Source organism: Streptomyces sp. UG1 (assembly GCF_049974585.1).
Lineage (GTDB): Bacteria > Actinomycetota > Actinomycetes > Streptomycetales > Streptomycetaceae > Streptomyces.
Window position 1 is genome coordinate 56,398 of record NZ_JBNGGG010000003.1, and the last position, 56,666, is coordinate 113,063.

At 71.1% G+C, this 56,666-nt stretch carries 49 protein-coding genes and 3 tRNA genes (2 of these 52 only partly in view); 29 read left to right on the forward strand and 23 right to left on the reverse strand.

Going from position 1 to position 56,666, the window contains the following annotated elements; genetic code table 11:
- A protein-coding gene (locus ACP4J3_RS04160; protein ID WP_426530477.1) for a LacI family DNA-binding transcriptional regulator crosses the window boundary here: on the reverse strand, positions 1-47 show its 5' end (the start). The gene continues 1,009 nt to the left of window position 1, outside the view; the window shows 47 of its 1,056 coding nt (coding positions 1-47); the start codon lies at positions 45-47; the stop codon falls past the left edge of the window.
- Between the two features lie 318 nt (positions 48-365).
- On the opposite strand from ACP4J3_RS04160, the gene ACP4J3_RS04165 reads away from it, so the two are divergent.
- The 4 genes from ACP4J3_RS04165 (at position 366) to ACP4J3_RS04180 (ending at position 5,183) form a co-directional block, all read left to right on the forward strand.
- Positions 366-1,688 (forward strand): extracellular solute-binding protein, encoded by a 1,323-nt coding sequence (locus tag ACP4J3_RS04165; protein WP_426530479.1) that lies wholly within the window; start codon positions 366-368, stop codon positions 1,686-1,688.
- Positions 1,685-2,716, forward strand: a complete 1,032-nt coding sequence (locus ACP4J3_RS04170; protein WP_426530481.1) for a carbohydrate ABC transporter permease — start codon at positions 1,685-1,687, stop codon at positions 2,714-2,716. Before ACP4J3_RS04165 ends, ACP4J3_RS04170 begins: the two co-directional genes overlap by 4 nt.
- Entirely contained in the window at positions 2,713-3,612 is a 900-nt protein-coding gene (locus ACP4J3_RS04175) for a carbohydrate ABC transporter permease (RefSeq protein WP_426530483.1), read from the forward strand. The genes ACP4J3_RS04170 and ACP4J3_RS04175 overlap by 4 nt, the downstream gene beginning before the upstream one ends.
- Before the next feature lie 137 nt (positions 3,613-3,749).
- A complete protein-coding gene (locus ACP4J3_RS04180; protein WP_426530485.1) occupies positions 3,750-5,183 on the forward strand; it encodes a GH1 family beta-glucosidase in 1,434 nt (477 codons plus the stop codon).
- Between the two features lie 72 nt (positions 5,184-5,255).
- On the opposite strand, the gene ACP4J3_RS04185 is transcribed toward ACP4J3_RS04180, so the two are convergent.
- From ACP4J3_RS04185 to ACP4J3_RS04205, 5 genes are all read right to left on the reverse strand, one after another.
- Positions 5,256-6,122 (reverse strand): hypothetical protein, encoded by an 867-nt coding sequence (locus ACP4J3_RS04185; RefSeq protein ID WP_426530487.1) that lies wholly within the window; start codon positions 6,120-6,122, stop codon positions 5,256-5,258.
- Positions 6,119-11,374 carry a caspase family protein gene (locus ACP4J3_RS04190; protein ID WP_426530913.1) on the reverse strand — a complete coding sequence of 1,752 codons (5,256 nt, stop codon included), beginning with the start codon at positions 11,372-11,374 and terminating at the stop codon, positions 6,119-6,121. The genes ACP4J3_RS04185 and ACP4J3_RS04190 overlap by 4 nt, the downstream gene beginning before the upstream one ends.
- A 141-nt stretch (positions 11,375-11,515) precedes the next feature.
- Positions 11,516-12,940 (reverse strand): cellulose binding domain-containing protein, encoded by a 1,425-nt coding sequence (locus tag ACP4J3_RS04195; RefSeq protein WP_426530489.1) that lies wholly within the window; start codon positions 12,938-12,940, stop codon positions 11,516-11,518.
- A 120-nt stretch (positions 12,941-13,060) separates the two neighbouring features.
- The gene (locus tag ACP4J3_RS04200) at positions 13,061-14,524 is read right to left on the reverse strand and encodes a sensor histidine kinase (RefSeq protein ID WP_426530491.1); all 1,464 of its coding nucleotides are present in this window, start codon (positions 14,522-14,524) and stop codon (positions 13,061-13,063) included.
- Entirely contained in the window at positions 14,521-15,225 is a 705-nt protein-coding gene (locus ACP4J3_RS04205) for a response regulator transcription factor (RefSeq protein ID WP_426530493.1), read from the reverse strand. Before ACP4J3_RS04205 ends, ACP4J3_RS04200 begins: the two co-directional genes overlap by 4 nt.
- A gap of 156 nt (positions 15,226-15,381) precedes the next feature.
- Between ACP4J3_RS04205 and ACP4J3_RS04210 the strand changes: the two genes are divergently transcribed.
- Entirely contained in the window at positions 15,382-15,903 is a 522-nt protein-coding gene (locus ACP4J3_RS04210; protein WP_426530495.1) for a hypothetical protein, read from the forward strand.
- 25 nt (positions 15,904-15,928) lie between these two features.
- On the opposite strand, the gene ACP4J3_RS04215 is transcribed toward ACP4J3_RS04210, so the two are convergent.
- Complete coding sequence (locus tag ACP4J3_RS04215; protein ID WP_426530497.1) at positions 15,929-16,798, reverse strand: spermidine synthase; 870 nt, start codon at positions 16,796-16,798, stop codon at positions 15,929-15,931.
- A gap of 46 nt (positions 16,799-16,844) precedes the next feature.
- Positions 16,845-17,309: a hypothetical protein gene (locus ACP4J3_RS04220; protein WP_426530499.1), complete on the reverse strand. Its 465-nt coding sequence runs from the start codon at positions 17,307-17,309 to the stop codon at positions 16,845-16,847.
- A gap of 276 nt (positions 17,310-17,585) precedes the next feature.
- Here ACP4J3_RS04220 and ACP4J3_RS04225 point away from each other — a divergent pair, with 276 nt between their 5' ends.
- Complete coding sequence (locus ACP4J3_RS04225; RefSeq protein ID WP_426530501.1) at positions 17,586-19,067, forward strand: hypothetical protein; 1,482 nt, start codon at positions 17,586-17,588, stop codon at positions 19,065-19,067.
- A gap of 148 nt (positions 19,068-19,215) precedes the next feature.
- Here the strand turns inward: ACP4J3_RS04225 and ACP4J3_RS04230 are convergent, their stop codons facing one another.
- On the reverse strand, positions 19,216-19,809 hold the full coding sequence (locus ACP4J3_RS04230) for a histidine phosphatase family protein (protein WP_426530503.1): 594 nt from the start codon (positions 19,807-19,809) through the stop codon (positions 19,216-19,218).
- 186 nt (positions 19,810-19,995) lie between these two features.
- Here ACP4J3_RS04230 and ACP4J3_RS04235 point away from each other — a divergent pair, with 186 nt between their 5' ends.
- From ACP4J3_RS04235 to ACP4J3_RS04265, 7 genes are all read left to right on the forward strand, one after another.
- Complete coding sequence (locus ACP4J3_RS04235) at positions 19,996-20,997, forward strand: phosphatase PAP2 family protein (protein WP_426530505.1); 1,002 nt, start codon at positions 19,996-19,998, stop codon at positions 20,995-20,997.
- Complete coding sequence (locus ACP4J3_RS04240) at positions 20,948-22,207, forward strand: hypothetical protein (protein WP_426530507.1); 1,260 nt, start codon at positions 20,948-20,950, stop codon at positions 22,205-22,207. Before ACP4J3_RS04235 ends, ACP4J3_RS04240 begins: the two co-directional genes overlap by 50 nt.
- The gene (locus tag ACP4J3_RS04245) at positions 22,198-23,820 is read left to right on the forward strand and encodes a hypothetical protein (RefSeq protein ID WP_426530508.1); all 1,623 of its coding nucleotides are present in this window, start codon (positions 22,198-22,200) and stop codon (positions 23,818-23,820) included. The genes ACP4J3_RS04240 and ACP4J3_RS04245 overlap by 10 nt, the downstream gene beginning before the upstream one ends.
- The gene (locus ACP4J3_RS04250; protein WP_426530510.1) at positions 23,817-25,151 is read left to right on the forward strand and encodes an AAA domain-containing protein; all 1,335 of its coding nucleotides are present in this window, start codon (positions 23,817-23,819) and stop codon (positions 25,149-25,151) included. Before ACP4J3_RS04245 ends, ACP4J3_RS04250 begins: the two co-directional genes overlap by 4 nt.
- A 364-nt stretch (positions 25,152-25,515) precedes the next feature.
- On the forward strand, positions 25,516-25,881 hold the full coding sequence (locus ACP4J3_RS04255; RefSeq protein WP_426530512.1) for a hypothetical protein: 366 nt from the start codon (positions 25,516-25,518) through the stop codon (positions 25,879-25,881).
- A 148-nt stretch (positions 25,882-26,029) separates the two neighbouring features.
- The gene (locus ACP4J3_RS04260; RefSeq protein ID WP_426530514.1) at positions 26,030-26,605 is read left to right on the forward strand and encodes a hypothetical protein; all 576 of its coding nucleotides are present in this window, start codon (positions 26,030-26,032) and stop codon (positions 26,603-26,605) included.
- A tRNA-Lys gene (locus ACP4J3_RS04265) sits at positions 26,596-26,669 on the forward strand. Before ACP4J3_RS04260 ends, ACP4J3_RS04265 begins: the two co-directional genes overlap by 10 nt.
- A 141-nt stretch (positions 26,670-26,810) precedes the next feature.
- On the opposite strand, the gene ACP4J3_RS04270 is transcribed toward ACP4J3_RS04265, so the two are convergent.
- Positions 26,811-28,232, reverse strand: coding sequence for a M6 family metalloprotease domain-containing protein (locus ACP4J3_RS04270; RefSeq protein WP_426530516.1), 1,422 nt, complete (start codon positions 28,230-28,232; stop codon positions 26,811-26,813).
- Between the two features lie 345 nt (positions 28,233-28,577).
- Between ACP4J3_RS04270 and ACP4J3_RS04275 the strand changes: the two genes are divergently transcribed.
- Positions 28,578-30,398: a putative bifunctional diguanylate cyclase/phosphodiesterase gene (locus tag ACP4J3_RS04275; protein ID WP_426530518.1), complete on the forward strand. Its 1,821-nt coding sequence runs from the start codon at positions 28,578-28,580 to the stop codon at positions 30,396-30,398.
- 20 nt (positions 30,399-30,418) lie between these two features.
- On the opposite strand, the gene ACP4J3_RS04280 is transcribed toward ACP4J3_RS04275, so the two are convergent.
- From ACP4J3_RS04280 to ACP4J3_RS04290, 3 genes are all read right to left on the reverse strand, one after another.
- Positions 30,419-31,525, reverse strand: coding sequence for an LLM class flavin-dependent oxidoreductase (locus ACP4J3_RS04280; protein ID WP_426530520.1), 1,107 nt, complete (start codon positions 31,523-31,525; stop codon positions 30,419-30,421).
- Positions 31,526-31,614: 89 nt separating this feature from the next.
- Positions 31,615-32,346: a maleate cis-trans isomerase family protein gene (locus tag ACP4J3_RS04285; RefSeq protein ID WP_426530522.1), complete on the reverse strand. Its 732-nt coding sequence runs from the start codon at positions 32,344-32,346 to the stop codon at positions 31,615-31,617.
- Positions 32,347-32,356: 10 nt separating this feature from the next.
- Positions 32,357-33,175 (reverse strand): maleate cis-trans isomerase family protein, encoded by an 819-nt coding sequence (locus ACP4J3_RS04290; protein ID WP_426530915.1) that lies wholly within the window; start codon positions 33,173-33,175, stop codon positions 32,357-32,359.
- A gap of 215 nt (positions 33,176-33,390) precedes the next feature.
- Between ACP4J3_RS04290 and ACP4J3_RS04295 the strand changes: the two genes are divergently transcribed.
- Entirely contained in the window at positions 33,391-34,374 is a 984-nt protein-coding gene (locus tag ACP4J3_RS04295; protein WP_426530524.1) for a D-2-hydroxyacid dehydrogenase, read from the forward strand.
- A 23-nt stretch (positions 34,375-34,397) separates the two neighbouring features.
- Positions 34,398-35,798: an amidase gene (locus tag ACP4J3_RS04300; protein ID WP_426530526.1), complete on the forward strand. Its 1,401-nt coding sequence runs from the start codon at positions 34,398-34,400 to the stop codon at positions 35,796-35,798.
- On the opposite strand, the gene ACP4J3_RS04305 is transcribed toward ACP4J3_RS04300, so the two are convergent.
- Entirely contained in the window at positions 35,779-36,273 is a 495-nt protein-coding gene (locus ACP4J3_RS04305; RefSeq protein ID WP_426530528.1) for a DUF3830 family protein, read from the reverse strand. The two genes, ACP4J3_RS04300 and ACP4J3_RS04305, sit on opposite strands and share 20 nt — an antisense overlap.
- 47 nt (positions 36,274-36,320) lie before the next feature.
- Between ACP4J3_RS04305 and ehuB the strand changes: the two genes are divergently transcribed.
- The 6 genes from ehuB to ACP4J3_RS04335 all read left to right on the forward strand — a co-directional run bounded on the left by ehuB (position 36,321) and on the right by ACP4J3_RS04335 (position 40,468).
- Positions 36,321-37,226 (forward strand): ectoine/hydroxyectoine ABC transporter substrate-binding protein EhuB, encoded by a 906-nt coding sequence (gene ehuB, locus ACP4J3_RS04310; RefSeq protein WP_426530530.1) that lies wholly within the window; start codon positions 36,321-36,323, stop codon positions 37,224-37,226.
- Positions 37,223-37,933: an ectoine/hydroxyectoine ABC transporter permease subunit EhuC gene (ehuC, locus tag ACP4J3_RS04315; RefSeq protein ID WP_426530532.1), complete on the forward strand. Its 711-nt coding sequence runs from the start codon at positions 37,223-37,225 to the stop codon at positions 37,931-37,933. The genes ehuB and ehuC overlap by 4 nt, the downstream gene beginning before the upstream one ends.
- On the forward strand, positions 37,930-38,580 hold the full coding sequence (gene ehuD, locus ACP4J3_RS04320) for an ectoine/hydroxyectoine ABC transporter permease subunit EhuD (RefSeq protein ID WP_426530534.1): 651 nt from the start codon (positions 37,930-37,932) through the stop codon (positions 38,578-38,580). Before ehuC ends, ehuD begins: the two co-directional genes overlap by 4 nt.
- A gap of 10 nt (positions 38,581-38,590) precedes the next feature.
- Complete coding sequence (locus ACP4J3_RS04325; protein ID WP_426530536.1) at positions 38,591-39,367, forward strand: amino acid ABC transporter ATP-binding protein; 777 nt, start codon at positions 38,591-38,593, stop codon at positions 39,365-39,367.
- A gap of 167 nt (positions 39,368-39,534) precedes the next feature.
- Complete coding sequence (locus ACP4J3_RS04330) at positions 39,535-40,293, forward strand: IclR family transcriptional regulator (protein WP_426530538.1); 759 nt, start codon at positions 39,535-39,537, stop codon at positions 40,291-40,293.
- Between the two features lie 101 nt (positions 40,294-40,394).
- Positions 40,395-40,468: transfer RNA gene (locus ACP4J3_RS04335), tRNA-Lys, on the forward strand.
- On the opposite strand, the gene ACP4J3_RS04340 is transcribed toward ACP4J3_RS04335, so the two are convergent.
- The 5 genes from ACP4J3_RS04340 to ACP4J3_RS04360 form a co-directional block, all read right to left on the reverse strand.
- Positions 40,434-42,104, reverse strand: a complete 1,671-nt coding sequence (locus tag ACP4J3_RS04340; RefSeq protein WP_426530540.1) for an AMP-binding protein — start codon at positions 42,102-42,104, stop codon at positions 40,434-40,436. The two genes, ACP4J3_RS04335 and ACP4J3_RS04340, sit on opposite strands and share 35 nt — an antisense overlap.
- 40 nt (positions 42,105-42,144) lie before the next feature.
- On the reverse strand, positions 42,145-42,702 hold the full coding sequence (locus tag ACP4J3_RS04345; RefSeq protein ID WP_426530542.1) for a DUF3592 domain-containing protein: 558 nt from the start codon (positions 42,700-42,702) through the stop codon (positions 42,145-42,147).
- Between the two features lie 98 nt (positions 42,703-42,800).
- Positions 42,801-43,406 (reverse strand): lytic polysaccharide monooxygenase auxiliary activity family 9 protein, encoded by a 606-nt coding sequence (locus ACP4J3_RS04350; RefSeq protein ID WP_426530544.1) that lies wholly within the window; start codon positions 43,404-43,406, stop codon positions 42,801-42,803.
- 115 nt (positions 43,407-43,521) lie between these two features.
- The gene (locus ACP4J3_RS04355) at positions 43,522-44,652 is read right to left on the reverse strand and encodes an SPFH domain-containing protein (RefSeq protein WP_426530546.1); all 1,131 of its coding nucleotides are present in this window, start codon (positions 44,650-44,652) and stop codon (positions 43,522-43,524) included.
- 90 nt (positions 44,653-44,742) lie between these two features.
- Positions 44,743-46,203 carry a peptidoglycan-binding protein gene (locus ACP4J3_RS04360; RefSeq protein WP_426530548.1) on the reverse strand — a complete coding sequence of 487 codons (1,461 nt, stop codon included), beginning with the start codon at positions 46,201-46,203 and terminating at the stop codon, positions 44,743-44,745.
- A 187-nt stretch (positions 46,204-46,390) separates the two neighbouring features.
- Here ACP4J3_RS04360 and ACP4J3_RS04365 point away from each other — a divergent pair.
- From ACP4J3_RS04365 to ACP4J3_RS04380, 4 genes are all read left to right on the forward strand, one after another.
- A tRNA-Lys gene (locus ACP4J3_RS04365) sits at positions 46,391-46,464 on the forward strand.
- A gap of 64 nt (positions 46,465-46,528) precedes the next feature.
- Positions 46,529-47,245: a FadR/GntR family transcriptional regulator gene (locus tag ACP4J3_RS04370; RefSeq protein WP_426530550.1), complete on the forward strand. Its 717-nt coding sequence runs from the start codon at positions 46,529-46,531 to the stop codon at positions 47,243-47,245.
- Positions 47,246-47,569: 324 nt separating this feature from the next.
- Positions 47,570-49,591: a glycosyltransferase family 2 protein gene (locus ACP4J3_RS04375; protein WP_426530552.1), complete on the forward strand. Its 2,022-nt coding sequence runs from the start codon at positions 47,570-47,572 to the stop codon at positions 49,589-49,591.
- Positions 49,588-51,525, forward strand: coding sequence for a galactose oxidase-like domain-containing protein (locus ACP4J3_RS04380; protein WP_426530554.1), 1,938 nt, complete (start codon positions 49,588-49,590; stop codon positions 51,523-51,525). Before ACP4J3_RS04375 ends, ACP4J3_RS04380 begins: the two co-directional genes overlap by 4 nt.
- 82 nt (positions 51,526-51,607) lie before the next feature.
- On the opposite strand, the gene ACP4J3_RS04385 is transcribed toward ACP4J3_RS04380, so the two are convergent.
- The 3 genes from ACP4J3_RS04385 to ACP4J3_RS04395 form a co-directional block, all read right to left on the reverse strand.
- Positions 51,608-52,636: a glycoside hydrolase family 6 protein gene (locus ACP4J3_RS04385; protein WP_426530556.1), complete on the reverse strand. Its 1,029-nt coding sequence runs from the start codon at positions 52,634-52,636 to the stop codon at positions 51,608-51,610.
- 454 nt (positions 52,637-53,090) lie between these two features.
- Complete coding sequence (locus ACP4J3_RS04390; RefSeq protein WP_426530558.1) at positions 53,091-53,759, reverse strand: class F sortase; 669 nt, start codon at positions 53,757-53,759, stop codon at positions 53,091-53,093.
- Positions 53,760-53,761: 2 nt separating this feature from the next.
- Entirely contained in the window at positions 53,762-54,316 is a 555-nt protein-coding gene (locus ACP4J3_RS04395; RefSeq protein ID WP_426530560.1) for a hypothetical protein, read from the reverse strand.
- 323 nt (positions 54,317-54,639) lie between these two features.
- Here ACP4J3_RS04395 and ACP4J3_RS04400 point away from each other — a divergent pair, with 323 nt between their 5' ends.
- Positions 54,640-55,878 (forward strand): RNA-guided endonuclease InsQ/TnpB family protein, encoded by a 1,239-nt coding sequence (locus ACP4J3_RS04400; protein WP_426530562.1) that lies wholly within the window; start codon positions 54,640-54,642, stop codon positions 55,876-55,878.
- Here the strand turns inward: ACP4J3_RS04400 and ACP4J3_RS04405 are convergent.
- The gene (locus ACP4J3_RS04405) at positions 55,875-56,207 is read right to left on the reverse strand and encodes an HAD hydrolase-like protein (RefSeq protein ID WP_426530917.1); all 333 of its coding nucleotides are present in this window, start codon (positions 56,205-56,207) and stop codon (positions 55,875-55,877) included. The two genes, ACP4J3_RS04400 and ACP4J3_RS04405, sit on opposite strands and share 4 nt — an antisense overlap.
- Between ACP4J3_RS04405 and ACP4J3_RS04410 the strand changes: the two genes are divergently transcribed.
- Positions 56,136-56,324, forward strand: a complete 189-nt coding sequence (locus ACP4J3_RS04410) for a hypothetical protein (protein WP_426530933.1) — start codon at positions 56,136-56,138, stop codon at positions 56,322-56,324. The genes ACP4J3_RS04405 and ACP4J3_RS04410 overlap by 72 nt on opposite strands.
- A gap of 64 nt (positions 56,325-56,388) precedes the next feature.
- Positions 56,389-56,666 carry the 5' portion of a hypothetical protein gene (locus ACP4J3_RS04415; protein WP_426530564.1) on the forward strand. Its footprint extends 250 nt past the window's final position, so 278 of the gene's 528 nt are visible here — the first part of the coding sequence; the start codon lies at positions 56,389-56,391; its stop codon lies off the right edge, out of view.

Here is a 56,666-nt window from a genome sequence, read left to right on the forward strand (position 1 = left end):
AGGGTGGGCCGGCCACCGCTCCGCCCCCTCGCTCCGTGGCTTGCCATGGGCCCCGCCTTCCCGCCGATCCGTACGCCGGCCTGGAATCTAACAGTCCCGCCTGCTGCAATGACCGCCCCAGGGGGCCGCCGCTCCCGAGTCCAGTTAACGGCCCGATAACTGAACGCATCCTTCCGCGCCCCCGCCCTTGACACCCCCGCTCCGACCGACGAACCTTCAACACATCACATGTGGGAGCGCTCCCACAGTACCTGACACATACACATCCCGCACACGTTCCCCGCCCGAGCCGCAGCGTGAAGAATGAACGGGCCCAACAGTGCAGTTGGCCGGGGGGTCGGCACGTCAGGCAACAGGAGGACGCAATGCGCACGAGTACCCGCGGGTCCCGCAGGCTGATGGCCCTCGCGGCCACGGCCGCGCTGACGACAGGGCTGCTCGCCGGCTGCGCCGAGGACTCGGACGACGGCTCATCGAACGAGGGCGGAGGCAGCGGCGGCGGCAAGATCACCCTCACCGTCGGCACCTTCGGCACCTTCGGCTACAAGCAGGCCGGCCTCTACGACGAGTACATGAAGGCCAACCCGGACATCACCATCAAGGAGAACGTCACCACCAAGACCGACGTCTACTGGCCCAAGGTCCTCACCCGCCTGCAGGCCGGCGCCGGCACCGACGACATCCAGGCGATCGAGGTCGGCAACATCACCGAGGCCGTGCAGACGCAGGGCGACAAGTTCGTCGACCTCGGCAAGGAGGTCGACAAGTCCCAGTGGCTGGACTGGAAGAACACCCAGGCCACCACCAAGGACGGCAAGCTGATCGGCCTCGGCACCGACATCGGCCCGATGGCCGTCTGCTACCGCAAGGACCTGTTCCAGAAGGCCGGCCTGGAGACCGACCGCACCAAGCTCGCCGAGCGGTGGAAGGGCGACTGGGGCAAGTACGTCGACCTCGGCAAGGAGTACATGAAGAACGCGCCGAGCGGCACCAAGTTCGTGGACTCCGCCTCCTCCGTCTACAGCGCGGTCCTCAACGGTGCGAGCGAGCGGTACTACGACAAGGACGGCAACGTCGTCTGGGACAAGTCCGCGGGCGTGAAGAAGGCGTGGGACGCCGCCATGGAGGTGGCGACGAGCGACATGTCGGCGAAGCTGAAGCAGTTCGAGAAGCCGTGGGACCAGGGCTACGCCAACGCGACCTTCGCCACGGTGGCCTGCCCGGCCTGGATGATCGGCTACATCCTGGAGCAGTCCGGTGACGCGGGCAAGGGCAAGTGGGACGTGGCGGCGGCGCCGACCGCGGGCAACTGGGGTGGTTCGTTCATCGGCGTGCCGACGGCGAGCAAGCACCAGAAGGAGGCCATCGCGCTGGCGAAGTGGCTGACCGCGCCCGAGCAGCAGGCGAAGGTCTTCGCCAAGCAGGCGAGCTTCCCGTCGGCCCCGTCGGCGTACTCGAGCCTGAAGCCGGCGGCCGCCACGACCGAGTACTTCTCGAACGCGCCGATCACCGAGATCTTCTCCGCCTCGGCCGAGACCATCCCGACCCAGTACTTCGGCGTCAAGGACCAGCCGATCGACACCGCGCTGAAGGACATCGGCATCGTCCAGGTCGAGCAGAAGGGCAAGAGCCCTGAGGAGGGCTGGGACGCGGCCACCGAGGAGATCAAGGACGTGCTCGGCCAGTGACCAGCTCCAAGCAGGCCCTCGCGCATTCCGCGTCGAGCGCCGACGCCGCGCCCGGTGACCAGCCGGGCGCGGCCGGCCGCGCGCACGGTCGCGGTACGCCGCCTGAGCCGGGCCGGGGTTCCTGGCGCAGCCGGCTGTACCGCTGGGACATGAAGGCGTCCCCGTACGCGTTCATCTCCCCCTTCTTCATCGTGTTCGGCGCGTTCTCGCTGGTCCCGCTGCTGTACACGGCCTGGTACTCGCTGCACAGCGTGCAGTTGTCCGACCTGGACGGCCAGTCCTGGGCCGGGCTGAAGAACTACGAGAACCTGCTGTCCTCGGACTTCTTCTGGAACTCGCTGTGGGTCACCTTCACCATCGGCGTGATCTCCACGGTGCCGCAGTTGCTGATGGCGATCGGCCTGGCCCATCTGCTCAACTACAAGCTGCGCGGCTCGACCGTGTGGCGGGTCGTGATGCTCACCCCGTACGCCACCTCGGTGGCGGCGGCGACCCTGGTGTTCGTGCTGCTGTACTCCTGGGACGGCGGCATGATCAACTGGATCCTCGACTTCTTCGGCATCGACCCGGTCAACTGGCGTGAGTCCGACTGGGGCTCGAAGTTCGCCGTGTCGACGATCGTGATCTGGCGCTGGACCGGCTACAACGCGCTGATCTACCTCGCCGCCATGCAGGCCATCCCGGCCGATCTGTACGAGTCGGCGGCCATCGACGGCGCCAACCGCTGGCAGCAGTTCCTCCATGTGACGGTCCCGCAGCTGCGGCCGACGATCCTGTTCACGGTGGTCGTCTCCACGATCGGCGCGACCCAGCTCTTCGGCGAGCCCCTGCTGTTCGGCGGGATCAGCGGCTCCAAGGGCGGCTCGGACCACCAGTTCCAGACGCTCGGCCTGTACATGTACGACCAGGGCTGGATCATCGGCAACCTCGGCAAGGCGTCCGCGATCGCCTGGTCGATGTTCCTGATCCTGCTGATCGTCGCCGCGATCAATCTGCTGATCACCCGACGGCTGAGGAAGTCCCAATGACAGCGACCGAACTGACTCCGCCCCAGGCAGGGAAGAAGCCGCCCCGGCGGGAGCGGACGCGTGTGATGGGCGCGGGCAAGCAGCTGCACGCCGGCCCGGTCACCTACGTCGTGCTGACCCTGTTCGCGCTGGTCTCGCTGGCCCCGCTGGTGTGGACGGCGATCGCGGCCTCGCGCACCAACACCCGGCTGGCGCAGACCCCGCCGCCGCTGTGGTTCGGCGGCAACCTGTTCAAGAACCTTCAGACCGCGTGGGAGGAGGCCGGGCTCGGCACCGCGATGGTCAACACGACGATCGTCGCGGGCACGATCACGGTCGCCACGGTGCTGTTCTCCACGCTCGCCGGGTTCGCCTTCGCCAAGCTGCGGTTCAAGTTCTCGAACGTTCTGCTGCTGCTGACGATCGGCACGATGATGGTGCCGCCGCAGCTGGCCGTCGTGCCGCTGTACCTGTGGATGGCGGACCTCGGCTGGTCCAACCAGTTGCAGACGGTCGTCCTGCCGACGCTGGTGACCGCCTTCGGTGTGTTCTTCATGCGGCAGTACCTGGTGCAGGCGCTGCCGACCGAGCTGATCGAGGCGGCGCGGGTGGACGGCGCGAGCAGTCTGCGGGTCGTCTGGCACGTGGTGTTCCCCGCGGCCCGGCCCGCGATGGCCGTCCTCGGCCTGCTGACCTTCGTGTTCGCCTGGAACGACTTCCTGTGGCCGATCATCGCCCTGAACCAGGAGAACCCGACCGTGCAGGTCGCGCTCAACTCGCTCGGCACCGGCTATGTCCCCGACCAGTCGGTGATCATGGCGGGGGCCCTGCTCGGCACCCTGCCGCTGCTGATCGCCTTCCTGCTGTTCGGCAAGCAGATCGTGGGCGGCATCATGCAGGGCGCGATCAAGGGCTGACGCCCCACCGCCTCTCCTCTGCCTTTCTCCGCCGTACGTCCTCGGGGGCCGGGTCACCGCCGCCTCGGCCCCCGCTTTCCTCTCTCCCCAACCCACCCGTACCCGTCGGTCTCCACGACCCCAATGGGAGCGCTTCCATGCCACCTGAGTCCCTGTCCCCCGTGTCCTTTCCCCCCGCCTTCCTCTGGGGCGCCGCGACCTCCGCGTACCAGATCGAGGGAGCGGTGCGGGAGGGCGGCCGCACCCCCTCCATCTGGGACACCTTCAGCCATACGCCGGGCAGGACGGCCGGCGGCGAGCACGGTGACATCGCTGTCGACCACTACCACCGCTACCGCGAGGACGTCGCGATGATGGCCGACCTCGGCCTGAACGCGTACCGCTTCTCCATCTCCTGGTCGCGTGTCCAGCCGACCGGCCGGGGCCCGGCGGTGCAGGTGGGCCTGGACTTCTACCGCCGCCTGGTCGACGAGCTGCTCGCCGCGGGGATCAAGCCCGCCGTCACCCTCTACCACTGGGACCTGCCGCAGGAGCTGGAGGACGCGGGCGGCTGGCCGGAGCGGGACACGGCGTACCGGTTCGCCGAGTACGCGCAGATCGTCGGCGAGGCGCTCGGCGACCGGGTGGAGCAGTGGATCACGCTCAACGAGCCGTGGTGCAGCGCGTTCCTCGGCTACGGCTCGGGCGTGCACGCGCCGGGCCGCACCGAGCCGGCGGCCACCCTGCGGGCCGCCCACCACCTGAACCTGGCCCACGGCCTGGGCACCTCGGCCCTGCGCTCGGTGATGCCGGCCCGCAACTCGGTGGCGCTGAGCCTCAACTCCTGCCCGGTGCGGCCGCTCTCGCAGGACGCCGCGGACCTGGCGGCGGCCCGGAAGATCGACGACCTGGCCAACGGGGTCTTCCACGGCCCGATCCTGCACGGCGCGTATCCGGAGACGCTGTACGCGGCGACGGAGCTGGTGACGGACTGGTCGTACGTCCTGGACGGCGACCTGGCCGCGATCAACCAGCCGCTCGACGCCCTGGGGCTGAACTACTACACCCCGACGCTGGTCTCGTCGACCAATACCGAGCTGTCCGGCCCGCGCGCCGACGGTCACGGGGCGAGCGAGCACTCGCCGTGGCCCGGCGCGGACGACGTGATGTTCCACCAGACGCCGGGCGAGCGCACGGAGATGGGCTGGAGCATCGACCCGACCGGCCTGCACGAGCTGATCATGCGCTACAGCCGCGAGGCCCCGGGCCTGCCGCTGTACATCACCGAGAACGGCGCGGCCTACGACGACAAGCCCGACCCCGACGGCCGCGTCCACGACCCCGAGCGCATCGCCTACCTGCACGGCCACCTCTCCGAGGTCCGCCGCGCCATCTCCGACGGCGCCGACGTGCGGGGCTACTACCTGTGGTCCCTGATGGACAACTTCGAGTGGGCGTACGGCTACGAGAAGCGGTTCGGCGCGGTGTACGTCGACTACGCGACCCTCGAGCGGACGCCGAAGTCGAGTGCGTATTGGTATGGGAAGGCTGCTCGGACGGGGGCGTTGCCGGGGGTGGATGAGGGGGTCTAAGGAGCCGGCGGATCGGGCCGGGGCGGGGCGCGGCATGCGGAGGGGAGGTGCCGCGCCCCGGTGCGGGAGGTGTCAGGGGCGGCCCGCGGCTCCGCGCAGCCCGTCTGTGATCGCCCGTCCGGTCACCGCGGCGGTGAGGTACGGCCGGACGTCATGCGCCTTGGCACCGTTGTGGACCAGGACGTCGGACACCCGGTCTCCGAAGTGCGGGGCCAGTTCCTTGGCGAGAGCCACGACATCGCCCCGGTCCGCGATGTTGCTCCACCGGCTCACCGGGGCCGGCCACCGACCGCGTCCCTGTGCGGGTTTCGGCAGCAGACGGTCGAAGACGAGGCGCGGTACCGCGAGCGGAGAGCCGAGGGTGACGAGTTTGAGGTCGGGCCAGTCCGGGCGGCCGCACAGCGTCTCGTAGGCCACCACGGTGCCGAGCGAATGGGCCACGATCACTTCCGTGCGCTCGGTCACCGCGGAGGCGAACCGCTCCCTGATCTGCTCGCGCAGCTCCGGCTCGGTGAAGTAGCGGCGGACCTGTCGCACGCTGTAGATCATCAACCGTTCGCTCAGCCCGGCGAAGAAGGCGGAGTGGCTCAGCGCGTTGAGTGCCCGCTGCACGACGTCCGGGGTGCGCATGCGCGCGGCTGCCTCGGGTCCCGGAACCCGGCTCTCCGCACTCGCGGCCGTCTCCCACCACTGGAGAAGCAGTTCGCGTTCCAGGCCCTCCTCGACGTCACCGGCGTCGAGTTCGGGAATGCCGAGCCCTCGATGGCCGGCGGGGCGGAACACGTCGCCGTAGAACGCCATGGCCACCTCGCCCGGGTCCAGCCCGGGCCCGCCGGCCAGGGCGACGCCGTCGCTCAGCGCGGGGTACCAGTCGGCGAGCAGCGTCCGGGCGCCCCTGAACTGCTGGGCGATGCCGTGGACGAGAACGACACGAGTCACGACGCGTTCCCCCGTTCGCTGTCGGACTTCGTCAGATGGATGCCGAGCACGACAGCGCCCATGTACGTCGCCACGCAGACCCGGTCCCCGCCGACCGCGACATCCGCGACGCTGCTGCCGATGTCGAGCTCGGCCGACCAGGTGGGGGACTCCATGTCCCACACCCGCACGACGCCGTAGCCGTCGGCCGCGATCAGTGCCTGCGCGCCGTGGATGTCCGCCACCCTGAGGGCACGGACGGCCGACGGGAAGGGCTCCAGTTCGACGCCGACGTCGGTTCCGTCCGCGGGGTCCCAGAAGTGCAGTCGCCCGTCACCCGCGCCGGAGACCACGATGTCGCGGTCCAGGTGGGCGAAGTCCACGCTGTACGCGCCGCCGCCGTGGCCACCCAGAGGTTCCGAGTACGGCTCGCCCGTGCGCAGGTTCCACAGCCGGACGGTGCCGTCACCCGAAGCGCTGGCGACGAGATCGACACCTCCGAGCCTGCCCGCCCGTAGGCCGAGCACCAGGGCCGTGTGACCGGTCATCGGCGGACATATGGGCGACTGGGTGCGCAGATCCCAGGCGTGCAGCACGTGGTCGGCGTCGGCGCTCACCACGACGGGCCTGCCGTCCAGGGCGTACACGCACACCCGCATGGACGAGCCCGACCGTCGGCCCAGCCGTAGCCGGGGTTCCAGAGCCCACGCCTCGGCGTGCGTCCAGCCGCTGCGGACGACGACCGGTTCGCCGTCCACGTGGCCACTGGTCGCGTCGTACACCGTGCCGAAGGCCGATGCGATGTGGGCAGCGGTCTGCAGCCCGTCGCCGAGTCCGTGGAATCGCACCGTTCCGTCGACGCTCGCTGTGACCACGGTGTGGCCACCGGCGGCGGTGCTGACCACATCCACCGAGACCAAGGAGTGATCCGTACCGCACAGCGCTTCTCCGACAGGCTGCATGACGGTCAGGTCCCAGACCCGCACCTCGCGCGAGGTGGCGGTGATGGCCACGGGCACGCCGTCCACCCTCCCCAGCACCGGAGCCGGAGGGTCCTCCGTGCCGCCCAGCCTGTTCATGCCGTCCAGCGGAGGACCCAGGGTGGTGCCGGTGTCCAGGTCCCAGACACGCGCCGTGTCGTCGAGTGCGGCCGACGCCACCAGGGTGGTCGTGCCGACACGCGCCAGTGTCCCCGTCACGATGTAGTTCGTGTGGCCGGGGAGAGGGGCGCCGACGGCGGCATGCGTGGCGATGTCGTGGACGTACAGGCCGTTGCCCTCACGGGTGGAGAGGACGACCGGACGGCTGTCGTGGAAGGCCACGCCCACGGCCCTCGCGGTCGGTGTCAGGTCCTCGATGTCGAAGTGCGCGGTGGGTCCGCTCGTCCGGCCCGAGCCGCTGCCGTCCACCCGCCATACATAGGCGTGGTCGAGCGAGGTGGCGATGGCGATCTCCAGGTGCTGGGGGGTGGAGCGGATCGCCAAGTGGCGTACGGCGCCGATGTGGCCCGCCAGCGGGGGCACGACCTCAGCGCCACCGCGGGCGGACCAGATCCGGACCGTGCCGTCCTCTCCCCCGCTGACCACGACCGGCGCGTCCGCAAGCGTGCCGAGTGCCACGCAGCGAACGAGGTTGGTGTGCCCCCGCAGCGGCGGGCCCAGCGCTTCGCCCCGCTGTGCGTCCCAGAGCCGTACGGTGCTGTCGGCGCCGCCGGTGGCGGCCAGCAGACGCCCGCCGATCTCGCCCATGGCCACGGCACGCACCTGGCCGCGATGGCCCTCCATGGGTGGCCCGGCCTGCTGACGGGTGCGCAGGTCCCACAGCCGGGCCGACCCGTCGTTCCCGCCCGTGACTGCCAGGGGACGTCCCCGTACGTCCCGGAAGGCCACCGAGAGCACCTGGCCCGTGTGGCCGTCCACCGGCTGGTCGCTCGACAGGTCCCAGATGCGCGCGGTGCGGTCGTCGCCGACTGTGACGGCCAGCGACGCGTCCCCTCGATCGGTGAGCGCGGCCGCGGTGATGTCGTGCACGTGCCCGCGCAACGGAGGGCAGAGCTGACGAAGCGTCTGCAGGTCCCACAGCCGGGCGTCGTGCACCCCGGTGGTCAGGGCCACGGGACGGCCGTGGAAGTGACCGGTCACGGCCGAGGCGACTCCGCTGCGCGCGAAGTAGCGGTGAGCCGCCACCTGTTCGCCGATCTGGCGGCGCTCGGCCACGTCCCAGAGGCTGAGCATGCCGGCCTTGTCGCCGACCAGCGCGACCGTGCGGCCGTCCAACCGGCCCAGGCAAACGGCCGTGACCGCCTCTGCCGGGCCGAGCAGCGGGCTGCCGTCGATACGGGGGTCGCCTCCGGTGGGCAGGTCGCTCAGGTCCCAGACGTAGACCGCCTTGTCCTCGCCACCGGTGACCGCGATCGGGCGGCCGTCGAGCTCGCCCAGAGCGGCGTCGAGAACAGTGCGCTTGTGTATGGCCAGGTCGCAGCCGAGCTGTCTCCTGTCGACCAGGTCCCAGATGCGCGCGGTGCCGTCCTGGCTGGCCGTCAGGACGACGGGACGGCCGTCGAGGGCACCGATCCGCATGGCTTCGATCCGGTTGGTGTGCCCCCGCAGCGGCTGCCCGTACTCCTGACCGGCCGAGAGGTCCCAGACTCGCACCGTGCCGTCGACGCCACCGGTCAGCGCGACGGTGTAGTCCTCCATGTCCCCGATGGCGATCGCGCTCACGGCGATGCCGACCGGTAGCGGTTCGCCGATCTGCCGCTGCGTGGTGAGGTCCCAGATCCGCGCGGTTCGGTCCAGACCGCCGGTCACCGCGATGGGCCGCCCGTCGAGATCGCCGACGGCCACACAGGTGACGCCCTTCGTGTGCCCGCTGAGCAGCCGGTGCGCACCGCTCGCCGACCACCAGGCCCAGCGTGCGGTCCAGGGCAGCTCCACACCGAGCCGGCCGATGCGGTCCGCGAGTTCGTCGGCCTCACAACGGCGCGCCGAGAGCTGCAGATCGGCCGCCCTGCCACCGAGCGAGCGGTCGGCCGTCAGCCGATGCGCCACCTGCTCGTACGTGGTCCGCACCCGCCTGGCGCGTTCCCCCTCGATGGAGGCGAGCGCGCGTAACAGGCTGAGCGGTTCACTGGCCAACAGGAACCCCGGGTCGTCCACGAGATCGACGAGAACGCCCGCCGCATCGGCGTGCGTTGCCAGGTGCCGACGGACATAGGGCGGCGCGGCGAACCAGTCGGGCCGGTCGCCGCCGGACACCCGGGGAACGACGCCCACCAGGGCATCGACGACGGTTCCCTGGATCTCTGCGGCCGGTCGGCCGAACGTGGCCCGCAGATGCTCCGCCAGCGCCTTGTGGTAGAGCCGGTACACCGAACGCCGGTCGTCGTCGATGACCTCGGCGACATAAGCCCCGGCGACGTCCAGAAGCCAGGAGACGTCCTGTTCCGTGCACTGCGTGCCGGAGAACACGGAGCTGAGCGTGGTCCACACATGCCCCCGGGGAAGACCCTTGCCCTCGGAGAAGGCGAGGGGGAGCAGCATGCGGCGCACCCGCGGCTCGTCCGGACCGAACCTGGCCAGATAGTCGTCGAACGCCTCGCCCACCTCGCTGGGCAGCGCCCGTTCCCACCCGGCGCGGGACACGTCCACGACAGAGCAGTCGGATCTCAGGGTGCGGGCCGTCGTCCTGGCGTAGAGGTAGACACCGTCGGCTCGGGCGGCCACTCCCCTGGCCACGGTTTCGGCGAGGTGCGGGAAACCCCGGTACGGGGTGCGGACCTCCGGTTCTTCGGACGCCAGCAGCACCTTGGTGACGTATCCGGTGACGTCCTGCTCGTCGGCGCAGTAGGCGGGGAGGTCGAGATCGAGGCAGGTGAACGTGGGGCCCAGGGGTGCCACCAGTTCACGGCGGGTGCCGACCAGCAGGCGCACCCCGTGGATCTCCGACATCGGGCGCAGCAGTTCGCGGGTGATGCGGCGCGGCTCCCCGTGCCCGCCGGCGTCGGCGGCGGTGTCCGATCCCGCCTCGTCGACGGCGTCGACGACGATGACGACCGGTGCTCCCCGGCGGCCCCGGCGAGTGAGTTCCTGGAGCAGCGCCGCCGTGCCGTCCGCCTCGACGTCGAGGAAGGCCGCGATCCGTTCGACGACCTCCTCCAGCCGTTTGTGACGCGCGTGCACGGCGGCGGTGACACAGCCTTCGGGGATCACGGTGGCGGGATCGACATCCGACAGCTCGAACCGCGCACGGTACTGGGCGTCCGACAGGGCGACGATCCTGCCCAGCACCGCCGACTTGCCGCATCCGGGGCTTCCGGTGACGACCCGTCCCCTACTGTCGCCGTCCTCGGCGGTGAGCCACTGCACGAGTTCGGTCAGTACCCGCACCCGTCCGCTGAAGTAGAGCCCCTGCTCGGACTCGAACTCCACGCCTCGGGAACGAGGGCCGAAGTGCTCGATCAGATCCCGGGCGGCCACCCGGCGCTGCACTTCGAGGTCGGTACCGACCGGCGGCAGTTCCTCGCGGAAGCCGGGGTTGGGCAGAAAGGGGGCCAGGCCCGTGACCAGGCTGCCCGCAAGTTCGGCGCGTTGGCCCCGTCCCTCACCGTCGAAGCACTCGTTGACCGCCTTGACGAGCTCCGTCAGGTCCAGGTACTGCTGCCGCTGTCCGGTACGGCCCGTCACGATCTCCACGGACGTGCGCAGAGCGCACACGAAGGCACCGTCCTCGGCGATGTCCTTGCGGCGGGCGGAGGCCAGGAACCACAGTCCGCCGGACGCGCCTGCGCCCCCGTGCCGGTAGGCGATCGACTGCAGGGCCACCCCGGCCGCCTCCGCGCTTCCCGCACCGGCCGCGCACGTGTCAAGGACGAGAAGAAGGTGCCGGAGATCCCCGCGGCACAGGATCCGCACCAGGTCCTCGGTGGCGAGGGCTGTGGTGGCCGGATCGTCCTCCTGGGAGTCCCAGCAGAGGAGGTAGTGCCGGTCGTGGTCCTGCACGAGCCCGTGTCCCGCGAAATACACGACCACCACGTCGTCGTGGGTCAGTGAGGTGTCCGCCGACCAGTGCCGCAGCTTCTGCCGTATCTGTTCGGCTCCGTCGTACTCCCCGAGTCCCGGCAGCACCCCCTGGTACCCGAAGCCCTCGAAGAGTTCGGTCATCAGGGAGACGTCCGTGGGAACGTGGCGCAGTTGTTCTTCGTCCGGGAGATGGCAGTACCGACCGCTGCCCAAGGCCATGAAGAATCGCCGCTCCACGCTCAGCCCCACCACCCTGCCCAACTGCCTTACGGTGAACGGTACGAGATGATCGCAACCCGTGTCAGGACTGGCAATGATGCGTACACGCGCCCCGGCCGGATGGGGGGGGAAGACCGGCCGGGGCGCGCCCCCGTGGTTCGAGAGGGACCTACGTCAGTTGTAGGCCGCGAACGCCTTCGAGAACGCGAACTTCTCCTGGAGGATCGAGCTGCACGTCGCGTCCGCCGCCAGCTTCTCGCCGCCCGCGCACTGCTGGTCGCGGGTCGCCGACCACATCGACAGCCAGCCGAGGCCCTTGGACTTGGCGAAGTCCACCAGCTGGGTGGCGTCGTCGACCTTGAAGATCTCGGTGGTGACGTCGTTGACGCCGATCATCGGGGTGACGGCGACCGTCTTCCAGGCCGTGCTGTCGGAGAGGCCGAGCACGCTCTTGATCTGGGCCTGGGTGGCGGTAGCCGCCTGTTCGGCGTAGGTGCCCATGTCGCCGCTGTACGCGGGGCCGTAGTCCATCGCCATGATGTTGACGGTGTTGATCTTCACGCCGTTCTTCTTGGCGTCGGCGAGGAGGTCGACGCCCGGTTGGGTCAGGCCCTCCGGCATGACGGGGAGGGTGAAGGAGACGTTCAGGGCGGGGTGGTCCGCCTGGAGCTTGGCGATGGCCTGGGCGCGGCGGGTGTTGGCCGCCTTGTCCGGGAGCGCGCCGCCCTCCACGTCGAAGTCGACCTTGGTCAGCCTGTAGGCGTCCACGACCTTGCCGTACGCCGCCGCCAGCGCGTCCGCCGAGGAGCAGGTCGTCGCCAGCTCGCTGCCGGCCGCACCGCCGAAGGAGACGCGGACGTCGCCGCCCTTGGCGCGCAGGGCACCGATCTGGGCCGCCACCGCGTCACTCGCCAGGTCCGTGACACCGCCCCACTTCGGGGTGCAGCCGCCACCGTCGGTGATGAAGGCGAGGTTGTAGTCCTTGACGCCGGTCGCCTCCGCGCTCGCCGCCATGTCGAAGGCGGGGTGGAGGGAGGTGTCGATGTACGGGGCGAAGCCGGCGCCCGCCTCCGTTCCGGTGCCGGGGCTCTGCGTGGGTTCGGGGGTCGCGGAGGGGGTCGGGGCCGGCTTCGGTGACTGGGTCGGGCGGCCGCTCGGCTGCGGTGTCGCGGTGCCGTCCGCGCCGCACTCGGCGTCGTCGATCAGACAGCCCGTCGGGGCGGCCGTGCCGTTGACGACGAAGCCGACGGTCACCGACTCGCCGGGGGCCAGCCCGTCCGAGTCCCACTTCGGCGGCGTCACAGTGACCTGCCGGCCGCTCACGCTCGACTCGGCGTTCCACAGCGAGCTCAGCGTCGAGCCCGACGGCAGGTCGAACCGCAGCGTCCAGTCCTTCTTCGCCCGGCCGCTGTTGTTGGTGACGACGTACTGCGCGGTGTAACCCGTCGTCCAGTCGCTGGTCTTCGTGTATGCCGCCCCGACGCCGGCCGCCTGCGCGGTACCGGTGAGGACGATCGCGCCACCGCCGACCGCGGCCGCGGCGACGAGACCGCCGATCGCCTTGCTCCTGCCGCTGACCTTGCGCCGGTGCGTACTCATCGCGTGCCTGCCTTCGCTCTTCGCGGGGATTCCCGGGGGGTGGGGTGCGGCAGCACGCTAGCGATGCGGAATCGGGCAAAGCGCCTGATCCGGGCAGTGGTTGGGGACCTTAGGGTGCGCTTAAGGAAGGGATCGGGGGCGGTTAAAGGTCGAGACCAATCTGCCGGGACGACGGCGTCGCACCGACCCCCGATGCCCCCTGCGCACCGGCTCTCTCCCATCGAGCTGGATCCAGATCCGCACCTCGGCTCCGCCCAGCACCGACGACCCGATCCGCACGTCCCCGCCCGTCGACTCCGCCAGCCGCCGCACGATGTCCAGGCCCAGCCCGGTCGACCCGGCGCTGCCCGACCCCCGCCCGCGCGCCATCGCCGCCTCGGGGTCGGCTACGCCGGGCCCCGCGTCGGAGACGAGCACGATCACCGCGTCCTCGCCGTTGTGCAGGTCGACCGCGAAGGCGGTGCCCTCGGGGGTGTGCCGGAAGACATTGCCGAGCAGGGCGTCCAGCGCGGCCGCCAGATCCGCCCGGGCCACGGGTATGCGCACCGGCCGGTCCGCCCCGGCCACCCGCACCTTGCGGCCCTCGTCCTCCGCCAGCGCCGACCAGAACGCCATCCGCTCGCGCACCACCTCGGCCGCGTCGCACCCGGCGCCCGGACCGGCGGCCACCGTCTGCGGCTTGGCGTCCCGGGCGGTGCGGATGATGGTGTCGACCTCGCGCTCCAACTGGGCGACGGCGGCCCGGGTCTGCTCGGCGGCCGGACCGTCCCCGAGCGAGGCCGCGTTCAGGCGCAGCACGGTCAGCGGGGTGCGCAGGCGGTGGGACAGGTCTGCCGCCAGCTCCCGCTCGTTGGCGAGGAGTTGTACGACCTGATCGGCCATCGCGTTGAACGCGACCGCCGCCAGCCGCAGCTCCTTCGGCCCCTCCTCGGGCACCCGGGCGCCCAGCTTGCCCTCCCCCAGCTCGTGCGCGCCCTCCACCAGGCGCTGCGCGGGCCGCACCATCCGTACGCCCAGCCGGTCGGCGACCGCGACCGAGCCGACGATCAGCGCCAGCCCGACCCCGGCGAGCACCGCCCAGGCCGTGGCGAGGCCGTTGGTGACCTCGGACTCGGGGACGTACACCTCGACGACGGCTATCTCGCCGGAGCTCAGCGCGACCGGTTGCAGGAGCGTGGAGCCGCCGGGGACCTCCGTGGTCGAGGCCCGCCCCAGCTTTCGTACCGTCGCGATGTCTTCGTCGGCGGCGCGCTGCCGGCCGAGGTCGACAGCCGCATTGCCGCCGGTCCCCGTCCTGCCGGATCCTGAGCCTTCGGCCTTTGAACCGTCGGCGTCGGCGTCACCGGAGGCCGGTATGTGCACGGCCATCCCCGCGTCCGACCCGGCCGAGGCGACGACCCGCTCGAGCTGGTCCCGGTCGGTGGTGATGGACAGCGCCGGGGCGACGGCGGCGGCCTCCCGCTCGGCGTTCGAGAAGGCGCGGTCGCGGGCCATCTCCCGGATGACGAGTCCGAGCGGCACGGCGAAGGCGACCACGACCATGGCGGTGACCGCCAGACTGACCTTGACCAGGGCCCATCTCATCGCGGCGGCTCCCCACCGGGTGGTTCCAGCTTCACTCCGACGCCGCGCAGCGTGTGCAGATAGCGCGGTCGCGCGGCCGTCTCCCCGAGCTTGCGCCTGAGCCACGACAGATGGACGTCGATGGTCTGGTCGTCGCCGTACGACTGCTGCCACACCTCGGCGAGCAGTTCCTTGCGGGGGACGACCACTCCGGGCCGGGCGGCCAGGAAGGCCAGCAGGTCGAACTCGCGGCGGGTGAGGTCGAGTCGGAGACCGTCCAGCTCGGCCTGGCGGCGCAGCGGGTCGACGGTGAGGCCGCCGACGCGCAGCACGGTCTCGGGCGGCACCTCGCCCGCGGCGCCCCTCGAACGCCGCAGGACGGCCGCCATGCGGGCCGAGAGGTGCTCGACCGAGAAGGGCTTGGTGAGGTAGTCGTCCGCCCCCGCGTTCAGCAGCCGGACGATCTCCGCCTCGTCGTCCCGCGCGGTGGCGATGATCACCGGCACGTCGGTGATCCCGCGCAGCATCTTCAGGGCCTCGGAGCCGTCCAGGTCGGGCAGACCGAGGTCCAGGATGACCACGTCGAAACGGAAATGGGCGACCTCGCGCAGCGCCTCCAGCGCCGTCCCGACACTGCGCACGGTGTGCGCCGCGTCGGTCAGGTGCCGGATGAGCGCCGAGCGAACGAACGGGTCGTCCTCGACCACGAGCACACTTGCCATGCGCCGCACCGTACGCCATGCGAGGGACGACATCCCGGGCCTGTGGACAACGGGGCTGTGGATAACGGGGGTGTGGATAGCGGGGGTGTGGATAGCGGGGGTGGATGACTCGGACCGTGTGCGGCCCGTGAGACCCGTGAGGCAGTATGGCCCGCGATGCGCAGAGCACTCGTACACGTACTGGCTTGGTCGCTCGCCACGGGCGCGGCGGTCACGCTGTCGTGGTGGGGTGTGCACACGGTGATGGCGGGCACGGTGTACGACCGCCCGCGCGCCCTGCCCATCACGGCGGCCGACGCGACGGCGCAGGGCTCGAAGCCGCTGGCGTCGTCGACACCCTCGCCCCGGCGGCCGACGCCGTCGAAGAGCCCCTCGCCGAAGCCGACCGGGACGCCCCGCACCCCGGCCCCCGCGAAGCCGCCGGCGAACACCCCGAGCCCCTCTCCCACCACGTCCGGCCAGGTCAAGAGCTACGACACCGAGGGCGGCCGGGTGGTCTTCGACATCGCCACCGCCTCCGCGACCCTCGTCTCGGCCACCCCGGGTGCGGGCTGGTCGATGCAGGTGTGGAAGACGGAGACGTGGATCCGGGTGGAGTTCGCCTCGGGCGCGGACCGGGTGTCGGTGTTCTGCACCTGGCACGACGGACCGCCGCGGGTGGAGATCGGGAACTACTGAGTCACCGGCCCCGGCACCATCACCGTCACCGGAACACGGCGGGTGGCGGCGCCGGGGAGGCCACCGCCGCGAGGTCGGTCACGGGGAGGGCTCCGCCGGTGAAGTCGGTGAGGGGCTTGCCGTGTTCGACGCGGGCGGGGTGTGGGTCGGATGCGGCGCTGCGGGTCAGTTCGGCGATGGGCAGCGGTCGGTCGGAGGCGACGAGCACGGCGTTGCCGAAGCGCTTGCCGCGCAGTACGGCCGGGTCGGCGACCAGGGCGAGTTCCGCGAACCGGTGGGCGGCGGTGGCGATCTGGCCGCGCAGATGCGCGAGCGGCGGGCCGTCGGCGAGGTTGGCGGCGTACACGCCACCGGGTGCCAGGGCCCGGCGTACGTCGTCGAGGAACTCCGTCGAGGTCAGGTGGGCGGGGGTACGGGTCCCGCTGAAGACATCGGCGATGACGAGGTCGGCCCACCCGTCGGGCACCTTGGCGAGCCCGTCCCGGGCGTCGGCCGAGCGCACCCGGATCCGGGCGCCCGGATCCAACGGCAGTTCCCGCCGGACCAGTTGGACGAGGGCCGCGTCGCGCTCGACGACCTGCTGGGTGGAGCGGGGCCGGGTGGCGGCGACGTAGCGGGCGAGGGTGAGGGCGCCGCCGCCGAGGTGGACGGCCCTGACGGGTCTGCCGGGCGGGGCGGCGAGGTCGATGACATGGCCCAGGCGCCGCTGGTACTCGAAGGAGAGATACGCCGGGTCGTCCAGGTCGACGTGCGACTGCGGGGCCCCGTCGACGAGGAGCGTCCAGGCCCGGGCGCGGTCCCGGTCGGGTATCAGCTCGGCGAGCCCGCCGTCGACGCGCTCGACGACGGCTTCGGCTGCCGCCGCCCGGCGCCGGGTGTTCCTGGACCTTCCCATGGGGTCATTGTCGCAAGCGGGCGCCCGTGCCGCCCGGCCGGCCGCGTCACCGGCAGTTGTCGGCCGCCTCGATGAGCCGCGCCGCCTCGCCCAGCGCCGCCCGCAGCACCGCGGGATCGGTCGCCGGATCCGCCTCGCCGGGCGGCAGCAGCCAGTCCGAGCCCTCGACCGGGGGCTCGGGGTGCAGGTCCATGCCGCGGCCGTCGGTCTCCGTGCAGGTGCTGCCGGGCACGTCCCAGGCGGCCGCCGTGCCCGGCGGGACCACGAAGCCGAGGGTGTCGCAGTCGTCGTCGTGCAGGACGGGCCCCACCGCCTCGCCGGCCCCGCGCCGCAGGATGTCGACCGCCTCCAGGCCCTGTCGCGTCGGCACGGTGACCACGTCGCACCCCGCCTCCGGGTCGCAGCACCGGCCCGGCGGCAAGCCGCACTCCGCGGTCGGCGCGTGCCCCGCCGGGGTCGACGGCGTACGAGGAACGATGCTCTGGCTGGTCTCCATCCCGACCTCCACCACTGAACCCCTTTTGCAGTCCGAAGAGTTCAACGCGGCGCGGCGTCAACGGCTACGGCGGAAGTGCGCCGCAAAGGATGGCAGTTCATGGCAGATCACGTATGAGATATCCGGTTTGTAGCCAAACCCTGCGTGGCGGGTCCGCTACAGCAGGTACGTTCTTGCCCGCTGGACGCAAGGGCGCCACACGGATATTCGGTACCGGCACCAGGTACGGACATCCGATCAACTCGCCCTCGTTCCGGCATGGTTCGACGGTTCGCACGAGAGGACCCGGCCATGGCGTCGTCAGAGCTGACCTCGTCCCAGCCCTCCAGGCCACCGCGGCCGAACCTCGCGTTCCGGCAGTTGCGCGGACAGCGCTCGCCGGCCGAATTCGCCGCGGCGGTACGACGGGCCGCTCGCGAGATCGGTGAGCGGGTGAGCTGTGACGCGCGTTACGTCGGACGGGTCGAGGCCGGCGAGATCCGCTGTCCCAACTACGCGTACGAACGGGTGTTCCTGCACATGTTCCCCGGCCGCACCCTCACCGACCTCGGCTTCGCGCCCCGCTCGTCCGTACGCGGACGCCGGGCGCGGGGCGAGGAGGACGCGCCCCCGGTACGCACCACGAGCCCGGCGTGCACCACAAGTGAGACGCGCGGGGCCCGGGATCCGTATGACCCGCTGAACCCGCAGGACCCGTACGGCCTGTACGACCGCCCGTACGGCACAGAGCAGAGCCACGAGAACCACGAGGAGAGCGACGTGCTACGTCGCGCATTCATGACCGGCGGGGGCGCCACGGTGGCCGCCGCTTCGCTGGGCCCGCTGGGCCTCGCCTTCGACGCCGCGGCTGCGGAACGTCCCGTCCGACGCGTCGGGGGACGCGAGGCGGACGCGCTCGAGGAGGCCGTACGCCGCATCCGGCTGCTCGACGACCGGCACGGCGCCGACGGCCTCTACCGCCGCGCCGCCGCACCGCTGCGGGCCGCCTACGCGCTGCTCGACGCCGGTACGACCCGGCAGGCGACCGGCGACCGGCTGCACGCGGGCGCGGGTGAGCTGGCCATCTCGGTGGGGTGGCTGGCGCACGACTCGGGGCGGTTCGACGACGCGCGCTCGCACTACGCGGAGGCGTTGGCCACGGCCCGGATGGCCGGGGATCCGGCCCTGGAGGCGCACGCCTTCTGCAACACGTCCTTTCTCGCGCGGGACGCGGGCCGGCCCCGCGAGGCGGTGCGGGCGGCACAGGCCGCGCAACGCGTCGCGCGCGCCCTGGGCTCCTCTCGCCTGATGTCCCTGCTGACGCTGCGCGAGGCCGGCGGCTGGGCGGGGCTCGCCGACCGCACCGGCTGCGAGCAGGCCCTGGTCCGGGCGCAGGCCCTCTTCGGGCGCGGCCACTCGGACGCCGACCCCGAGTGGATGAGCTTCTACGGCGAGGCCGAGCTGGAGGCGCTGGAGGCGCAGTGCTGGTCGATACTCGGCAACTGGCCGCGCGCGGCACGGCACGCCTCGCGCGCGGCCCAGCTCCAGGACCCGCACTTCACGCGCAACATCGCCCTCTACACGGCGGAACTGGCGGACGACCTGGCCCGCGGGGGCCGTCCCGACGAGGCGGCCGCGGCCGGGATGCAGGTGCTGGACCTGCTGGACCAGGTGCAGTCGTCGCGGGTGCAGACGATGCTGGCGGGAACCGCGCGGGTACTGCTGCCGCACCGGCGGGCGAGCGGGGTGTCGGCGTTTCTGGAACGGCATGCTTCGGTGCCGCGTACGGCGTGAACGGTACGGCGTGACCAGGGCGCCCGGCGTTGGTGCTGGGCGGGGGTAGGTCGCGCGACCCGGCGCTGGCGGGGTGCCGCCTGCGCCCACCCGTGCCGCCCCAGGCGGCACGACTGCCCGCAGCCTGACGGCATGGCTGAACCTATGGCTAGGCCAGATGCCCGAGGTCGTTCCAGCTCTCGATCGCCGGCTCCCCGTAGGCCCAGCCCAGCACCGACAGCGACGTCGGGTTCAACCTGATCCGCGCCGCGAAATCCAGCGGCAGGCCCAGCCAGCGCGCGCCGATGGACCGCAGGATGTGCCCGTGCGCGAACACCAGCACATCCCGGTCCGCCTCGCGCGCCCACGCCACCACCTCGTCGGCCCGGGCCGTCACCTCGGCCAGGGTCTCGCCCCCGGGCACTCCGTCGCGCCAGATGAGCCAGCCCGGGCGGACGGACCGGATGTCCGCCGGGGTCATGCCCTCGTAGGCGCCGTAGTCCCACTCCATGAGCGTGTCCCAGGTACGCGCGCGTTCGGCGAAGCCGGCCAGTTCGCACGTCTCACGCGCGCGTGAGAGCGGGCTGGTGCGTATCTCGACGTCGGCCAGCCCGTCGTACGGCGCCCGGTGCAGGCGCTCGCCGAGCAGCTTCGCGCCCCGGCGGCCCTCCTCCAGAAGAGGCACGTCGGTCCTGCCGGTGTGCTTGCCGGACAGCGACCACGCCGTCTGTCCGTGCCGGGCCAGCAGGATGCGCGGTGCCATGAAGGGGCCTTCCGGGAGAAAACGAGAAGCGGAGCCCGTCCATCATCCCGCACGCTGTTCGGGGGCAACCCGGCGGGCGATCTCTGCGTCTAGAGGGCCGGGGCGCCCGAAGAAGGCGCGCGCGTACACCGTAAAGTGGTTCGACCGGTCAGCCGGGCGGCAGGACGAGAAGGGGGAGGCGATCGGATGCCACACGCCGAAAAAGCTGGCGTGGAGGCGACGCCGCGAACCCGCCTGCGCTGGTGGACCGAGCTGCCGCTGATCCTGCTGGTCTACGCCTGCTACTCGGCGGGGCGCCTGCTCGCCCGGGGCGATGTCAACAGCGCCGTCGACCACGGCCTGGCGATCCTGGACATCGAGAAGGCCCTGCACCTCAACGCGGAGCACCCCCTCAACCGCCTCTTCACCCGCGAGCCCTGGCTGGGCGTCCCGGCCGACTTCTGGTACGCGTCGCTGCACTACGTGGTCACGCCCGTCCTCCTGGTGTGGATCTTCCGCTCCCGCACCGCGCACTACCGCGCGGCCCGCACCTGGCTGATGACGTCGACGTTCATCGGCCTGATCGGCTTCACCCTGCTGCCCACGTGCCCGCCCCGGCTGCTCGCCGCGGGCCACGGCTTCGTCGACACGATGGCCCAGTACAGCTCGTACGGCTGGTGGGGCGGCGAGGCGAGCGCGCCGCGGGGCCTGGGCGGCATGACGAACCAGTACGCCGCGATGCCGAGCCTGCACGTCGGCTGGGCGCTGTGGTGCGGGGTGATGCTGTGGCGCCACGGCGGGACGCGGCCGGCGAAGGTGGCCGCCGTCGCCTACCCGCTGATCACCACGATCGTGGTGATGGGCACCGCCAACCACTACTTCCTCGACGCGGTCGCGGGCGCCGCCGTGATGGGCGTCGGGTTCCTGCTGGCGCCGCATGTGATGCGGACCATGGACCGACTGCGGGCGCGGTTCGCGGCGGGCGCCGCCACCGTCGCCACGGCGTCCGGCGGGTCCGCCGCGACGGGCGCGGGCACTGTCGTCCCGGTGGCCTCCGGCGACGCTGCTTCCTCGATTGTCAGTGCCGGATGCCAGACTTCCGTGGGTGAGCGAATTCCACGGCAGCGCGAGTCCCCGTTCGGATCGGGAGCCGAGCCGAGTGCCGCTCCCCAGGACGCGGGGGACGGCGCTCCGGCATCGGCTCGCTGAGCTGCGCGGTCCCGACGTGGCGGCCAAGGCGCTGGACGCGCGCGCCCTGGCCGCCCTCGCCGCCAACCCCGGCTGCAAGCGGCGCGCGATCCTGGACGGCGCCGGGGTGAACAAGGCGGCACTGGCGAGCGCGCTGGGCTCGCCGTCGGTGTTCGGGCAGTCGCAGTTCGCCTTCACGCGCGGCAACGCCTTCGAGGCCAAGGTCAAGGCGGACGGCGGCGCGGAGCTGCTGCGCCTGGTGCACGAGAAGCTGGACCGCGGCGCCGAACCGCCCGCCCACGCGCGCGTGCCCGAGCTCACCGCGACCGGGCCCGAGGGCCGGACGGCCCGTACGGCTCTGGCGTTGCGCGAGGCCACCGAGGCGCGCGGCGAGTGGACCCTGCTGGACCACCCCATGCTCGCGCTGGACGTCGCCGGCTCGCCCGCCTTCCTGGAGCCGGACGCGGTCGTCGTGCACCCGGACGGGAGTTGGACGGTCGTGGAGATCAAGTCCTTCCCGATGCTGGACGGCTCGGCGGATCCCACCAAGGTGGGCGCGGCCGCCCGGCAGGCGGCGGTGTACGTGCTGGCGCTGGAGGAGATCGCGTCCCGCCTCGAGACCGCCCCGCGCGTGCGCCACCGCGTCCTCCTCGTCTGCCCCAAGGACTTCTCCAATCTCCCCACCGCCTCGGCCGTCGACGTCCGCAAGCAGCGCGCGGTGACCGCCCGCCAGCTCGCCCGTCTCACCCGCATCGAGGACATCGCCGACACCCTCCCCGTCGGCACCTGCTTCTCCCCCGAGCTGCCCCCGGCCGAGCTGACGGCCGCCGTCGAGTCGGTCCCGGCGACCTACGCGCCCGAGTGCCTGTCCGCCTGTGAGCTGGCCTTCCACTGCCGCGCCCGCTCCCGCGCGTCCGGCGCGGTGACCTCGCTGGGCCGCTCCGTGCGGGCCGAGCTGGGTGGGCTGGCGACGGTGGAGGACGTCCTGTCGGCGGCCCACGGCGAGTCCGGCGATCCGGACGACCCGGCGGTGGCCGCCCTGCGCAGAGCGGCACGGCTGCGCGCGGAGGCGCTCGGCCGGGACGCACGGACGCTCGGCCGGGACGGACAAACTCTCGGCGGGGCCCCACAGACGCTCGGCCGGGACGGACAGACTCTGGGCCGGGACACACAGGCCCTCGGTCAGGAAGGCCTGGCCGCCGGCCCGGAGGCGGTGGCCCCGTGTCGCTGATCGCCACCCTGGCCCGCCTGGAGGCCGTCAGCACCGGCCGCGCCCAGCCCGCCGCGACCGTCCGCCACCGGCATCTGTCGGACCGCCCGCTCGTCTTCGTGCCGCTCACCACCGCCGGTGAGGCCGGCGCCCCGCTCGGCGCGCTGGCCGGCACGGACCGTCACGCCCCGCACCTGCTGGTGGTACCGCAGCCGCGCGACCGGGACCTCAGGTTCACGTTCCTGGCCGAGCTGGCGGACGTCGTGCTGCCGTACATCGACGCCCACGCCGAAGCCGTGGAGGCGGCCGAACGCAACGAGACCGACCCGGAGACCGGCAAGCGCGTCAAGGTCGAGGTCGAGCTGTGCGCGGACGCCCCGCAGCTCATCGTGCCGAGCCGCGCCGGCATCGACTTCGTGCGGCTCCTCGGCCGCTCCATGCGGTTCAGGCGTACGGCGGAGCAGGACCCGGAGACCCCGTATCCCGCGCCCCCGCGCGTGCCGCTGCTCGGCCGCTGGCTGACCCACTTCGGCGAGCGGGCCCGCGTGCCCGGCTCCTCGCTGCTGCTGGCCATGACGGACGTACTGGCCCGGCACTGGGCGACCGGCCAGTCCACCCTGGAGGACCAGCACCTGGGCGCACTGCTGGCCTGGATCGACCCGCCGGCCGGCGAGATCGGCGCCGAGGCGGCCCTGCGCGCGGAACTCGCACGGGACCGGGAGGGCCAGCTCCTGTGTCCGCCCGCCGGTCCCGCCACCGACCCGGCGTTCGACAACAAGCTGCTCGCCCCCGCCATCGAGCGCTACGACCGCGCCCGCACCGCCCTCGCCGCCGCCGAGGACGGTCTTCAGGCCGACGACCGGCTCGGTGACCTCACCGCCGCCGAGCGGGAGATCCGCGCCCTGGTCGAGAGCCGCACCCGGCCCACCTGGGACGCGGTGTGGCGGGGCCTCGACCTGCTGCGGTCACACCTGCCCGAGGCCGGTCGGCACGTCGAGGAGCGATGGACCCGCGACCGCTGGTCGTTCACCGGCCACCGCGACCGCGTCGTCGCCGGCGAGCCCCCGCAGCCGCGCCGTGACGACGCGGTCACCGCCGCGAACAAGCTCGCCGCGCGCGAGCGCGAACAGGCCCGTCTGGAGGCCCAGGAGGCGCTGGACGACCCGCTGGTGATGGCGGGGCGACGGCTGATCGGGGAGGCCTTCGCGGGCGAGGTCACCGATGTGGTGATGGCGTACAGCGAGAGCAAGCGGCCGAGCCCGCGCCCGCTGGTCACCGTCCGCACCGACGACCGGCCCCATCTGGGCGAGCGGGCCAAGGTGTACCGGTCGCTGGGCGGAAAGCCGCAGTCGGCGGAGTTCGTCGGCCATGAGGGAGCGCATGGGGGAGAGAACGAGGACGGCGGCGCGCTGATCGTGCTGCGGGTGCTCGACAAGATGGGCCGCGGCAAGGAGCCGGAGGAGGGGTCGGTGCCGCAGAAGGGCGACCTGGTCTGCTTCACCCTGTTCGAGCACGAGCAGCGGGGCGGGGCGAAGCTGCCCGAGCCGGAGCAGACGCCGTGGACCCACGGCGGGCCGCCCGGGGAGCAGGTGTTCGAGGCCGCCGACGCGCCGACCGAGGAGGACGTGCTGTGACCGCCGTGTTCGACCCCGGTGCCGCGGCCGCCGAGGCCACCGACGCGATCCTGCACCACACCCTGCACAGCGAGGCGCGCGGTGTCGTCGTCGACTCCCCGCCCGGCGCCGGCAAGTCCACGCTGGTCGTCCGCGCGGCCCTCGAACTCGCGGACGCCGGCCGTCCGCTGATGATCGTCGCGCAGACCAACGCGCAGGTCGACGACCTGGTGCTCAGGCTCGCCGAGAAGAACCCGGAGCTGCCGGTGGGGCGGCTGCACAGCAGCGACAGCGACCCGTACGACAAGGCGCTGGACGACCTGCCGAACGTACGCAAGTCGGCGAAGGCGGCCGACCTCGCGGGCCTCGCGGTCGTCCTGTCCACGGCGGCCAAGTGGGCGCATGTGAAGGTCGACGAGCCGTGGCGGCATGCGATCGTCGACGAGGCGTACCAGATGCGCTCGGACTCGCTGCTCGCCGTGGCCGGGCTGTTCGAGCGGGCGCTGTTCGTGGGCGATCCGGGCCAGCTCGACCCGTTCTCCATCGTCGGCAGCGAACAGTGGGCGGGCCTGTCGTACGACCCCTCGGCCTCCGCCGTCACCACCCTGCTGGCCCACAACCCGGACCTCCCCCAGCACCGCCTGCCGGTCTCCTGGCGTCTGCCGGCATCGGCCGCGCCCCTGGTCTCCGGCGCCTTCTACCCCTACACCCCCTTCCGCAGCGGCACCGGCCACGACGACCGCCGGCTGTCCTTCGCGGTCCCGTCCGACGGCTCGGGCCCGGACCGGGTGATCGACGAGGCGGCGGAGTCGGGCTGGGGCCTGCTGGAGCTGCCCGCCCGGCGCACGCCGCGCACGGATCCGGAGGCGGTACGGGCGGTGGCGACAGTCGTACGGCGCCTGCTGGACCGGGGCGGCGCGGCCACGTCGGAACGCTCCCCCGCCCCCACCCCCCTGACCGCCGACCGGATCGCGGTCGGCACGGCCCACCGCGACCAGGCGGCCGCGGTCCGCGCGGCGCTGGCCGAGCTGGGCGCGACCGACGTCACGGTGGACACCGCGAACCGGCTCCAGGGCCGCGAGTACGACGTGACCGTCGTCCTGCACCCCCTCTCCGGCCGCCCCGACGCCACCGCCTTCCACCTGGAGACGGGCCGCCTGTGCGTCCTCGCCTCCCGCCACCGGCACGCCTGCATCGTGGTGTGCCGGGCAGGGGTGAGCGAACTGCTGGACGACTATCCGTCGACGGAACCGGTGCAGTTGGGGACGCTGGTGAAGTTCCCGGACGGCTGGGAGGCGAATCACGCGGTGCTGGCACGGCTGGCGGAACACCGGGTGCCGTGGCCACCGTGAACGAAACGACACCCGCTCACCCGGCAGGCTTTCGACGCCCCCCATCCGCCGGACGGAGTCCGGCACGCCGCCGGAGGCGGCCAATGAACACAGCCCGGACGGCTGGGAGGCGAATCACGCGGTGCTGGCACGGCTCGCCGAGCACCGGGTGCCGTGGCGACCGTGAACGAAACGGCACCCGCTCACCCGGCAGGCCCTCGACGGCAGGCCCTCGACGCCGCCCGGCGCGCCCTCCGTTCGACCTGCCCCGACGCCCACTTGCGCCCGCGCGGGACAATGGACGTCGGACCGGTCCGCAGGCGAGCCACCGGTACCAACGAGGTCGGTGACCTACGAGATCGGTGACGTACGAGGAGGACAAGACATGGCGGAGCCCACGCCGCGTCGGAACGAACCGCGGCTACGCCCCGCGCCCCTGCTCTTCGAGCCCGCGCAGGCGGCCGCCGACCCGGAGCACTTCTTCGACCTGGAGTCGATCGACGACCCGCGTGCGCTGCTCGCGCGGGCGACCGAGCTGACCCAGGCGTTCCGGGCGGCGACGGATCGCGCGGTGGAGTTCCAGGCCATCGCGGCGGCCCAGCTCGCCGACCCCCGGCGGTTCGACCGGCTCACGCCCGCCGACATCGCCGAGCGGGCCGAGTGGACCGAGGACTACGCCAAGAAGATGGTGGAGTTCGGCAGGGATCTGATGCGGGGGGTCGAGGGACCGGGACACGTCGACCCGGTGTGACCCCACCCGCCCCGAGTGCCGCAGGGCACGCGCCACAAGACCTCAGGGCATATGCCAGGCGGACAAGATACGCCCCGCCACCCCACCCTGTCCCGGATTCTGGGAACTCTCGGGAGTGGGATGCTCACCGTCGGTAGATGTATCCGGCATGAGCAGCACACGCAACGCCCCGTCCTCCCCCGCCTGCCTCACCGCGGACGGCGCCGCCTGGCTCGCCTCCGCTCAGCCGCATCCGCGCAGCGCCCGAGCGCTCCGGGACGAGCGGCCGGCGGCCTCCGCCGTCCTGGCCTGCGGTTCCGTGTTCGACGTCGTGAGCGCGCCGGTGATCTTCGGGCGCGGGATCGTCGACCAGCTCTGGGAGGAGGGGCCCGGCTCGGGACCGGTGGCGGTGTTCCGGGGCCGGATGCTGCTGTTCGCCGCCCCCGGCACGGCCCAGCGGCTGCCGTCGTTGCTGCGGTGGGAGGAGTTCGGCCGCGCGGGCGATGTGCCGCCGCTGCTGTGCCACGGCCCCGGAGACGCGGTGACCGTCCCGGCCCGGTCCGGCTCCGCCGCCCCCAACGGCTCCCGCTGGCTGGTCGCGCCGGACAGCCGTAATCCCTGGTTGCCGGGGGCCGAGGTACTGCTCTGGGCGGCCGTGCGGGCGGCTCGCGCCGCCGTTCGGATATCGATTTTTCCCCACCCCGATCAGGGTGCTAAGGTCTACGACGTCAGCAGGCGCCGCTAGCTCAGTTGGTTAGAGCAGCTGACTCTTAATCAGCGGGTCCGGGGTTCGAGTCCCTGGCGGCGCACGATGGCGATGGCGAGGTGTGTTCGCGGAAAGCGCGAACCATCTCGCCATCTCTGTTATTGCGCGGCTCCGCCGCGCGTTGTGGGGGCTTCGCCACCCACACCCCCCTCGCCGTCGGCCGTCGTGGCCGCAGGCCAGGAAGTCACCCGGCCGTCGCGATCTTCACCGTCCACGCCCCCGACGCCGTCCGCCCCTCCACCTCCACCCGGACCCCCTCCCCCGGCACCGTGAAGCTCTCACCGAGGCCGACCGGCGCGTCCGCGAGTGGTGGGTACACGGACTCCTCCCAGCAGGCCTCGCTGCGCGGATGCGCGTCGATCACCTCGACCGGCCCGCCCCCGGACTCGGTCTCGCTGCGCACCCGGTACACCAGCACCCCCTGCCGGCAGGCCCGCGTGTCATTGCCGACCGGACCGCGCACCTCGAAGGCGAGCGCGCTCTCGGGCCCGGTACGGACGACGGCGAGCTTGACGCCGTTGCCCAGCCCGAACCCCGGCGTTGCCCCACGGGAGCCGTGAGAGCCCTGAAGGCCCTGAGCGCCCTGAGCGCCGTACGAACCGAAGCCCTGCCCTGGCGCCCCTGCCCCCGCCTCCGCCCCTGCCTGCACCAGCCCCCCGGGCCCCGCCGACAGCGGCTCCAGCGTCAGCCGGACGGACCCGCTCCCCGACCCCTGCACACACACCACCTGCCGCGGCTCCAGCCACCCCAGCTTCCACTTGTGCCAGCCGAACAGGTCCGGCGCCATCCCGAACTGGCTGCCCATCAGGTCCCAGTCGCCGACATAGGTGTCCCAGTCGCCCTTGCCGTCCGCCGGACGGTGGTACAGGTCGGGCAGGTCGAAGACATGGCCGGTCTCGTGCGCGAGGACCAGCCGGTCCGGCGGATGGTTCTCGAACACGGTGACCACACGCCGGATGTCCTTGCCGTCGGCCCGCAGCGGGGCCTGGAGGTTGACGACCTTGGTGGCGTCCGAGTCGACGCCGGGCGCGTCCGGGTCGGCGACGAAGTACACGATGTCGTAGCGCGAGAAGTCCACCTCCCGGTCGGCCACCGCGAGCGCGTCGCGCAGATAGGCGGCCCGGTCGGTGACGCGCCAGTCACGCTGTATGGCGTACGCCGTCGAGGCGCGCGGCATGCGCAGCCAGTGCCGCAGCGGATGCGGGCGCAGGGTGAATCTGCCGTAGGAGGCGCGTTCGAAGAAGTGGGTGGTGGCCGGAAAGTGGTCGGCCGTCAGTTCGGCGGGGGTCGTCTGCGGGGGCGAGTCCGGGAAGGACAGGAACACCATGACCGCGTCGAGGCCCCGGGTCGGGCGCGGATAGGAGGCGTTCCAGGTGTCCAGGCCCTCGGAGTGGTGGGCGTCGGTGCGCTCCAGGGCGCAGGGTGCCGAGTCGAAGGGTTCGGCGGCCGACGGGCCGACGACCAGGGAGGTCGCGGCCAGCGCCGACATCGTGGTGAACACCGCCGCGGTGCTGCGCAGTCGGGGTCGGTCCCGCAGCAGGCCCATCCCATGGTGCAGGGGGAACTGACGCGGCACGTGGACCTCCGGGTGCGGTTCGCGGGACACCGCACCCAGCCTGTGTCTGATTGTCGTACTACGTCCTGTTCTGCTGCACCGGACGGGTGACCGGGCCGGAGGCTCGTCAGGGCCGACATCCCCGATTCGCTCACGGAACGTCACAAACGGTCGGGGGCTCGAAGAAGCCGTCCACGTGCGGGCAGAAACGATCTGTCACATGAGCGCGTCGCGCGGGAACACTGAACAGTAGGTGGAAGGGCCTGGAACCAGCATCTATGATCGGCACACTTTCCTGACAACTTCCTGCACGGACACGGCCCGGCGCCGACCGCGACCCGGCCGGCCATTCCGATGAGACCCATCCGAAGATCGAGTGCACTGCGGGAGCGAGCGGTGAGCGGAACGTCCGAAGGGCCGACGCCCGCGGCAGACCTCATCGGGCCGGCCGTCACAGACAGTAGCGCGCAGCCATCGCCCGGTACCGGGGCGCCGCCGTACTCCTCCGCGTTCTCCGCCGCGCCGCTGGCGATGGCCGTGGTCGACCGCGAGGGCCTGGTGGCGGGCGCCAATCCGACCTTCGCCGATCTGCTGGGCACGGCGCCCGCGGAGCTGACCGGCTGCGTCGCCGCCGATCTGGTGGACCTGGCCTCCGACGCTCGCGCCTGGCACACGTACCGCGAGGTGCTGCGCGGCCGCCAGGCCGAACTGCGGTGCACCCGACGGCTGAAGCACCCGGAGGGCCACTCCCTGTGGGTCCAGGTCACGGTCGCGCCGCTGCCCGGCGAGGCGTCCGGCGGCGTCCTGCTCTCCCTCGCCGACATCAGCGCCCACCGCGAACTCCAGGACCAGCTACGGCACTTGCGGATGCACGACCCGGTGACCCGGCTGCCCAACCGCACGCTGTTCTTCGAGAAGCTGTCGGCGGCGCTGGAGGTGGAGTCGTATGACGAGAGCGGCACCACCGGCCGAATCGGCCTGTGCTACCTGGACCTTGACGGCTTCAAGGCGATCAACGACACCCTCGGCAACCGGGTCGGCGACAAGCTCCTCGCCGCGGTCGCCGAGCGGCTCACGCACTGCGCCGAACAGGCGGGGCAGACCCGCTCGATCCCGCCGCTGGTGGCCCGGCTCGGCGGTGACGAGTTCGCCCTGCTGGTCGAGGACTCCACGGGCACCGAGCAACTGGCCGATCTCGCCGAGTCGGTGCTCGAGGCGCTGCGGGCCCCCTTCGACCTGTCCGGCCGGCGCCTTTCGGTGTCGGCCTCGATCGGCGTCGTGGAGCGCCACGCGGCCGGCACCACCCCGACCGCCCTGATGCAGGCCGCCGACACCACGCTGTACTGGGCGAAGACCGACGGCAAGGACCGCTGGACGCTGTTCGACCCCGAGCGCAACGCCCATCTGATCACCCGTCAGGCCCTCGCCGCCACGCTCCGTCCGGCCATCGACCGCGGTGAGTTCGCCCTGGAGTACCAGCCGTTGGTGGGCATGGAGGACGGCCGGCTGCGCGGGGTGGAGGCGCTGGTGCGCTGGAATCATCCTCAGTTCGGCGTACTGGCGCCGAATCGGTTCATCGGACTGGCCGAGGAGGACGGCTCGATCGTGCCGCTCGGCCGCTGGATCCTGGCGACCGCCTGCCATCAGGCGCGCGCCTGGCAGATCGCACACCCCGAAGAGCCCCCGATCTTCGTGAGCGTGAATGTCGCCGTGCGCCAGGTCTGGGACTCCGACCTGGTGGCGGACGTGGCCCGGATCCTCGACGAGACCGAACTCGCCCCGCATCTGCTCCAGTTGGAGCTGACCGAGTCCGCGGTGATGGGCTCGTCGGGCCGGCCGCTGCAGGACCTGCAGGCGCTCAGCGAGATGGGCGTCCGCATCGCCATCGACGACTTCGGCACGGGCTACTCGAACCTGGCGTATCTGAGCCGGCTGCCGGTGTCGGTGCTGAAGCTGGACGGCTCGTTCGTACGGGGCTTCCAGTACGAGAGCGACAACAGCGCCGCGGCGGCGCCGAACCCGGCCGACGAGGTCGTGGTCGAGGCGATGATCCAGCTCGCCCACAAGCTGGGCCTGACGGTCACCGCGGAGTGCGTGGAGACGCTGGCGCAGGCCTCGCGGCTGCGCCGGATCGGGTGCGACACCGGCCAGGGGTGGCTGTACTCGCGGCCGGTGTCGCCGGATCGTATCTCCGAGCTGCTGGGCGTACGGGTCTGAGCCGTACGGTCACCGTGCGGTCAGGCGGTGGGCAACCCGTAGGCGTCGGCGATGAGTTGGTAGGAGCGCAGGCGTACGTCCATGCCGGGCGCGTTGCCCGTGATCATCAACTCGTCGGCGCCGGTGCGCTTCTGGAGGTCGTCGAGGCCGGCGCGGACCTCGTCCGGGGTGCCGTGGACGACGTTGGCGTTCCAGGAGTCGGCGAACTCGCGCTCCATCGGGGTGAATTCGTAGGCCTCGGCCTCTTCGGGCGTCGGAATGAGTCCGGGGCGGCCGGTGCGCAGCCGGATCATGCTGAGCGCGGCCGCCTTGATCTGACGGCGGGCCTCCCGCTCCTCGTCGGTGGCGAGGGCGGAGACGCCGATGAGGGCGTAGGGCCGGTCGAGGACGGCGGACGGCTGGAAGGACTCCCGGTACAGGTCCAGGGCCGGGATGGTGTTGCGCGCCGAGAAGTGGTGCGCGAAGGCGAACGGCAGGCCCAGGACGGCGGCGAGACGGGCGCTGAAGCCGGAGGAGCCGAGCAGCCAGATCGGCGGCCGGTGCGGGGACTGGACGCCGCCGGGCGAGGTCGCCTGGACGGGGCCGGGGACGGCGTGGATACGGCGGTAGGGGTGGCCGTCCGGGAAGTCGTCGTCGAGGAAGCGGGTGAGCTCGGCGAGCTGCTCGGGGAAGTCGTCGGCGCCCTCGCCCAGGTGGTCGGTGCGGCGCAGGGCCGCTGCCGTGGCGCCGTCGGTGCCGGGGGCGCGGCCCAGGCCCAGGTCGATACGGCCCGGGGCCATCGCCTCCAGGGTGCCGAACTGCTCCGCGATGACCAGCGGGGCGTGGTTGGGGAGCATCACGCCGCCGGAGCCCAGGCGGATGCGGTCGGTGTGGGCGGCGAGGTGGGCGAGGATCACGGCCGGGGACGAGGAGGCGACGCCGGGCATCGAGTGGTGCTCGGCGACCCAGTGGCGATGGAAGCCCCGGGACTCCGCGAGACGCGCCAGTTCGACGCTGGTGCGCAGGGCGTCGGTGGCGGTGTGGCCCGCGCTGACCGTGACCAGGTCCAGCACGGAGAGGGGGACGGGGGCGCTGCCCTGTGCCTCGCCTCGGATCTCGTCTGCCGCCACGGGTGCCTCCTGATGCATACGGGTGCGGTCCGGCGTGACTAACAGGAGATCCCCTCCGCTTATTCCCGAAGCCGCCCCCACACACCCGCGCTCTTCACACCGCGCGCTTACACCTGCACGATCGGCTCCCGGCTGAACAGCGCCCCCAGCTCCGGCGCGTTCACCCGGCGGTCCGTCAGGCGCAGGGCCTCCCATACGGAGACCTGGTTCGCGGTGAGGACCGGCTTGCCCAGCTCGCGTTCCAGGGCCGGGATGTGGGCGGCCGTGTGCAGGGCCGTGTCCGGCAGCAGGACCGCCTGGGCGTCCGCCGTGTCCGCCTCCTTGGCCAGCGCGAACACCTCGGCCTCGCCCCAGGTCCCGACCTCGGCCGCCGTGATGATCCCGGAGCCGCGCACCGACAGCACCTGAGCGCCCCCGGCCGTGAGGAACTCCGCGAAGAGCGCGGCCACGTCGTCGGGGTACGTCGCACCGATCGCCAGCCGCCGCACCTCCATCTCGCGTACGGCGTGCATGAAGGCGAAGGACGTCGACGAGGCCGGCATGCCCGCCGCGACGGCGAGGGTGCGCACCTGCTCGTGGGCGCCGTCCCAGCCGTAGACGAAGCTGCCGCTGGTGCACGCCCACACCACCGCCTCGGCGCCCGAGAGCCGCAGCGCCTCCACGCCCGCCGCGAGCCGGTCCGCGGAGCCCATCCGCAGCAGCGCGTCCACCCGGTGCGCGTCCTCCCCGATGTCGGTGTGCACCAGGTCGATCCGGATGTCGCCGCCGAGGAGCTGCTCGATGCGCGGATAGTCGTCCTCGGCGGAATGGCCCGGGTAGAGAAATCCGAGTGCGGTCATGTCACCCTTTCTACTGCTGTTCCTGCTCGGGAACATCCGGCACGTCCGGGAGCACGGGCTGCACGGGCCCGCCCCGCGCCGTCCGGCCGATCCGCGCCGCGGGGTCGATCAGCGCCTGATAGGACCCCACCGCGCAAGTACCCACCCTGCGCAGCGCGGCCCACATCGTCACCTGGTTGGCCGAAAGGACCGGGATGCGCAGCTCCGCCTCGAGCTGGGGGATCACGTCGTAGGTCGGCAGGTTGGTGCAACTGATGAACAGGACGTCGGCGCCACGGCGCACGGCCCGGCGCGCCATGTCGGCCACATCGCGGTAGGGCACCTTCCAGATGTGCCGGGTGAGCCCCATGTACGCACACCCGGTGACCACGGCCCCCGCCTCGGCCACGTACTCCTCCAGGGCCCGGGTCACCGACACGGTGTACGGCGTCACCAGCGCCACCCGCCGTACGCCGAGCTCGGCGAGCGCCTCGAGGAGCGCGCCCGAGGTGGTGACGGACGGCACCGCGCCCGCCTGTGTCATCGCCTCGCACATCGCCCGCTCGCCCGCGATGCCGCCGACGAAACTGCCGGAGGTGCAGGCGTAGGCGACGACCTCGGGCGAGATCGCGGTCAGGGTGCGGACGCCCTCGCTCAGCGTCTCGTGCTCGCTCACCAGACGAGCCAGATCCAGGCTGACCTCGACCGGGACGAACGGCGTCCGGGTCAGGTGCAGCGAGACCTCGTCCGGGACCCAGCGCCACAGCTCACGGTCCAGCGCGAAGTCGAACGGGGCGACCACTCCGACACCGCGCTGCGGGCGAGGGCCGCCGAGGAAGGAGATGTCCATGGTTTCCATGGCGGGCACCGCCCTCACTACGAGAAAGGGGTGAGCACGGCCGTACACAACGCCCGTGTTGACGAAGGTAGGTTCGGGTGCGAGCGTGGTCAAACCTCGCATGTCAGACGACCGTTTCCTTCAAGTAAAACTCCGAGAAACGGCGCCCGCATATCCCCGCAAGCACCGGCAAAGCGCCCCCTCACACCCCGGAGAAGCGACCCCGAATGACATCGTCCGCCCCCGGCCCGTCCCCCGCTGCCGGCCCGCCGCCGACGCTCCTCGTCCTCGACGCCGACCCCCTGCCCCGCCTCGGCCGCCTCACCGGCCGCGCCAAGATCGAGCACGCGGACGAGTCGACCCTCGCCGAGCGGCTGCCGCACGCCGATGTGCTGCTGGTCTGGGACTTCACCTCGCACGCGGTACGCCACGCCTGGCCCGGCGAGGGCCCCCGGCCGCGCTGGGTGCACACGGCGAGCGCGGGCGTGGACCATCTGATGTGCCCGGAGCTGACCGAGTCCGACACGGTGGTCACCAACGCGCGCGGGATCTTCGACCAGCCGATCGGCGAGTACGTCGCCGCGCTGGTGCTGGCGATGGCGAAGGACCTGCCGACGACCCTGGACCTGCAGCGCGCCCGCCAGTGGCGGCACCGCGAGGGGCAGCGGGTCGCGGGCACGCGCGCGTGCGTCGTCGGGTCCGGGCCCATCGGCCGTACGATCGCCCGCACGCTCAAGGCCCTCGACATCACCACCGCGCTGGTCGGCCGGGTGCCGCGCACCGGCATCCACGGCCCCGACGACCTCGACCGCCTGATGGCGCGGGCCGACTGGGTGATCGCGGCGGCGCCGCTCACCGAGCAGACGCACGGCATGTTCGACTCCCGCCGCTTCGGCATGATGCAGCCCTCCGCCCGGTTCATCAACGTCGGGCGTGGGCAGCTCGTGGTGGAGGAGGCGCTGGCCGAGGCGCTGACCAAGCGGTGGATCGCGGGAGCGGCGCTCGATGTCTTCGAGCACGAGCCGCTCGGTCCGGACAGCCCGCTGTGGGAGCTGCCGGGACTGATCGTCTCGCCGCACATGAGCGGGGACACCGTCGGCTGGCGGGATGAACTCGGACTCCAGTTCGTGGAGTTGTACGAGCGGTGGGAGGCGGGCAGACCGCTGCTGAACGTGGTCGACAAACAGCGCGGGTACGTACCCGGACGCTGAGGTCTACGGCTGGAGGGCGACGCATGACGGATCTCACCGAACTGACCGCCGTACAACTCCTCGACGGCTACCGGAAAGGGGAGTTCAGCCCCGTCGACGCCACCCGTGCCGCCCTGGAGCGGGCCGAGCGGATCCAGCCGGAGGTCAACGCCTTCGTACGCCTGACCGCCGACGAGGCCCTGGCGCGGGCCGCCGAGTCGGCCGAGCGCTGGCGGCGCGGCGCCCCGGCCGGACTGCTCGACGGGGTGCCGGTCACCGTGAAGGACATCCTGCTGATGCGCGGCGCCCCGACGCTGAAGGGCTCGAAGACCATCTCCGCCGAGGGCCGCTGGGACGAGGACGCCCCCTCCGTGGCCCGGCTGCGCGAGCACGGCGCCGTTTTCCTCGGCAAGACGACCACCCCCGAGTTCGGCTGGAAGGGCGTCACCGACTCGCCGCTGTCCGGCGTCACCCGCAACCCCGTCGACCCGACCCGCACCGCCGGCGGCTCCAGCGGCGGCGCGGGGGCGGCCGTGGCGCTCGGCGCGGGCCCGCTCGCGCTGGGCACGGACGGCGGCGGCAGTGTCCGTATCCCGGCGGCCTTCTGCGGCGTCTTCGGCCTGAAACCGACGTACGGCCGGGTCCCGCTGTACCCGGCGAGCGCCTTCGGCACTCTGGCGCACGTCGGTCCGATGACCCGGGACGCGGCCGACGCGGCGCTGCTGCTGGACGTCATCGCCGCGCCCGACTCCCGCGACTGGTCGGCGCTCGCGTCGGCGCCGGGCTCCTTCGTCAGCGCCCTGTCCGGCGGGGTGCACGGTCTGCGGGTCGCCTACTCGCCGTCCTTCGGCGGCCAGGTGGCGGTGCGCCCGGCGGTCGCCTCGGCGGTGCGGCGGGCGGTGGAGCGGCTGGCGGGGCTGGGGGCGTACGTCGAGGAGACCGACCCCGACTTCACCGACCCGGTGGACGCCTTCCACACCCTGTGGTTCACCGGGGCGGCCCGGGTGACCCAGCATCTGGGGCCGCATCACAGGGAGCTGCTCGACCCCGGGCTGAAGGAGATCTGCGCGGCCGGGGCCCGGCGCTCGGCGCTGGACTATCTGGCCGCGGTGGACGTCCGTATGGAACTGGGCCGCCGTATGGGCCGTTTCCACGACTCCTACGACCTGCTGGTCACCCCGACCCTGCCGATCACGGCGTTCGAGGCGGGCGCCGAGGTCCCCAAGGCCTCCGGGCACCGCCGGTGGACCGGCTGGACGCCCTTCACCTACCCCTTCAACCTGACCCAGCAGCCGGCGGCGAGCGTCCCTGTCGGCACCGATGAGGACGGCCTGCCGGTGGGCCTGCAGATCGTGGCCGCCCGCCATCGCGACGATCTCGTGCTGCGGGCGGCTCACGCGCTCTACGAAGCGGGGGTCGCCGGGCTCACACCCTCCGGAAGCTGAGGGACTCGCCCTGGGCGCCCGATCGCCACAGGTCGTTGCAGCCCTCGGCCATCTCCCGCAGTCCCTCGACGACCTGGCCCCAGACGATGCCGGGCACCCAGCCCACGTCGCCGTTCAGCAGCAGGTTGTTGCGCTCGTAGAACAGGGCCAGGTCGACCAGGGTGGTGCCGGCGCGGACCTCGCGGTCGTAGCCGTAGGACTTGGTGCCCAGTTCCGTACCGGCGAAGGAGAAGTAGCAGAGATCTCCCGGGATCGGAGTGACCGTCGGATTCTCCAGCGGCGGCTCCGATTTCGCGAAGGGCGGGAAAAGGGCGTAGATCTCATTGCGGGCGTATTTGGCGTGGTACACGTCGCCGGACAGCGGCAGGGCGTCCCAGACGGCCGCACAGGTGAGCGGGGCGCGGTCGTCGAGGAGCTTCGCCGTGCACCGGATTCCGCGTTTGGGAAGAGAGACTTCGATGAACCGATCAGTCATGCATACCAGGGTGCATAGATCGCATGGTCTCGGGTAGCTGCGCCGCCATGGCTCCATCACTGGAACATGTCGAACATATTTCCGGACCCACACGCCGGTCGCTGCTCGCGGGGGTTGCGGCGCTCGGCGCACTGGGTGCCGCCGGCTGCTCCCGGGTGGCCACGGCGTCCACCGAGGACGGGGGTGACCTGCTCGAACGGCTCCGGGCGTCCGGGGTCGTACGACTCGGGATCGCGGGAGAGATCCCCTTCGGCTACATCGACAAGAACGGAGAGCTCACCGGTGAGGCGCCCGAGCTCGCGAAGGTCATCTTCAAGCGGCTCGGAGTGGACCGGGTGCAGCCCGTGCCCACCGAGTTCGGATCCCTCATTCCCGGACTGAACGCACAGCAATTCGACGTGGTAGCCGCCGGGATGTATGTGAACCCCGAACGCTGTGAGCAGGTGATCTTCTCCGACCCCGACTATCAGATGCTCGACGCGTTCATCGTGCGCAAGGGAAACCCGAAGGGACTGCACGACTACAAGGACATCGTCGAGAAGAAGGCCAAGTTCGCCACCGGGACCGGCTATGCCGAGATCGGATACGCCGTCGAGGCCGGGTACAAGGAGAGCGACATCCTCATCGTCCCGGACCAGGTGGCCGGGCTGAACGCCGTCGAGGCCGGGCGGGTCGATGTCTTCGCCGGTACCGCGCTCACCACCCGTGAAGTGGTGAAGAAGTCCGCCAAGGCCGAGGTCACCGAGCCGTTCCAGCCGATCGTGGAGGGCAAGCCGCACACCGACGGAGGAGCCTTCGCGTTCCGGCCGACCGAGACGAATCTGCGGGACGCCTTCAACGTCGAGCTGCACAAGCTCAAGGACAGCGGGGAGCTGCTCCGCATCCTCAAGCCGTTCGGCTTCACCGAGAGCGAGATGACGGATCTGACCGCGAAGGAGCTGTGCGGCGGATGACTTCCGGACTGTGGGAACTGGTACTCAAGGGCATCTGGGTCACGATCCAGTTGCTCGTCTTCAGCGCACTGCTGGCCGCGGCCGTCTCGTTCGTCGTCGGTGTCGCACGCACCCACCGGCTGTGGATCGTGCGCTTCCTCGCGGGCTTCTACACCGAGGTGTTCCGCGGGACCTCGGCCCTCGTCATGATCTTCTGGGTGTTCTTCGTGCTGCCCCTCGCCTTCGGCTGGCAGCTGGTGCCCCTGTGGGCCGGCACGCTGGCGCTCGGGCTGACCTACGGGGCGTACGGCTCGGAGATCGTGCGCGGCGCCCTGAACGCCGTCGATCCCGCGCAGCAGGAGGGCGGGATCGCGCTCAGCTTCACGCCCTGGCAGCGGCTCAGGCTGATCCTGCTGCCGCAGGCGGTGCCGGAGATGATTCCGCCCTTCTCCAACCTGCTGGTCGAGCTGCTCAAGGGCACCGCCCTGGTGTCGATCATGGGCATGGGCGACCTGGCCTTCAGCGGCCAACTGGTCCGGCTGGCGCTGCAGGAGAGCGCGGAGATCTACACCTACATCCTGCTGATCTACTTCGTGATCGCCTTCCTGCTCACCCGGGTGATGCGCGGACTGGAGAAGAAGCTCAAGGCGGGTGTCGGCAAGGCTCCGGAGCGCAAGAAGGTCGTGGCTGAACCGGTGGGCACCGGCGTCGGAGGTGGTGTCGCATGAACTGGGACTGGGGAGCGGTCGGCGACTTCATGCCGCACTTCTGGGACGGGCTGTGGGTCACCCTGCAGGCACTCGTCCTCGGCTCGCTGATCTCGTTCGCGCTCGGGCTGGTCTGGGCGCTGCTGATGCGCACCCCGACCCGCTGGGTGCGCTGGCCGGTCGGGGTGGTCACGGAGTTCGTACGTAACACCCCGCTGCTGGTGCAGCTGTTCTTCCTGTTCTACGTGCTGCCCGAGTGGGGCGTGACCTTCTCGGCGCTGACCACCGGTGTCGTCGGCATCGGCCTGCACTACTCGACGTACACGATGCAGGTCTACCGCGCCGGCATCGAGGGGGTGCCCGTCGGCCAGTGGGAGGCCGCGACGGCGCTGAACCTGCCGCTGCGCAAGACGTGGACGGCGGTGATCCTGCCGCAGGCGATCCGCCGGGTCGTGCCCGCGCTCGGCAACTACGTGATCGCGATGCTCAAGGACACGCCGATGCTGATGGCGATCACCGTGCTGGACATGCTGGGCGAGGCCCGGCTGTTCTCCCAGCAGACCTTCCGGTTCGTCGAGCCGGTGACGGTGATCGGCGTGGCGTTCATCCTCATCTCCTACCTGGCCTCCGTCCTTCTGCGAACCCTGGAGCGACGTCTTGTCCGCTGACACTCCCCTGATGAAAGACCCCGACGCCAATTCCAATCCGCCGGTGGACGGCCGCGAGCTGGTCCGGCTGGAGAACATCACCAAGCGTTTCGGCGACAACACGGTCCTGGACCACCTCGACCTCTCCGTCGACTCCGGAAAGCACGTCACCCTGATCGGCCCGTCCGGGTCGGGCAAGACCACGATCCTGCGGCTGCTGATGACCCTGACCAAGCCCGACGAGGGCACGATCACGGTCGCCGGGGAGAAGCTGTTCCCGGCCCCCGAGAAGCAGGTCCGCGAGGTCCGCAAGAAGATCGGGATGGTGTTCCAGCAGTTCAACCTGTTCCCGAACATGACCGTGCTGCGCAACCTCACCGAGGCGCCGGTCACCGTCCTCGGCCTGTCCAAGGACGAGGCGGAGGCGCGGGCGCGGGAGCTGCTGGAGCTGGTGGGGCTGACCGAGCACACCGACAAGCGCCCCACCCAGCTCTCCGGCGGCCAGCAGCAGCGCGTCGCGATCGCCCGGGCGCTGGCCATGCGGCCGCAGGTACTCCTCCTCGACGAGGTGACCTCCGCGCTGGACCCGGAACTGGTCGCGGGCGTCCTCGACCTGCTGCGGGACATCGCGCGCTCCACCGACATCACGATGCTCTGCGTGACTCACGAGATGAATTTCGCCCGGGACATCTCGGACCAGGTCCTGATGTTCGACTCCGGCCGGGTCATCGAGACCGGCACCCCGGAGAAGATCTTCAACGACCCCGAGAACGACCGGACCCGGGAGTTCCTCAGCGCTGTGCTGTGACGACGCGCTGCGGCGCCCGACTCTGGCATATGCCCTTGTCAGGCGCCGCAGATGAGGGCCTCGCATTCTCGTCAACAAGCGCTCACTACAAGCCTCTTGCCCGTTATCGTGGAAGCGATTGGCTGACTGGAATCCGGCCCACCGTAGCGACCGCAGGGGGAAACACCGTGGCGCTGAAGCACGAGCCGACCGCGCCGTACCACTCGGCCCAGGACGCCCTGCGCGTCCTGGAGACCGTGGTGCGGCACACCACCGGAGTCACCGACACCGAACTCGCCCGGCACACCCGCATCGGCATGGAGCGCCTGACCAGCCTCCTGCGGATGCTGCGTCGCGAGGGCTACGTCGAGCAGATCGCCGACGGGGCGTACGTCACCGGCGACGCCCTGGCCCGCCTCGGCGCCGCCCAGGGCCGCGAGCAGGCCCTGCGGGACCATCTCCAGCGCACCCTGGACCGGCTGCGGGACTCGGTCGGCGCGGCCGTCTACGTCAGCCGGTACATCGACGGCGAGGTCCGGATCGACCAGTTCGCGGCCGGTCCGGCCACGCCCGTGGTCAACGAGTGGGTCGACTTCCGCTTCTCGGCCCACGCCACCGCGATCGGCAAGAGCCTGCTGGGGCAGCTCGACCACAACGGCCGGCGCGACCACCTCTCCCGGCACAAGATGGCCCGCCTCACCTCGCGCACGATCACCAGCGACCGGGTGCTGCTCTCCCGCCTGGAGTCCCAGCCGCCGACGGTCCCCCACCTCGACCTCCAGGAGTACGCGGTGGGCACGGTGTGCGCGGCCGTCCCGATCACGGCCGGCTCGTCGGTGGGCTGCCTGGCCCTGTCCCTGCCGGTGGAGCACGCGCACCGCCTGCGCCAGGCGGCGGACACCCTGAACCGGAACGCGGCGCCGGTGCTGCTCAGCCTCGCCATCTGACGGTGGCATCTGACGGTGGTCACAAGCACCCCCGCGGACCAGGTACTATTTTCTTCGTCGCCAGCCGCGAGACACACCGGATCGCGGTCGGCGGGAGTCATGCGCCGCTAGCTCAGTTGGTTAGAGCAGCTGACTCTTAATCAGCGGGTCCGGGGTTCGAGTCCCTGGCGGCGCACGGTGGAAGGGCCTCTCGTGGGAGCGGGAGGCCCTTCGACGTATGTCAGGAGATCCGCCTCGGTCAGTCTCCGGTACGTCCGTTCCCCGGGCGGCCGCCACCACACCGGATCGGCACACCGCAGCCCCTCCCCCCTCAGCCCTGCCCGATGGATCTTGTTCGTGGCGGTCACCGGCATCCGCTCCACCACCCGCACGAACCGGGGTGCCATCTTCGTCCCCAGATCCGGCTGGGTCAGCAGGAACCCGGCGAAGCCGTCCGGATCGAACTCCCCCGCGATGGTCGCCATGACCTGGTCCCCGGTCACCGGATCCGGCACCGCGTACACGGCGACGGCCGCCGCGCCCTCGTAGCGGGCGAGGATGTTCTCGATCATCGCGGCGGACAGGTTCTCGCCGTCGACCCGCAGCCGGTCGTCGCCGCGCCCGGCGAAGTACAGATAGCCCTCGGCGTCCCGGCAGAACAGGTCCCCCGTCCAGTACCAGCCCTCCCGCCGCCGCTCGGCCTCCGCGTCGGCGTTGCGCCAGTACCCCTCGAAGGGACTCGGCCCCTGATTGACCAGCTCCCCTATCGCCGCGTCCCCGTTGACCAGCCGCCCGCCCGCGTCGAACACGGCCGGCGGACACTCCGCGCAGGTCTCCGGATCGAGTACGACGAGCCCGGGCGCCGCCCGCCCCACGGCCCCCGGCGGCGTCCCCGGCGACCACTGCACGGCGGCCCCGCCCTCGGAGGAGCCGTATCCCTCCACCAGCCGCACCCCGAACCGCCGCTCGAAGGCGGCGGCGTCCACGGCGCCCGCCTCGGTGCCGAAGCCGAGCCGCAGCGGATTGTCCCGGTCGTCGGGGCGCGGCTCGGTGGCGAGGAGGTACTGGATCGCCCGGCCGACGTAGGTGAAGTACGTCGCCCCGTAGCGCCGTACGTCCGTCAGGAACCCCGACGCCGAGAACCGCCGCCGCAGCGCCACGCCCGCGCCGGCCGCGAGGGCGGGGGCCCAGTCGGCGATCACCGCGTTGCCGTGGAACATCGGCATGCAGATGTAGTGCACGTCGTCGGGGCGGACACCGAACTGGCCGGCCAGCGAGTGCCCGGCGGCGGCCAGCCGGCCCTGGGTGCAGATCGCGGCCTTGGGGGCGCCGGTCGAGCCGGAGGTGAAGTACAGCAGGAGCCGGTCGCGCGGGGTGGCGCGGGACGGGTCGGGGCGGGCGTCGGCGTAGGGCGCGAGGAGGGCGTCGTAGTCCGCCGAGTCGGTTGTCAGCAGGCGTACGCCGGGCAGTTCCAGGCCGTCGAGGAGCGGCAGCTGGGCCCGCTCGGTGATCAGGACCCGGCACTCGGTGTGCAGGATGTCGCGGGCCAGTTCGGGGCCCCGGCGGGTGGGGTTGATCCCGGCGACGGCGGCTCCCGCGAGGGCGGCCGCGCCGAGCCACATCGGGTACTCGGGGGTGTTGTCGAGGAGGACGCCGATGTGCGGCTCGGCGCCGGGTGGCAGCAGGTCGGCCAGCAGCGCCGCCCGGGCGGCGGCACCGGCGGCCACCTCGTGCGCGGTGAGCGCCTTCCCCTCGAACCACAGCCCCGGGCGGTGGTCGCCCCACCGGGCTGCCACGAGCTCCGCGACCGTGCGTGCCGTAGTGGACTCCATGGCGGCGCACGGTAGTTGATGGGCCGTCAGAAGAGGAGGGTCACGGAGTCATAAGGTCACCGGGGGTCATCGTGACGCCGTCGATGACGACGGTGTCCACAGTGGCGCCGGGGTCCTCGTCGAAGCCGAACCCGAACCCGAAGGCGTCGGACACCTGATGGAACGTGACCATGAAGCCGACGCAGAACACCGCGATCACCCCGAGGAACGTCAGGATGCCGACGGCGCCCGCCGCCAGCTTGGCGCGGCGCGGGGCCTTGGCCGTGGCGACCACGTCGCGGCCCTCGGCGTAGTAGACGGTGACGATGTCGCCCTCGAGCGTCGTCGCCGGGCCGTCCTCCTCCTCGAAGCGGACGACGCGGCCGTCGCGTGCGGTGAACTCGTACACGTGGTGCAGCGTGGTGCTCACGGACATGTCGCCGCTGCCACCATGGGTCGTGGTGTACATGCGCAGACAGCGCGCCTCGGCCGTCAGCCCGCTGTTCCAGGCGCTGCGGATCTGCAACGAACGGCGCACCACGCGGTACGCGCCGTACAGGACGACGGCCAGGATGAGGCCGGGCACGAGGTGGAAGAGGTAGAAGAAGAGGTCGTCCATGGCGCTTCCCCCGAGGTCAGGTACTGCTGGTCGTGGGGGAACCTACCCCCGGGGGAAGCACGCCTGTCTCAAGTAACGCTCAGAGATCCGCAGCCGGATCAGAACGTGACGTCCGAGCACGCGTAGAACGCGTTACCCGTGTCCGCGATCGTCCACACCGCGAGGATCACGTGGTGGCCGCTCAGCCCGGACGGCAGGGTGCCGCTGTGGGAGAGCGTGGCCGGGGGCCGCTGCCCGTTGTACGGGACCGTGAAGAACGGCGTGAGGTTGAGGTCGGAGCGGGCCAGGTTGTGGTTCTGGTTCCAGCCCGGCTTGGTGACGTAGTACTTGAAGTCGGTCGTGGCGTGCATGGCGGTGAACTGCCAGCGGAAGGTGTAGCTCTGACCGCCCGTCACCTTGGTGGTGGGCCAGGCGCCGCCGGAGGGCGTGCGCGGTGCGCTGAGCTGGCTGAACTGGCCGAGCCCGGCGTTGCATATCTGCCCGTCGGCCGGGCCGGAGCCGGGGAAGCCCTTGGGGCCCTCGACGCTCTGCGGCTCCCACTGGATGGGGCCGCAGTTGGTCACGGTGCCGTTCTGGCAGAGCTTCTGCCTGCTGATGGGGAGGTCGGTGTAGCCGTGGCCGCTCGCGCCGCCGGAGGAGAGCACGAGGGCTCCGGCCGTGGTCAGGCCGAGCGCGGCGGCGTACCACTTGGTCTTTCTGCGCATGCTGCTGCTCCTGGGAACGTGGGGGAAGTTCGGTGAGCTTGAGTGAGCTTGCAGGTCTAGACCAAGTCCCAGATTATTGCTGACGATTGAACATGTCCATACCAATCACGCCCAATCACGAACCCTGTTCACCGCGCCCCGAGCAGAACGCCACCGTCAAGTCCTTCACCAGCGCCTTGCGTTCGTAGTCGTCGAGGTCGACCAGGCCCCGTATGGTCAGCCGGGTCACCGTGTCCTCCACCGAGTCGACGACCGAGGTGACCAGGGTGGCCCGGTCCTGCGCGTCCAGCGCGGCGATCCGGCGGCGGTGCATGGCGGCGGCGACCTCGGGGGCGTACTCCACCCGCACCGGCCGCACCGAGAACACCTCGAGACCGACGACCCCCGCGTCCCGCACCACCAACCGGGTCAGCGTGTCCGCGGCCACCTCGGCCGACCCCCGCGCGGCGCCCGGCATCTCCACCGGCACCCGGGCCAGCGCCGCCTCGACGCACTCGCGCAGATACGTCTCGTGGTCCTCCACCCCGAGCGTCGCCCGCGCGGTGTCCTTCACCCGCCACACCACCAGGACGACGGCCCGCAGCGCGACCCCGTTGCCGTCGGCCGCCGGCATCGGCTCGCTGCGCCAGTGCCGCAGCCGTACGTCGACCCGGCGGCGCAGCAGCAGCGGGTTGACCCACATCAGACCGGTGCGCCGGACCGTGCCCCGGTAACGCCCGAACAGCCCCAGCACCCAGGCCCCTCCGGTCCGCCCGCGCGCCAGCCCGCCCAGGCCGAACAGCCCCAGGGCCACGGCCCCCGCGTACGCCGCCCACTGCGCCGGGCCCAGCCCCGCCCCCGCGGTCGCCGGCAGCCCCAGCGCGTGCACCGTCGGCGGCGGCAGCACCCCGGCCCACCACGAGGTGGCCAGGCAGCCGGCCGCCCCGCAGGCACCGGCGAGCACCCCCGCCGCCCCGGGCAGCACCCGCGCGGGCTGTTCCACCAGTTCGGGGTCGACCTGTGGCTCGGGACGCGGCTTGGGCTGCGACGGGCGGCGCAGCCTCGGCTGCTCCCCCGTGCCCTGCCGGCGCGCCACGACCGTCGGCCTGAGCGGCACCGACACCGGGCCCGCCTCGTCGCGGAACAGCAGATGGACGGGGATCTCGGTGGTCGCCTCGTTCTGGATCAGCCGCGCGGGCCGGCCGGGCCCCTCGGCCGACCCCGCGAGCCCCTCGGGCTCGGGCGTGTGAGAAGTGGTCGTGGTCATGGGTGCTCCAGCCTCCGCGCCAGATGCGTCACAACGGTGGTCGCCGGGATGGGGGATGGACCAGGGTGCCGGGTCCGCCGGGACGTCGGGTCACGAGAAGAGCCGCCGCCAGGTCTCCGGCCCCGGGTAGCCGTCCGCCGCGCCGCCGCGCCAGCCCTGGGTGCGCTGGAAGTCCTGGACGGCACGCCGGTCCGCCTCGCTCCAGCGCGGGCCCGGCCCGGTCCTGTAGTGCTTTTCGAACCCCTTCTTCACCAACTGCTCGCCGAGCCGGGTGACGTACTCGTTGTCGGCCCCGGGCCGGAACATCGCCCGCCCCGGATAGCCGGCCACCCCGTGCGACGCCGGCTGCCCGGACGAAGCCGCCCCGCCCGCCCCGGCAGCCCGGCCGTCCCCGCCCGCCCCGGCCGAGATGTCCTTGCCCTTGCCCGCCACCAGCAGCGCCCACGTCCGAGGCCCCGGCAGCCCGTCGGCGTCCTGGCCCCGCCAGCCCTGCGCGAGCTGGAAGGCCTGGGTGGCCCTGCGGTCCGCGTCCGACCAGCGCGGGCCCGGGCCGGAGGTGTAGTACCGGCCGGCCCCGCGCTCGACGAGCATGCGGCCCAGGCGGGTGACGTCCTTGTTGTTGGCCCCGGGCCCGAAATGCGCCCGTCCGGGGTAGGCGTCCGGCTGCTTCGGCCCGGCGGGGGGCTTGGCATTGTCGGCCTTCCCACCCTCCGACTTCCCGCCGTCGGACTTCCCACCATCCGACTCCCCACCCTCCGACTTCCCGCCACCCTGCTCCCCGCCGCCCTGCTCCCCGCCGCCCGGATCCTTCCCCGTCGTGCCGCCCGTGAGCCCCTTGTAGCGGTAGGCGACATAGCGGTCGGAGTTCTGCCAGTAGGCGTACGGGGTGGCCTGCCGGCGGGCGTGCGGGGGAGCCTCCTCGTAGGCGATGTAGTAGGTGTGCGTGTGGTCCGTCCAGCCGCCGAAAATGACGACGTGCGAGCCTTTCTGGGGGTCCGCCGGATTGTGGAACAGCAGAATGTCGCCGGGTTGCAGATCTTCCTTGGAGATTCGCACGCCGTACTGGCCGAGGCTGCCCGTCCATTCGTTTCCGGGCAGGCTCCAGGCCATCGAGACGAAGCCCGAGCAGTCCTGCCGGTATCCGTCCGACCAGTACTTGGACATGCTGTACGGCACCTTCGCGGTGACCCATTTCTTGGCTCGCTTGATGATCTCGGCACGGGTGATCGCGGGCGCCTTGAGCACACCGGACGGCTTGCTCGGCTTCCCGCCCGGACCGTGCAGCGGGGCCTTGCGGCCCTGGGGTGTGTTGGGCTCGTCACCTGCGGGAACGACCTGCCGGTCGGGGGCGTGGGGGGCGGCGAGGGCCGGGGCGGTGTGCCCTACGACGACGGTGGTGGAGGCGGCTGCGGCGAGAATCAGCGCCCGGTGGGCGGCGGGGTGGCGGCCGGCCCGGGAATGCGGCAGGACGCGTTGCCAGTGAACGCATCCGGGGCAGTCGCAGTCGCTCACCGGATCGAATTCCTCGAATACCGGAGCCCGAGCCTCCATGCGATTCCCCTCACACTCCAGTTGGAAATGTCCGCGGCTGTACACACCGTCAGTTTGTCAACTGTCTTCCGGACTCGCATGTTGACGGTCCGAATGGTTTACAAGGCCTCCGGCACCCCCGCGCCCCACCCCGGTGACGTGGTCAGGAGCACTCCCGGAGGTCATGTAGAGTCGACGACGTCAGCACGCGCCGCTAGCTCAGTTGGTTAGAGCAGCTGACTCTTAATCAGCGGGTCCGGGGTTCGAGTCCCTGGCGGCGCACGGGCAGGCAGCCCCTCGTGCACGCGAGGGGCTGTTCTCGTGTTTGGCCGGATACTCTCTGGCCATGGCAGCGCGTGACCTTCAGGAGCGGATCAAGAAGCTGATCATCGACCGCCGGCTGGCCTCCGGGGCCCCGCTGCCGACGGAGCCCGAGCTGATGGAGCATCTGGGTGCCAGCCGCAACTCCGTGCGTGAGGCGCTCAAGGGGTTGCAGGCCATGGGCATCGTGGAGATCCGGCACGGGTTCGGGACGTATGTCGGCGCGATGTCGCTGGCGCCGATGATCGAGGGCCTGGCCTTCCGCACGGTCGCCGGGCACTACCGGGGCGAGGACACCCTGCTGCAGCTCGTGCAGTTGCGCGAGGCCGTGGAGACCGGGCTGGTGTCACGGCTGGCGGGGCGGATACCGGACGCCGACCTCGTTGAACTGGATGCGCTCGTCGGCCGTATGGAAGAGCAGGCCGCGCGAGGCGGCGACGGCATCGCCGAGACCGACCGGGCGTTTCACGCCACTCTCTACCGAGGGCTGGACAACGCCCTCCTCGGTGAGGTGATGGAGGCGTTCTGGGACGCCTTTCACCGGGTTCACACCGACCTCGGGGGTGCCCCGCAGGATCCTCTGGTCACCTGCCGGCAGCACCGGGAGATCGTGGACGCGGTGCGCTCGGGCGACGCGATACGGGCGGAGGAGGCCATACGAGAGCACTTCGGCAACATCCGCGCCCGCGTGTCCACGACGGGTACACAACACCCCCACAGGTGCCACAATGAGCGCGTATGACCGGTAAACACCTCGTTTCGCATCTTGCGATCATGTGGAGCGACGGAGACCCTGGTGATTGGTTTTTCAAGATGCTGCGGATTCGCGGCAGTTGGGGGGCAAGGAGCCGGTTGCCGGTTTTCGCCGGGGCGTAGGGGGTCCCGCTCATGACCGCATGCCGAGGGGGGCATGATGCAACCGGAAGGTCGCGTTTCCATGTCTAAGGTGTGGAGGATGTGGTGACCGCGGCCCACCACTGATACGCCTGTGAAGGTCGAGGGGGACCGGCACAGCCGTACAAGGAACCGACAGACACGCGTGACCCGCGTGTGGGGGGAATGACTCATGACGTCGACGCCGACGGGCGCCCGGCAGAACTTCGACCCGTCTCAGACCACCCAGTTGCGGGTGCCGTCGCAGACCCGGACCGGGGCCTTCCGCCGGATCAAGAAGACGCTGCCGAAGTACGACTACGAGCACTACAGCCGGCTGGCCGGCCCCCTCACTCAGCCCGACCCGAACAAGCCGTACCGGGTCCAGTACCGCTCGCTGATCTCGCAGGAGCCGCACCGCATCAGGGTCGCGCTGATGCTGGCCGCGGCCCCGGTGCTCTCCCTGGTCCTGCTGTTCTGGCTGCTGCAGCCCGAGCACTGGACCGAACGGGACTATCCCGCCTATGACTTCCTGCCGGCGCTCGACATCGTGATGCTCGTCTCGATCGGCCTGATCGAGTTCTTCCGCTGCATGAACGTGGTGTCCAACGCGCACGCCACCCTGGTCGCCCGCGACCCGATCCCGGTGGTCCCGGAGACCGGCACCAGAGTGGCCTTCCTCACCTCCTTCGTGCCCGGCAAGGAGCCGCTGGAGATGGTGACCAAGACCCTGGAGGCGGCCGTCAAGCTGCGCCACCGGGGTCTGCTGCACATCTGGCTGCTCGACGAGGGCGACGACCCCGAGGTCAAGGAGGTCTGCGCGCGGCTCGGCGTGCACCACTTCTCCCGCAAGGGCGTCGCCAAGTGGAACCAGGCCAAGGGCCCGCACCGCGCCAAGACCAAGCACGGCAACTACAACGCCTGGCTGGACGCGCACGGCGACGACTACGACTTCTTCGCCTCGGTCGACACCGACCACGTGCCGCTGCCCAACTACCTGGAGCGGATGCTCGGTTTCTTCCGCGACCCGAACGTCGGCTTCGTCATCGGCCCGCAGGTGTACGGCAACTACGACAACTTCGTCACCAAGGCCGCCGAGTCGCAGCAGTTCCTCTTCCACGCCCTCATCCAGCGCGCCGGCAACCGCTACGGCTCCCCGATGTTCGTGGGTACGTCGAACGCCGTACGCATCAAGGCGCTCAAGCAGATCGGCGGCCTGTACGACTCGATCACCGAGGACATGGCGACCGGGTTTGAAATCCACCGCCACAAGAACCCGGCCACGGGGAAGAAGTGGCGGTCGGTGTACACGCCGGACGTGCTCGCCGTCGGTGAGGGGCCCAGCGCCTGGACGGACTTCTTCACCCAGCAGATGCGCTGGTCGCGAGGGACGTACGAGACGATCCTCAAGCAGTACTGGAAGGGCTGGTACTCGCTGCCGCCGAGCAAGCTCTTCAACTACACGATGATGATCATCTTCTACCCGATGTCCGCCCTCAACTGGATCCTGGCCGCGCTGAGCTGTGCGCTGTTCCTGGGCCTGGGCGCCTCGGGTGTGAACATCGACCCCACGATCTGGCTGATGCTGTACGGCAACGCCTCGGCCCTCCAGATCGGCCTGTACGTCTGGAACCGCCGCCACAACGTCTCCCCGCACGAGCCGGAGGGCTCCGGCGGTGTGGCCGGCATGGTGATGTCCGCGCTGTCGGCGCCGCTGTACGCGAAGGCGTTCTTCGACTCCGTGCTGCGTCGCAAGAGCAAGTTCGTGGTCACGCCCAAGGGTGATTCCGCCAGCCCCGACCGGTGGTTCGCGACCTTCCGGTACCACTGGTACTTCATCGTGATCTTCGGCGCGTCCATCGCCGCCGGGTTCGTGTACGGGCACTCGCACCCCGCGATGATCATCTGGGCGACCTTCGCCCTGCTGATCACCGCGACGCCGATCTTCGCCTGGCGCTACATGCTGCGGCAGGAGAAGAAGAAGCCCGCCGCGACGGTGCCGGCCCAGCCCGCCCCGGCCCAGGCCGCGCCGTACCAGGCCGCGCCGTACCAGCCGGAGCCTCAGCCTCAGCCGCTGCCCACGCAGCACGCGGCACACGCCCAGCACGCCCCGCACGCCCCGCACAAGCCGAGTTGGGCCGCGTCCGGCAGCGGTGGCGGCAACGACCAGACCATGCAGATCGCCCTTGGTGGACTTGGGGGACGTAAGGAATGAACGACCGTGCAGGCCGCCGTCGCGCCCGTCGACTCGCGATAGGCACGGCGGTGGTGCTCGCGCTGGCCGGAATGAACGGGCCGTGGCTCTATCGCGTCGGCACCGAGAAATACCACCAGTACCAGATCAACAGACCCGAGTACAAAGCCGAGAACGGCAAGTGGGAGATCGTCGAGTTTCCCGAGAAGTACCGCCAGAACACCATCCACGCGGCGCTCCTGCACACCGGCAAGGTGCTGCTGGTCGCGGGCTCGGGCAACAACCAGGACAACTTCGACGCGAAGAAGTACGACACCCGGATCTGGGACCCGGTCAAGGGCACGATCAAGAAGGTGCCGACGCCGAACGACCTGTTCTGCACCGGCCACACCCAACTGGCCAACGGCAACCTGCTGATCGCGGGCGGCACGAAGCGCTACGAGAAGCTCAAGGGCGACGTCACCAAGGCCGGCGGCCTGATGATCGTCCACAACGAGAACCCGGACAAGCCGATCACCCTGCCCGCGGGCACCAAGTTCACCGGCAAGGAGAACGGCAAGACGTTCGTCTCCAAGGACCCGGTGCTGGTGCCGCGCGCGAAGAAGGTCTTCGACAAGGCGACCGGCAAGTTCCTGCGCAACGACCCCGGTCTCGGCCGGATCTACGTCGAGGCGCAGCGCAAGGGCGCCAAGTACGAGACCGGCACCCAGGACAACTACCGGGTGCAGGGCCTGTCCGGCGCCGACGCGCGCAACACGTACGGCATCGCGCAGAAGCTCGCCCTCGACAAGAAGGACTTCCAGGGCATCCGGGACGCCTATGAGTTCGACCCGGTCGCCGAGAAGTACATCAAGGTCGACCCGATGAAGGAGGCCCGCTGGTACCCGACGCTCACCACCCTGAGCGACGGGAAGATCCTCAGCGTCTCCGGCCTCGACGACATCGGCCAGTTGGTGCCGGGCAAGAACGAGATCTACGACCCGAAGACCAAGAAGTGGACGTACACGGAGAAGGTCCGGCAGTTCCCGACGTACCCGGCGCTGTTCCCGCTGGAGAACGGCAAGATCTTCTACTCGGGTTCCAACGCGGGCTACGGCCCTGACGACGTGGGCCGCGATCCCGGCATCTGGGACGTGGACACCAACAAGTTCACCAAGCTGCCCGGACTGAGCGACCCCAAGCTGATGGAGACCTCGGGCACGGTGCTGCTGCCGCCTGCGCAGGACGAGAAGTACATGGTGATCGGCGGCGGTGGCGTCGGCGAGTCCAAGGAGTCCAGCGAGAAGACGCGGATCATCGATCTGAAGGCGGACAGCCCGAAGTTCGTGGACGGGCCCTCGCTGGACAAGGGCACGCGGTATCCGCAGTCGTCGATCCTGCCGGACGACACCGTGCTGGTGTCGGGCGGTTCCGAGGACTACCGGGGCCGCAGCGACTCCAACATCCTCGAGGCGCGGATCTACCACCCGGACACCAACAAGCTCGACCGGGTCGCCGACCCGCTGGTGGGCCGCAACTACCACTCGGGGTCGATCCTGCTGCCCGACGGCCGTGTGATGTTCTTCGGCTCGGACTCGCTGTACGCCGACAAGGCCAACACCAAGCCGGGCAAGTTCGAGCAGCGGATCGAGATCTATACGCCGCCGTATCTCTACCGGGACGCGCAGCCGTCGCTGTCGGGCGGGCCGCAGACCATCAAGCGCGGCGGGACGGGCACGTTCACCTCGCAGCACGCCTCGTCCATCGAGAACGTACGGCTGATCCGGCCGAGCGCGTCCACGCACGTCACGGACGTGGACCAGCGGTCGGTGGCGCTGGACTTCAAGAAGTCCGGCGACAAGATCACGGTGACGGTGCCGACGAACCGGAATCTGGTTCCGTCGGGGTGGTACATGCTGTTCGTGACCGATGACCAGGGCACGCCCAGCAAGGCCCAGTGGGTCAGGATCCCGTAGCGCATACGCACTTGGGGGCGCCCTCCGTGACGGAGGGCGCCCCCAAGTCGTGTCCAACCGTGGCCGGTCGTGTCCAGGAGGCCTATTTGGTGGCCTTCGCGAGCTTCAGGGCGTACTCCGCCCACCACTCGCCCGCCTTCGGACCGCCCTTGCACTCGCCGTCCGACTCACCGGGGCGCTTGACCCACACATACGCGTCGACCAGCGGGTCGGCCGTCTTGGTCGTCGGGGCCTCCCCCAGCGCGCGGCCGGGCGGGTTGCACCAGCGCTCGCCCGGGTCGCCCTCGGTGTAGGGGCCGTTGCCGTTGCGGCTGGTGTCGATCACGAAGGGCTTGTCGCCCACCTTGGCGGAGAGCTCCTTGCCGTACGCGATCGAGTCCTTGGTCGTGTAGAAGTTGGAGACGTTGACCGAGAAACCGTCGGCCTGGTCGATGCCGGCCCGGTTCAGGGGCTCGAAGATCTGGTCCGGATGGCCCCAGCCCGCGTTGCCCGCGTCCACGTACACCTTGGTGTTCTTCAGCGACTTCAGCTTGGCGATGGCGCCCTTGAGGAGGTCGTAGCGCTCCTCGTGGAACTCCTCCGGGGTGCAGCCGTCCACCAGGTGCAGCAGCGCGTCCGGCTCCAGGATCACCGTCGCGTCCCGGTCCTCGATGCCCTTGGCCACACCGTCGATCCAGGCCCGGTAGGCGTTGCCGTCGGCGGCGCCGCCCTGGGAGTACTGGCCGCAGTCGCGGTGCGGGATGTTGTAGAGGACCAGCAGCGCCGTACGGCCGGCCTTGTCGGCGGCCTCGGTGAAGCCGCGGGCCTCCTGCTCCGGGTTGTCCGGGCCGATCCACTCGCCCGTCGGCTGCTGCGCGATCTTGCGGATCTCCTCGGCGTCCTCCTTCTTGCCGTCCTTCACATACGCGGCCACCTGCTGTGCCGCGTTCCCGTCCGGGTTCACCCAGAACGGGTCGGTGTCCTTGGGCTGTTGGCTGATCCCGGCGCCGGCCTTGTCGTCCGGCTGGTCTCCGTCCCCGGAGGTACAGCCCGCGATCACCAGTGCCGCCCCCAGCACCATCGCGGACGTCCGCGCGCGAGCGCCCCTCCAGGCCCCCCTCTTCAGGTACATCCAGCTCCCCCTCGGGTGCTTTGCTCCAAGGCTCAATCCTGACATACCTGCCGTGAGGCACACGAGGTCGCCGAGCCTTGTCGGGGAGCTGTTACAGCCACTCAGGAAGCTCGGACATCGCGTAGCGAGCCCTTGTCGAATCCACTGGTTCCCTAGGCCCAGGGCGGTCATCCGTTCTAAAGTTCGACCACGGACGACCCCAGCCCCCGGTCGGACCGACTCCTCCACCGGGCCACAGTCACACCAGACCTCCCGCGCGGTCGCCGGGTTACTCCCGCAGCCCGTGCGCCCGCGGTCGAGGGCCGGCCCGGTCGGCGGCCTCGGGGGGGAAGCGGGCCGTCGGCCGGGCCAGGTGGGATGCCAAGGCGTGTGCCGAAATGTCCCGTTGGGACGCCAGGGCGTGTGCCGAAATGTCCCGCCTGCGCCCGGACGCCCGGCACGCACGCCCTGTCGGTCACCGCACCGTCCCCGTCAGATACGCCGAGACGATCACGTTCGCCGTATAGCTGCGCGTCGCCCGGTCGAAGGTGCCGGCGCAGGTGATCAGGCGCAGTTCGGCGCGGCCGGGGCGGTGGGTGCCGTAGGCCCGGTGGGCGTCGAAGCGGTCGCGGCCGACGACCCGGACGTCCTCGACGGTGAACTCGGCGACCTTGCCGTCGTCGCGCAGCACCCGCACCGCGGCGCCCGGCCCGAGCGCGCCGAGGCGGTGGAAGACGGCGGGCCGGCGCTCGGTGTCGAGGTGCCCCACCAGCAGCGCGGCCCCGGCCGCTGCGGGCTTCACCCCGGCCGCGTACCAGCCCACGGCGTCGGCCTGCCGGTAGGGCGGCGGTTCGGGCGCGCCGTGCGCGTCGAGCCCCCGGGCGACGACGGGGGCCCGCAGATCGAGCGCCGGGATGTCGAGGCGCTGCGGCACGGCGTCGCCCAACGGCCGGGCGGCGGGCGGCAGTCGCGGCGACGCCGGGCGTCCGACCGCCGCGACGTCGCCGGACACCGGGGCGGACGGGGGTCGCCGCACGTCGGTGACCTCCCACGCCCACAGCCACAGCCCGAGCAGCAGCACGGTCCAGGCGACGACCGTCAGGAGGCGGCCGCGATGGGCGGAGCGGCGGTCGTGCTCGGCCACGGTCAGCGGGGCCGTCGGGTTCTGCGGGCGCTGCGCAGGGCCACGGCGGTGGCGGCGACGCCCGCGAGGACCAGCCCGGTCACGGTGTGCGCCGTACCGGGGCCGGCCGCGCGGGCGTCGACCATGGCGAGGTGCTCGGCGCCACCGCCGCCGGCCCGGACGGGGGCCGAGGGGGAGGCGGGGGCCGAGGGCTGCGGCCCGTGCCGTACGGACGGCTCGGTGCCCTTGCGTACGACGGTGACGGCGGCCGTGCGGGAGGCCTCCCCGCAGGCGACCTGCACGTCGTAGGTGCCCGCCTTGGCGGTGGACCGGACGCGGCTCTCGCCGAGGAGGATGCCGTCGGCGGCGACGGCGAGCTTCGCGTCGGCGACGAACGCCTCGGAGGCGGCCGTGGCGGTCCGCTGCGGGCATCCGCTGACCCTGAGCGTGATGTCGCCGCCCGGGGACGGGGCCGACGGTCTGAGCGAGACACCCCCGTCCGCAGCGTGCGCCGCCGGGCTGACGGCGACCGCACCCAGGGCGGCGATCGCACAGAGAGTGACCCGCAGTGATCCCATCGTGAACCTCCAGATACCTGGAGGCTCCCCCCGCGACACCGGCCCCGCATCCTCAACGGGCCCCGCACTGCTCCAAACGGGTCGTGTTGATGATCTACCGGGTTTCAGCTGAGTCTTGCGAGGAACCCCAGGGCTTCAGCCCTGGGAGGAATCGCATCCTCGTGGTCGCGGCGCGGAGCGCCGCGTTATCGCTCGTCCGGGCTCGGCCGCGAAGCGGCCGGGTGCCGTATCCGGCGGACCCGACGCACAGCGGGTTCACTCGGTCGGGTGATGCATGGTGAACGTGCGGTGGGCCGTCGTACGCGTGTGTAGGTTTGCTGATCGTGAAGCTGATGGTGCAGGTCAGGCTGGCGCCGACGCCCGTACAGGCGGCGGTGCTGGAGGCGACCCTGTACGCCTGCAACGAAGCGGCCAACTGGGCCAGCGGCGTGGCGTTCGAGAAGGACGTGAAGAGCAACTTCGCGCTGCGTGAGCACACCTACGGCGAGATCAAGGCCCGCTGGGGGCTGGGGGCGCAGGCCGCCCAGCACGTCATCAAGAAGACCTGTGACGCGTATGCCACGCTGAAGGCCAACCTGAGGGCCGGGAACCTGGGCAGGCGGGGCTCGAAGCGCTACCGCAGGGCGGTGGAGAAGCCGGTCGCCTTCCGTCCGGAGGGCGCGCAGCCTTATGACGACCGGATGCTGTCCTGGCAGATCGACCGGCGGCGCGTCTCGATCTGGACGGTGGCCGGGCGGATCAAGGACGTGGCGTTCACCGCCTCCCCCGAGCAGTTGGCCACCCTGGCCCTGTATCGCAGGGGTGAATCGGACCTTCTGTGGCGGGACGGCATGTGGTTCCTGAACTCCACCTGCGACGTTCCCGAAGCGCCCTTGAACACCGATCCAGTGGACTTTCTCGGCCTCGACCTGGGCATCGTCAACATCGCCACCACGAGCGACGGCGAGACCATGGCCGGACGGGAGCTCAACCGCATCCGCGTGCGGGAGCGCGCCCTGCGCAAGAAACTGCAGAAGAAGAACACCCCGTCCGCCAAGCGCCGACTGAAGAAGCGCAGGCGCAAGGAGGCGCGACGGGCGAAGGACATCAACCACAAGATCGCGAAACATGTGGTGGCCGAGGCAGAGCGCACCGGTCGCGGGATCGCCCTGGAAGACCTGACAGGCATCCGCGAACGGGTACGGCTTCGCAAGCCCCAACGGGCCACCCACTCCAGCTGGGCCTTCGCCCAGCTGGGGCAGTTCATCGCGTACAAGGCCCGCCGCGCGGGGGTGCCGGTGCTGCACGTCGATCCGGCGTACACCTCCCGCACCTGCGCCGAGTGCGGCCACATCGACAAAGCGAACCGGGTCTCCCAGGCCCGGTTCGCGTGCCGGAACTGCGGATTCGTTGATCACGCGGACCGGAACGGCTCCCGCAACATCCGCGCCCGCGCGTGGAAGTTGTGGCGACGCGGGGCGCAGTCAACCGCCCCAGACCCACACCCCGAACCGGGGCGTGAGGCAGGACGCAAACGCAGCACCACAGCCAGTGGCGCCCGTTGTGCAAGCCCATCGCTTTAGCGATGGGTGGTTGACATCCGGTCGACGAGGTCCGCGATGGAGTCGACGACCTTGGACGGCCGGTACGGGAAGTTCTCCACCTGCTCGGGACGGGTCAGGCCGGTGAGCACCAGGAACGTCTCCATCCCGGCCTCCATGCAGGCCAGCGCATCGGTGTCCATACGGTCGCCGATCAAGGCGCTGGTCTCGGAATGGGTACCGATGGCGTTCAGGCCCGTCCGCATCATCAGCGGGTTGGGCTTGCCCGCGAATACCTGGTGGAACGTACGGACGGCAAGCCCGTCACCGGCGCGTGGGAGACGATCCTCACCCCCGAGGAGTGGTGCGATCTGGTCGAGGAACTGGAGGCGCGCAAGCGGAGTGGTGTCGGCCGCAAGAAGGGCACCACAGTCGCCAAGCGGTTGTTGACCGGCATCCTCCGGTGCGCAAAGTGCGGGGCCACCTAGTCGTCGGGGGTTTACCAAAAGGGCACTGTCAGCTACGAAAAATACGCGTACCACTACTACTGCCGTGCAGCCGACGGAGGTTGCGGAAGACTTTCCCGCAGTGGGGCCGCCGGTCGAGGACCACGTCGAGCGGCAGTTGCTCGAACGACTCCGGCAGCAACTGCTCGAAACGGAGTCCTTGGCCGTCGAGCCACCCGACGTGACCGCATGGAAGGCGACGGTTCAGCAGATCAAAGCGGACAAGGCCGAGGCACGCCGACTCCGGGCGGACGATCTGTTGTCACTGGCCGAGTTCGCCCGGGAAATCCGGCGCCTCGAAGAGAAGGAGCGGCGCATCCAAGA

What these genes read in the sequence shown, in the direction of transcription:
- ACP4J3_RS04175 (WP_426530483.1), top strand. Translation starts at nt 2,713, where the DNA reads ATGACAGCGACCGAACTGACTCCGCCCCAGGCAGGGAAGAAGCCGCCC.
- ehuB (WP_426530530.1), top strand. Translation starts at nt 36,321, where the DNA reads ATGGCTCCATCACTGGAACATGTCGAACATATTTCCGGACCCACACGC.
- ACP4J3_RS04380 (WP_426530554.1), top strand. Translation starts at nt 49,588, where the DNA reads ATGAACGACCGTGCAGGCCGCCGTCGCGCCCGTCGACTCGCGATAGGC.
- ACP4J3_RS04395 (WP_426530560.1), bottom strand. Translation starts at nt 54,316, where the DNA reads ATGGGATCACTGCGGGTCACTCTCTGTGCGATCGCCGCCCTGGGTGCG.
- ACP4J3_RS04235 (WP_426530505.1), top strand. Translation starts at nt 19,996, where the DNA reads ATGCCACACGCCGAAAAAGCTGGCGTGGAGGCGACGCCGCGAACCCGC.
- ACP4J3_RS04225 (WP_426530501.1), top strand. Translation starts at nt 17,586, where the DNA reads ATGGCGTCGTCAGAGCTGACCTCGTCCCAGCCCTCCAGGCCACCGCGG.
- ACP4J3_RS04340 (WP_426530540.1), bottom strand. Translation starts at nt 42,104, where the DNA reads ATGGAGTCCACTACGGCACGCACGGTCGCGGAGCTCGTGGCAGCCCGG.
- ACP4J3_RS04180 (WP_426530485.1), top strand. Translation starts at nt 3,750, where the DNA reads ATGCCACCTGAGTCCCTGTCCCCCGTGTCCTTTCCCCCCGCCTTCCTC.
- ACP4J3_RS04195 (WP_426530489.1), bottom strand. Translation starts at nt 12,940, where the DNA reads ATGAGTACGCACCGGCGCAAGGTCAGCGGCAGGAGCAAGGCGATCGGC.
- ehuD (WP_426530534.1), top strand. Translation starts at nt 37,930, where the DNA reads ATGAACTGGGACTGGGGAGCGGTCGGCGACTTCATGCCGCACTTCTGG.
- ACP4J3_RS04385 (WP_426530556.1), bottom strand. Translation starts at nt 52,636, where the DNA reads ATGTACCTGAAGAGGGGGGCCTGGAGGGGCGCTCGCGCGCGGACGTCC.
- ACP4J3_RS04350 (WP_426530544.1), bottom strand. Translation starts at nt 43,406, where the DNA reads ATGCGCAGAAAGACCAAGTGGTACGCCGCCGCGCTCGGCCTGACCACG.
- ACP4J3_RS04360 (WP_426530548.1), bottom strand. Translation starts at nt 46,203, where the DNA reads ATGGAGGCTCGGGCTCCGGTATTCGAGGAATTCGATCCGGTGAGCGAC.
- ACP4J3_RS04355 (WP_426530546.1), bottom strand. Translation starts at nt 44,652, where the DNA reads ATGACCACGACCACTTCTCACACGCCCGAGCCCGAGGGGCTCGCGGGG.
- ACP4J3_RS04375 (WP_426530552.1), top strand. Translation starts at nt 47,570, where the DNA reads ATGACGTCGACGCCGACGGGCGCCCGGCAGAACTTCGACCCGTCTCAG.
- ACP4J3_RS04300 (WP_426530526.1), top strand. Translation starts at nt 34,398, where the DNA reads ATGACGGATCTCACCGAACTGACCGCCGTACAACTCCTCGACGGCTAC.
- ACP4J3_RS04200 (WP_426530491.1), bottom strand. Translation starts at nt 14,524, where the DNA reads ATGAGATGGGCCCTGGTCAAGGTCAGTCTGGCGGTCACCGCCATGGTC.
- ACP4J3_RS04230 (WP_426530503.1), bottom strand. Translation starts at nt 19,809, where the DNA reads ATGGCACCGCGCATCCTGCTGGCCCGGCACGGACAGACGGCGTGGTCG.
- ehuC (WP_426530532.1), top strand. Translation starts at nt 37,223, where the DNA reads ATGACTTCCGGACTGTGGGAACTGGTACTCAAGGGCATCTGGGTCACG.
- ACP4J3_RS04255 (WP_426530512.1), top strand. Translation starts at nt 25,516, where the DNA reads ATGGCGGAGCCCACGCCGCGTCGGAACGAACCGCGGCTACGCCCCGCG.
- ACP4J3_RS04285 (WP_426530522.1), bottom strand. Translation starts at nt 32,346, where the DNA reads ATGACCGCACTCGGATTTCTCTACCCGGGCCATTCCGCCGAGGACGAC.
- ACP4J3_RS04295 (WP_426530524.1), top strand. Translation starts at nt 33,391, where the DNA reads ATGACATCGTCCGCCCCCGGCCCGTCCCCCGCTGCCGGCCCGCCGCCG.
- ACP4J3_RS04305 (WP_426530528.1), bottom strand. Translation starts at nt 36,273, where the DNA reads ATGACTGATCGGTTCATCGAAGTCTCTCTTCCCAAACGCGGAATCCGG.
- ACP4J3_RS04215 (WP_426530497.1), bottom strand. Translation starts at nt 16,798, where the DNA reads ATGGGAAGGTCCAGGAACACCCGGCGCCGGGCGGCGGCAGCCGAAGCC.
- ACP4J3_RS04165 (WP_426530479.1), top strand. Translation starts at nt 366, where the DNA reads ATGCGCACGAGTACCCGCGGGTCCCGCAGGCTGATGGCCCTCGCGGCC.
- ACP4J3_RS04205 (WP_426530493.1), bottom strand. Translation starts at nt 15,225, where the DNA reads ATGGCAAGTGTGCTCGTGGTCGAGGACGACCCGTTCGTTCGCTCGGCG.
- ACP4J3_RS04210 (WP_426530495.1), top strand. Translation starts at nt 15,382, where the DNA reads ATGCGCAGAGCACTCGTACACGTACTGGCTTGGTCGCTCGCCACGGGC.
- ACP4J3_RS04280 (WP_426530520.1), bottom strand. Translation starts at nt 31,525, where the DNA reads ATGCATCAGGAGGCACCCGTGGCGGCAGACGAGATCCGAGGCGAGGCA.
- ACP4J3_RS04325 (WP_426530536.1), top strand. Translation starts at nt 38,591, where the DNA reads ATGAAAGACCCCGACGCCAATTCCAATCCGCCGGTGGACGGCCGCGAG.
- ACP4J3_RS04260 (WP_426530514.1), top strand. Translation starts at nt 26,030, where the DNA reads ATGAGCAGCACACGCAACGCCCCGTCCTCCCCCGCCTGCCTCACCGCG.
- ACP4J3_RS04290 (WP_426530915.1), bottom strand. Translation starts at nt 33,175, where the DNA reads ATGGACATCTCCTTCCTCGGCGGCCCTCGCCCGCAGCGCGGTGTCGGA.
- ACP4J3_RS04345 (WP_426530542.1), bottom strand. Translation starts at nt 42,702, where the DNA reads ATGGACGACCTCTTCTTCTACCTCTTCCACCTCGTGCCCGGCCTCATC.
- ACP4J3_RS04370 (WP_426530550.1), top strand. Translation starts at nt 46,529, where the DNA reads ATGGCAGCGCGTGACCTTCAGGAGCGGATCAAGAAGCTGATCATCGAC.